The organism is Frankia gtarii, assembly GCF_025403375.1.
In the GTDB taxonomy this organism is placed as follows: domain Bacteria; phylum Actinomycetota; class Actinomycetes; order Frankiales; family Frankiaceae; genus Frankia; species Frankia gtarii.
On the sequence record NZ_JAMPTM010000016.1, the window covers coordinates 1 to 50,153 of the forward strand.

40 protein-coding genes, 1 tRNA gene, 3 pseudogenes and 1 riboswitch are annotated in these 50,153 nt (G+C 71.2%); of the genes and pseudogenes, 23 read left to right on the top strand and 21 right to left on the bottom strand.

Going from position 1 to position 50,153, the window contains the following annotated elements; all coding sequences use genetic code 11:
- The 3 genes from NBZ83_RS04765 to NBZ83_RS04775 form a co-directional block, all read right to left on the bottom strand.
- A partial coding sequence (locus tag NBZ83_RS04765; protein WP_261574417.1) for a sensor histidine kinase occupies positions 1–1,845 on the bottom strand: 1,845 nt, incomplete at its 3' end.
- Positions 1,845–3,083 carry a PP2C family protein-serine/threonine phosphatase gene (locus NBZ83_RS04770; RefSeq protein ID WP_261565608.1) on the bottom strand — a complete coding sequence of 413 codons (1,239 nt, stop codon included), beginning with the start codon at positions 3,081–3,083 and terminating at the stop codon, positions 1,845–1,847. The genes NBZ83_RS04765 and NBZ83_RS04770, both read right to left, overlap by 1 nt.
- Before the next feature lie 200 nt (positions 3,084–3,283).
- Positions 3,284–4,054, bottom strand: a complete 771-nt coding sequence (locus NBZ83_RS04775; RefSeq protein ID WP_261565610.1) for a hemerythrin domain-containing protein — start codon at positions 4,052–4,054, stop codon at positions 3,284–3,286.
- 182 nt (positions 4,055–4,236) lie between these two features.
- Here NBZ83_RS04775 and NBZ83_RS04780 point away from each other — a divergent pair, with 182 nt between their 5' ends.
- Positions 4,237–4,614, top strand: coding sequence for a hypothetical protein (locus tag NBZ83_RS04780; protein WP_261565612.1), 378 nt, complete (start codon positions 4,237–4,239; stop codon positions 4,612–4,614).
- Positions 4,615–4,672: 58 nt separating this feature from the next.
- Here NBZ83_RS04780 and NBZ83_RS04785 read toward each other — a convergent pair whose 3' ends face one another.
- Entirely contained in the window at positions 4,673–6,349 is a 1,677-nt protein-coding gene (locus tag NBZ83_RS04785) for a DUF4139 domain-containing protein (protein ID WP_261574418.1), read from the bottom strand.
- A gap of 253 nt (positions 6,350–6,602) precedes the next feature.
- Positions 6,603–6,890: a hypothetical protein gene (locus NBZ83_RS04790; protein WP_261574419.1), complete on the bottom strand. Its 288-nt coding sequence runs from the start codon at positions 6,888–6,890 to the stop codon at positions 6,603–6,605.
- A gap of 392 nt (positions 6,891–7,282) precedes the next feature.
- On the opposite strand from NBZ83_RS04790, the gene corA reads away from it, so the two are divergent.
- The 3 genes from corA (at position 7,283) to NBZ83_RS04805 (ending at position 11,032) form a co-directional block, all read left to right on the top strand.
- On the top strand, positions 7,283–8,581 hold the full coding sequence (gene corA / locus NBZ83_RS04795) for a magnesium/cobalt transporter CorA (RefSeq protein WP_261565617.1): 1,299 nt from the start codon (positions 7,283–7,285) through the stop codon (positions 8,579–8,581).
- Between the two features lie 431 nt (positions 8,582–9,012).
- Positions 9,013–9,396 carry a hypothetical protein gene (locus NBZ83_RS04800; protein ID WP_261559517.1) on the top strand — a complete coding sequence of 128 codons (384 nt, stop codon included), beginning with the start codon at positions 9,013–9,015 and terminating at the stop codon, positions 9,394–9,396.
- Positions 9,397–9,750: 354 nt separating this feature from the next.
- Positions 9,751–9,926, top strand: a riboswitch (cyclic di-AMP (ydaO/yuaA leader).
- Positions 9,927–9,931: 5 nt separating this feature from the next.
- Positions 9,932–11,032 carry a C40 family peptidase gene (locus tag NBZ83_RS04805; RefSeq protein ID WP_261565619.1) on the top strand — a complete coding sequence of 367 codons (1,101 nt, stop codon included), beginning with the start codon at positions 9,932–9,934 and terminating at the stop codon, positions 11,030–11,032.
- A gap of 668 nt (positions 11,033–11,700) precedes the next feature.
- Here the strand turns inward: NBZ83_RS04805 and NBZ83_RS04810 are convergent.
- The 3 genes from NBZ83_RS04810 to NBZ83_RS04820 all read right to left on the bottom strand — a co-directional run bounded on the left by NBZ83_RS04810 (position 11,701) and on the right by NBZ83_RS04820 (position 14,457).
- The gene (locus NBZ83_RS04810; protein ID WP_261565623.1) at positions 11,701–12,351 is read right to left on the bottom strand and encodes a PHB depolymerase family esterase; all 651 of its coding nucleotides are present in this window, start codon (positions 12,349–12,351) and stop codon (positions 11,701–11,703) included.
- An 88-nt stretch (positions 12,352–12,439) separates the two neighbouring features.
- Positions 12,440–13,210, bottom strand: coding sequence for a type 1 glutamine amidotransferase (locus tag NBZ83_RS04815; protein WP_261565625.1), 771 nt, complete (start codon positions 13,208–13,210; stop codon positions 12,440–12,442).
- Entirely contained in the window at positions 13,207–14,457 is a 1,251-nt protein-coding gene (locus NBZ83_RS04820; RefSeq protein WP_261565627.1) for a Mur ligase family protein, read from the bottom strand. The genes NBZ83_RS04815 and NBZ83_RS04820 overlap by 4 nt, the downstream gene beginning before the upstream one ends.
- A 441-nt stretch (positions 14,458–14,898) precedes the next feature.
- Between NBZ83_RS04820 and NBZ83_RS04825 the strand changes: the two genes are divergently transcribed.
- Both NBZ83_RS04825 and tadA read left to right on the top strand, forming a co-directional pair.
- Entirely contained in the window at positions 14,899–15,393 is a 495-nt protein-coding gene (locus tag NBZ83_RS04825) for a tRNA adenosine deaminase-associated protein (protein WP_261565629.1), read from the top strand.
- On the top strand, positions 15,386–15,898 hold the full coding sequence (tadA, locus tag NBZ83_RS04830; RefSeq protein WP_498041040.1) for a tRNA adenosine(34) deaminase TadA: 513 nt from the start codon (positions 15,386–15,388) through the stop codon (positions 15,896–15,898). Before NBZ83_RS04825 ends, tadA begins: the two co-directional genes overlap by 8 nt.
- A 97-nt stretch (positions 15,899–15,995) precedes the next feature.
- On the opposite strand, the gene NBZ83_RS04835 is transcribed toward tadA, so the two are convergent.
- Together NBZ83_RS04835 and NBZ83_RS34455 are read right to left on the bottom strand one after the other, a co-directional pair.
- Entirely contained in the window at positions 15,996–17,009 is a 1,014-nt protein-coding gene (locus tag NBZ83_RS04835) for an RNA-guided endonuclease TnpB family protein (protein WP_261574420.1), read from the bottom strand.
- 4 nt (positions 17,010–17,013) lie between these two features.
- A pseudogene (locus NBZ83_RS34455) lies at positions 17,014–17,088 on the bottom strand (helix-turn-helix domain-containing protein); the annotation flags it as partial.
- Positions 17,089–17,104: 16 nt separating this feature from the next.
- On the opposite strand from NBZ83_RS34455, the gene tnpA reads away from it, so the two are divergent.
- Complete coding sequence (gene tnpA / locus NBZ83_RS04845) at positions 17,105–17,521, top strand: IS200/IS605 family transposase (protein WP_261565632.1); 417 nt, start codon at positions 17,105–17,107, stop codon at positions 17,519–17,521.
- A gap of 295 nt (positions 17,522–17,816) precedes the next feature.
- Positions 17,817–17,903: transfer RNA gene (locus NBZ83_RS04850), tRNA-Ser, on the top strand.
- Positions 17,904–17,968: 65 nt separating this feature from the next.
- Here NBZ83_RS04850 and NBZ83_RS04855 read toward each other — a convergent pair.
- The gene (locus tag NBZ83_RS04855) at positions 17,969–18,343 is read right to left on the bottom strand and encodes an RES domain-containing protein (RefSeq protein WP_261565634.1); all 375 of its coding nucleotides are present in this window, start codon (positions 18,341–18,343) and stop codon (positions 17,969–17,971) included.
- Positions 18,344–18,734: 391 nt separating this feature from the next.
- Between NBZ83_RS04855 and NBZ83_RS04860 the strand changes: the two genes are divergently transcribed.
- Complete coding sequence (locus NBZ83_RS04860) at positions 18,735–19,376, top strand: NAD(P)-dependent oxidoreductase (RefSeq protein WP_261574421.1); 642 nt, start codon at positions 18,735–18,737, stop codon at positions 19,374–19,376.
- 233 nt (positions 19,377–19,609) lie between these two features.
- Here the strand turns inward: NBZ83_RS04860 and NBZ83_RS04865 are convergent, their stop codons facing one another.
- A complete protein-coding gene (locus NBZ83_RS04865) occupies positions 19,610–21,013 on the bottom strand; it encodes a pyridoxal phosphate-dependent decarboxylase family protein (protein WP_261565638.1) in 1,404 nt (467 codons plus the stop codon).
- A gap of 1,020 nt (positions 21,014–22,033) precedes the next feature.
- On the opposite strand from NBZ83_RS04865, the gene NBZ83_RS04870 reads away from it, so the two are divergent.
- The gene (locus tag NBZ83_RS04870; RefSeq protein WP_261565641.1) at positions 22,034–25,045 is read left to right on the top strand and encodes an nSTAND1 domain-containing NTPase; all 3,012 of its coding nucleotides are present in this window, start codon (positions 22,034–22,036) and stop codon (positions 25,043–25,045) included.
- Between the two features lie 133 nt (positions 25,046–25,178).
- Positions 25,179–25,811: a GNAT family N-acetyltransferase gene (locus NBZ83_RS04875; protein ID WP_261565643.1), complete on the top strand. Its 633-nt coding sequence runs from the start codon at positions 25,179–25,181 to the stop codon at positions 25,809–25,811.
- Positions 25,812–25,890: 79 nt separating this feature from the next.
- Here NBZ83_RS04875 and NBZ83_RS04880 read toward each other — a convergent pair whose 3' ends face one another.
- Both NBZ83_RS04880 and NBZ83_RS04885 read right to left on the bottom strand, forming a co-directional pair.
- Positions 25,891–27,072, bottom strand: coding sequence for a serine hydrolase domain-containing protein (locus NBZ83_RS04880; RefSeq protein WP_261565645.1), 1,182 nt, complete (start codon positions 27,070–27,072; stop codon positions 25,891–25,893).
- 103 nt (positions 27,073–27,175) lie between these two features.
- Positions 27,176–27,904 (bottom strand): FadR/GntR family transcriptional regulator, encoded by a 729-nt coding sequence (locus NBZ83_RS04885; RefSeq protein ID WP_261565646.1) that lies wholly within the window; start codon positions 27,902–27,904, stop codon positions 27,176–27,178.
- 255 nt (positions 27,905–28,159) lie between these two features.
- Between NBZ83_RS04885 and NBZ83_RS04890 the strand changes: the two genes are divergently transcribed.
- Positions 28,160–28,795: a hypothetical protein gene (locus tag NBZ83_RS04890; protein WP_261565650.1), complete on the top strand. Its 636-nt coding sequence runs from the start codon at positions 28,160–28,162 to the stop codon at positions 28,793–28,795.
- 73 nt (positions 28,796–28,868) lie between these two features.
- On the opposite strand, the gene NBZ83_RS04895 is transcribed toward NBZ83_RS04890, so the two are convergent.
- Both NBZ83_RS04895 and NBZ83_RS04900 read right to left on the bottom strand, forming a co-directional pair.
- Positions 28,869–30,065, bottom strand: a complete 1,197-nt coding sequence (locus NBZ83_RS04895) for an amidohydrolase family protein (protein ID WP_261565652.1) — start codon at positions 30,063–30,065, stop codon at positions 28,869–28,871.
- A 115-nt stretch (positions 30,066–30,180) separates the two neighbouring features.
- The gene (locus NBZ83_RS04900; protein WP_264762868.1) at positions 30,181–30,639 is read right to left on the bottom strand and encodes a nuclear transport factor 2 family protein; all 459 of its coding nucleotides are present in this window, start codon (positions 30,637–30,639) and stop codon (positions 30,181–30,183) included.
- 553 nt (positions 30,640–31,192) lie between these two features.
- Here NBZ83_RS04900 and NBZ83_RS04905 point away from each other — a divergent pair.
- Complete coding sequence (locus NBZ83_RS04905) at positions 31,193–35,968, top strand: WD40 repeat domain-containing protein (protein WP_261574423.1); 4,776 nt, start codon at positions 31,193–31,195, stop codon at positions 35,966–35,968.
- Between the two features lie 20 nt (positions 35,969–35,988).
- Complete coding sequence (locus NBZ83_RS04910; RefSeq protein ID WP_261574424.1) at positions 35,989–38,304, top strand: serine/threonine-protein kinase; 2,316 nt, start codon at positions 35,989–35,991, stop codon at positions 38,302–38,304.
- On the opposite strand, the gene NBZ83_RS34460 is transcribed toward NBZ83_RS04910, so the two are convergent.
- Positions 38,252–38,806, bottom strand: a complete 555-nt coding sequence (locus tag NBZ83_RS34460; protein ID WP_308203762.1) for an alcohol dehydrogenase catalytic domain-containing protein — start codon at positions 38,804–38,806, stop codon at positions 38,252–38,254. The two genes, NBZ83_RS04910 and NBZ83_RS34460, sit on opposite strands and share 53 nt — an antisense overlap.
- 202 nt (positions 38,807–39,008) lie before the next feature.
- A complete protein-coding gene (locus tag NBZ83_RS04920; protein ID WP_261565660.1) occupies positions 39,009–39,143 on the bottom strand; it encodes a hypothetical protein in 135 nt (44 codons plus the stop codon).
- Between the two features lie 139 nt (positions 39,144–39,282).
- On the opposite strand from NBZ83_RS04920, the gene NBZ83_RS04925 reads away from it, so the two are divergent.
- The 4 genes from NBZ83_RS04925 to NBZ83_RS04940 all read left to right on the top strand — a co-directional run bounded on the left by NBZ83_RS04925 (position 39,283) and on the right by NBZ83_RS04940 (position 43,521).
- Positions 39,283–40,956, top strand: a complete 1,674-nt coding sequence (locus NBZ83_RS04925; protein WP_261565662.1) for an alpha-amylase family protein — start codon at positions 39,283–39,285, stop codon at positions 40,954–40,956.
- Between the two features lie 48 nt (positions 40,957–41,004).
- On the top strand, positions 41,005–41,922 hold the full coding sequence (locus NBZ83_RS04930) for an alpha/beta fold hydrolase (RefSeq protein WP_261574425.1): 918 nt from the start codon (positions 41,005–41,007) through the stop codon (positions 41,920–41,922).
- Positions 41,923–42,486: 564 nt separating this feature from the next.
- Positions 42,487–42,963 carry an excisionase family DNA-binding protein gene (locus NBZ83_RS04935; protein WP_261574426.1) on the top strand — a complete coding sequence of 159 codons (477 nt, stop codon included), beginning with the start codon at positions 42,487–42,489 and terminating at the stop codon, positions 42,961–42,963.
- Between the two features lie 3 nt (positions 42,964–42,966).
- A complete protein-coding gene (locus NBZ83_RS04940; RefSeq protein ID WP_261574427.1) occupies positions 42,967–43,521 on the top strand; it encodes a PIN domain-containing protein in 555 nt (184 codons plus the stop codon).
- 133 nt (positions 43,522–43,654) lie between these two features.
- Here NBZ83_RS04940 and NBZ83_RS04945 read toward each other — a convergent pair whose 3' ends face one another.
- Positions 43,655–44,101 (bottom strand): hypothetical protein, encoded by a 447-nt coding sequence (locus NBZ83_RS04945; RefSeq protein WP_261574428.1) that lies wholly within the window; start codon positions 44,099–44,101, stop codon positions 43,655–43,657.
- Positions 44,102–44,354: 253 nt separating this feature from the next.
- Between NBZ83_RS04945 and NBZ83_RS04950 the strand changes: the two genes are divergently transcribed.
- The 5 genes and pseudogenes from NBZ83_RS04950 to acpP all read left to right on the top strand — a co-directional run bounded on the left by NBZ83_RS04950 (position 44,355) and on the right by acpP (position 48,238).
- The gene (locus NBZ83_RS04950) at positions 44,355–45,104 is read left to right on the top strand and encodes a helix-turn-helix domain-containing protein (protein WP_261574429.1); all 750 of its coding nucleotides are present in this window, start codon (positions 44,355–44,357) and stop codon (positions 45,102–45,104) included.
- A gap of 109 nt (positions 45,105–45,213) precedes the next feature.
- Positions 45,214–45,699, top strand: a pseudogene (locus tag NBZ83_RS04955) (transposase); the annotation flags it as partial.
- A 239-nt stretch (positions 45,700–45,938) separates the two neighbouring features.
- A pseudogene (locus NBZ83_RS33650) lies at positions 45,939–46,307 on the top strand (Tn3 family transposase); the annotation flags it as partial.
- 206 nt (positions 46,308–46,513) lie between these two features.
- Complete coding sequence (locus tag NBZ83_RS04960) at positions 46,514–47,593, top strand: lipocalin-like domain-containing protein (protein WP_261565674.1); 1,080 nt, start codon at positions 46,514–46,516, stop codon at positions 47,591–47,593.
- Positions 47,594–48,001: 408 nt separating this feature from the next.
- The gene (acpP, locus tag NBZ83_RS04965; protein ID WP_009738523.1) at positions 48,002–48,238 is read left to right on the top strand and encodes an acyl carrier protein; all 237 of its coding nucleotides are present in this window, start codon (positions 48,002–48,004) and stop codon (positions 48,236–48,238) included.
- 278 nt (positions 48,239–48,516) lie between these two features.
- Here acpP and NBZ83_RS04970 read toward each other — a convergent pair whose 3' ends face one another.
- The gene (locus NBZ83_RS04970; protein ID WP_308203763.1) at positions 48,517–48,972 is read right to left on the bottom strand and encodes an abortive infection family protein; all 456 of its coding nucleotides are present in this window, start codon (positions 48,970–48,972) and stop codon (positions 48,517–48,519) included.
- Positions 48,973–49,315: 343 nt separating this feature from the next.
- The coding region (locus NBZ83_RS04975) for a pentapeptide repeat-containing protein (protein ID WP_261574430.1) at positions 49,316–50,153 on the bottom strand (838 nt) is incomplete at its 5' end.

Below are 50,153 nucleotides of genomic sequence, written 5' to 3' on the forward strand. Positions count from 1 at the left end.
GGCAGGGGCAGGGGCAGAGGGTGCCGGTGCGGACGGTGCGGATGCGGACGGTGCGGATGCGGACGGGGTTGACTGGCCGGCGCCGGCCACGACGCCCGCCAGCTCGGCGGGGTCGGACATCGAGGCGAGCAACGACCGCTTCGGCAGCGTGAACCGGAAGGTCGTGCCGCGCTCCACGGTCGCGTCCAGCCAGATCCTGCCGCCGTGGAACTCGACGATCTTGCGGCACAGGGCCAGCCCGATGCCCGTGCCCTCATACACGTCCCGGCCATGCAGGCGCTGGAAGATCACGAAGATCTTCTCTCCGTACTCCGGGTCGATGCCGATGCCGTTGTCCGCGCAGGCGAACTCCCAGTCGTCTTCCCGCTCGACGGCGCTGACATGCAGGCGCGGGACCTCATCGCCGCGAAACTTCAGCGCGTTGCCGATCAGGTTGGTCAGCAACTGGGTGAGCAGCACCGGATCACCCCGCACGACGGGCAGCTCGTCCGCGGTGACCTCGGCCTGCAGGCTCTCGATCGACAGGGACAGGGTGGTCGTGGCCCGGCCGAGGACGTCACCGAGCCCGATGTCGACGAAACCCTCGGTGCTCCGCCCGACCCGGGAGAACGCGAGCAGGTCGTTGATGAGCTGCTGCATCCGCTTGGCGCCGTCGACGGCGAAGGCGATGTACTGCACGCCCCGCTCGTCGAGCTTGTCGCCGTAGCGCCGCTCCAGCAGCTGGCAGAAGCTCGCCACCTTCCGCAGCGGCTCCTGCAGGTCGTGCGAGGCGACGTAGGCGAACTGCTCCAGGTCGCGGTTCGACCGCTGCAGCACCTCGGCCTGCGTCTCCAGCGCGGTGCGCGCCGCCCGTGCGACCCCCAGCTCGCCCAGAAGCTGCTTGCGCATCGACTCCACGTCGCTGGCCAGCGCCACCATGTCGGGTGGGCCAGCGGGTTCGACGACGTGATCGAGACGGCCGGAGGCGACGGTGCGCGCGTCGCCGGCCACCTGCTCGATCGGCCGGGTCACCCAGACCCGCAGCGCCCGGGCGATCGCCGCCAGCAGGACGACCAGGACCAGCGCGCCGATCGAAAGGGCGAGAACGAGGAAGCGCAGCGCGGCGTCGACGTTGTCCCGAGCCTTGATCGCCTTTACCCGCAGCGCCGACTCCAGGTCGTCGGACGCGGCGCGGACCGCGTCGAAGCGCCGCTTGCCGAGTTCCGGCGACAGCAGCGTCGCCGCGTCCGGCCCCCGGCTGCGGACCACGTTGATGGCCGGGTCGGCGTAGTCGCGGTGCCAGGCCCGGATCCGATCCTCGAGGATGTTCAGCTTTCCGAGCAGGTCGGGCCGTTCGGCGAGCCGACGTTGCAGGTCCGTGAGCTGGACACTCTCCTCGCGGCGACCACTGTTGTAGGGCTCGAGGAACTCCTCGCGGGCCTGGAGCAGGTAGCCGCGCATGCCGGTCTCCTGGTCGACCAGGCTGCTGACGAGTTGCGCGGAGCCCAGCAGGGCCGGGGCCATGATGTCGCTGCGGGTGTGGATGGCATTGTCCAGCCGCACCAGCGACGACACGACCAGCCCGACGATGATGAGCAGCGCCGCCGCCGCGACCGTGTAGGTCACCCCGAGCCGGCGCCGCAACCGCCAGCTCCGCCCGAACCCGAACCGCCCGGACCCGCCGCCGCGCGCCCTCGGGCCGCCCCCCGGCGCCGAGGCCACCTCATCGGCCGAGACCTGGGCACCGGCCGAGACCTGGGCATCCGCCGAGACCTGGGCATCCGCCGGCACGGCGGAGTCCGCCGGCACGGCGGAGTCCGCCGCGGCGGTCGGGTCCGTGCCGGAAGGTCCTTTCGGCGTTGCCATCAGTCGGCCCCCCACATGAGCAGCAGCAGGGCGACGTCGTCGGTGAGCGGGCCGCCGTTGCGGGCCTCGACCCTGTCGATGAGGTTGTCGAGAAGGCTGTCCGGCCCGGCCGGGGGCCACAGTCGGGCGATCTCAGGCAGCACGCCTTCCCAGCCCAGGGGCTCCCCGCCCGGTCCCTCCCGCCCCTCCAGCAGGCCGTCGGTCGCGAGCAGCAGCATCCATCGCGGACCGAGCTCGACCAGCACCTCCTCGGTGAGATCCTCGTCGAGGATGCCCAGCGCCGGCCCGACGACGTCGCCGGGCAGCGCGGCGAGCCGCGGGTGCAGCAACGCGGGCGGCGGATGGCCGGCCAACCGCATCCGCACCGAACCTCGGTCGGGGGCGATCGAGAGGGCACAGACCGTGGCAAAGATCTCGTCGTGTTCGCGTTCGCTGACCAGCACCCGCTGGAGATACCCGAGCCGGTCGGCCTCCGCCACCCCGGCCAGGACGAGAGTGCGCCAGGCGATGCGCAGGCTGACCCCGAGGGCGGCCTCGTCCGGGCCGTGCCCGCAGACGTCGCCGAGCAGCACGTGGACCGTCCCGTCGGGGGTGGACACCATGTCGTAGAAGTCACCCCCGAGCAGCGACTGCTGCCGGCCGGGCCGGTAGCGGGCGGCGTGGCGCAGCCGGCGGTCGTCGTAGAGCGGGCGGGGCAGCAGTCCGCGTTCGAGCCGGGCCCGCTCGTCCGCGCGCAGCTCCGACTCGCGCAGCGCCTGCGCCGCAGTGTCAGCCCGCTTGCGCTCGATCGCGTAGCTCACGGCCCGCACCAGATTCCGCCCGTCGACCTGGCCCTTGACGAGGTAGTCCTGGGCTCCTGCGGCGACCGCCTGGGCGCCCCGGTACTCATCGACCATGCCGGTGAGCACGACGACCGGCGCGCCCGCCTCCACCGCCAGCAGCCGACGCAGCGCCGAGAGGCCCTCGCTGTCGGGCAACCCGAGGTCCAGCAGCACGCAGGCGACCTGCTCGCTGCGGCGGACCGCCTCGGCCACGGTGCGCACCCGGGTCAGCTTGACCGGCGCCGCCACCTCGTCGAGCAGCTCGGACACCAGGTAGGCGTCCGCATCATCGTCTTCGACGAGGAGTATCGGCCAGACCACATCTGCCGGTTCCGTTCCTGGCACCCGGACTGCGGTGCTCTCTCTTTCTGACACGTCTCCTCGGCAGTGCACGACACGCGGGCCATATCGGCCCATCCGGACCTGAAGCATGGCACGCCCACGGGCAGCCGCGCGCAGCGGAACGCCGAACGCGCCATCCGCTACCGCCGCTACCAGAGCGAGGTTAGAAACATTTCACCATCAAGTCAGGCCGGACAGCATCCGAACCGGCAGAGGTGTGTCCGGGCGACCACACCAGGCCCGCGGCAGGCGGGCGGCAGGCGGGCGCGGCGGGCTCAGCGCCGCGGTCCGCTCCCGCGGGCGGCGGAACGCTGCGGCTCGGACGGGGACCGGTCGGCCGCCGACGCGGGTTGATCCGTCGCCGGCCATTCGGGGGCGGGCGCGGTGGGCCGGCCCAGCAGGTACCAGCCCCACAGCCCGGCGGGCGCGGGAGCCCGCACCGGGGCTCCGGCCACCTCACGCGCATCCATGACGTCGAGCAGGTGGTCAAAGCTGCCGAGGAGACGGATCGCCAGGCTGCCGCCGAAGATCCCGCCGTGCCCGAGATGCGGGTGGGGCCGGGTCGGCGCGTGGCGCATGGCGTCGGCGAAGCGGTCGAGCAGATGCCGGCGCTCGTCGTTGGAGAGCCGTTCGGTGAGCTCACGCAGCAGCCCGCACTCCCCCTTCTCGTGCTCGGCGAGCAGCGCCGCGAGGTCCCGGCGCAGGCTCGCCACGGTGTTCGCCGGGTGATTGAGGTCCCCCTGCACGTACTGCTCGATGCCGCGCATCACCGACGAGCACTGGCGGGCCAGCCGGCCCAGCTCCGCGACCCGCGCCCGCCCCCCCGGCACCCGGCGGGCCATCTCCGGATAGACGACGGCCTCCATCGCGCTGAGATGGGCCGAGACGGCCGCCACCGCCGCGTCGCTGGCGTGCAGCGCCTGGCGGGGATCGCTGGGCGGGCCGTCCACGGCACCGGCCGCGTCGCCGCCGTCGCGGGAGAGCTCGATGAGATGGACAGCATCCGCATGCGCCGCGTCCACCAGGGTCGTCAACGTCTCGGCCATGATCACCTCACCCGTAATGGGTCGATACCTAGCGGAGAGTTACCAGTCCTGTGAAGCTACGCCTTCGCGACCGGGGCCGCATCCCGATGACCCTCACGCAGCGGGACCGGAAGCACCACAAAAGGTGCCGGTCGGCCACGCCGACGCCTACCGTAAGGAAGGATTCCACTACTATTAGGGGCATGTTTGGCAGTAGTGTCCCCGTGGCCCGGGACCAGGCAGTCTTCGCCGCCCGCTCGCGCCTCGCCGATGTCCGTCGCCGGTTCCTCGGCCATGACCTTCCGCCCCTGGGCACCCTGATCGTTCGTCATCAGGTGGCGGTTCCGGACGGGGCCGAATGGCCCTGGGCTCGGGTGTCCAGCTGGCCTCACGCGACCCTGTTGAGCGGGCGCAGTCTGAACGACGGGGCGCACCCGTCGGTGGCGCACATCCGGATGGGCCGGCCGCTGCGCATCCGCAGCGCCGACATCGTCGACTGGGCGATCATCGACGCCCGCGGCGAGATCGCCGAGGGTGCCTGGACCCACCGGCTGCGGGCCCCGGCGGACACGACCCGCTGAGCGGCCACGGCCGACTGGCTGCCCGACCTGGCCGGGCGGCTCAGCCTGGCCGGGCGATTCAGTCCCGCCAGCCGGTGAGCTCCGTTCCGCGGGGATGCTCCAGCCGGAACGAGAACTCCACCCGTCCGGTCGCGCCCGGGCCGAGCTCGAGCGTCCACGACAGCAGGCCGACGTCGGTCCGCTCGTCCGGTTCGGGGCGCGCCTGGAAGTCCCGCACGGTGACGCTTTCGTGCCGGGAGACCGGGATCTGGTCGCGCACCACCGTCCGAATCGGCCGGGGGGTGTGGTTGGTCACCTCGACGCGGTAGGCGGCCTCGATCCGTCGGTTGCTGCCGCCCACGCGGCGGCCCGTGGCACGGCGGACCAGCTCACGCTCGACCCCCCGGCCGTCGACGCCGAGATGCAGCTCGACCTCGGCCCCCGGCGGCACCATGCCGATCGTGCCGCTGCCGGCGAAGTCCCCGCCGTGGAAGATCGAGACCTTGCCGGGCAGCAGGGTGTGCACAGAGGTGTTGGTGAGGGTGGCCCGCAGGTAGGCGTCGGGAGAGGTCCTGGGGACGGTCAGATGATCGAGGGCGGCATCGAACTCGATCACCGCGACGGTGACGCGGTGCCGGCCTCCGTCGGCCGGTACGGCAGCCCGGCGAGGCGGGCGATACGTCGCCGACCCAGCAAAGTCGATCTCCGGCTCGCCAGCGCGGGCCACCCCTACGCTCTTTGCCTTCGTCCGGCCCCGGCCCCGCGGCATCGCCCCCGCGGCTGCCATCACCGTCGGGGGCGCGGCCGGCGGCGGGGGCGGTTGGCGCAGGTCCACGAACTGGGGGGTGAGCTCGGGCAGCTCTGCGTGCGCGGCCGGACGGGCCGTCGAGAGCACGAGATCGGCCGTGGCCGGCCAATCCTCGCCGCTGCGCTGAGCGATCAGCGCGAACCAGGTCAGCGTGACCCGCTCCCCGTCGAGACGAGCGTCGTAACCGGCCCGCCAGCCCGCGGTCGGAACCAGGTACGACACCTCCAGCTCGACCTCGATGCCCTCCGCGGCGGTGGTGTCGGCGTCCGGGCCGGCCTCGCCATCGGTGTCGGTGTCCGCGGCGTCCGCGTCGGCGTCGGCGTCGAGATCGAGGTCGACGACGACGGTGCGGGTGTCCGGGATACGGGGGGCCTGCCGGGCCTCGATCGTCCGGTCCAGGGCCGCGATGTGTCGTTCGAGCTCGGCTTGGCGCTCGGCGAGGGCGCGGCGGCGGGCGTGGACCTCGCCGATCCGAGCCGCGAGCAGGTCCTCGGCGGCGGCCAGCCCCTCGCCGGCGCCTGTGGTCGAGGCCCAGGACCGAGCCAGCGCGGCGGCCCCGGTGCGCGCGGCGACGTCGAGGAAGCCACGCCGCGCCTGCTCGGCATCATCCTCGTCGGCGACCGCGGACAGCTCGGCTACCAGCGCGCGCCGACGCGCGGCGAGGTCGGCGCCGGCGGTGTCCGCGGGATCCGGGTGCGTACGGGCGACCACGTCGACCCCGAGCACCCGGGCCGGGCCCCGGCCACCGACACGGACCGAGTCGGGCGCGAGCTCCCACGGCAGGCCGTCCAACTCGACCCGAACGCCGGCCACCGCGGACCCGTCCCCCGCGGGGACGGGCAGCCGGACCCGGCCGCATCGGATGATTCGGGCGCCCCGGGGGTGAACGACGATTCCGGTGATCGGCGCGTCAAGTTGCACGGGCTGGGACAGGTCATCGGACACCATGGCATATCAGCCTAAACGAGTGATCCGAATCGCTCTTTTGGCCCTGGGTGGTCGTTCACTGAGCCTGCCGACGCCGCCCACCCGGTTTCCGGCCAGATCGCGCCGAGGCTTACGTACGGTTTTACGGCCGAAAACCGCACCTAGGCCTCGGCATCATTTCGCGAACAAGCGATCGCAGGAAGATTCGAAGGAGGCGGCGGTCGGAGCGGCGCGCCGAACTCCGAGGCGGCCCCTCGTCACCGGATCAGACCCCCTACTCGTCCAGGACGCGGACGAGCGGACGATTCAGTGCGCCACCGCGGATCAGGCCGCCGAGGCTGCGACCATCTCGGTGCGTCGAGGACCAGCCTGCGGTGGGCGGGCGGGGCAGCTCGATCGCCTCGGCCTCGGCCGCGTCCACGAGCTGGCGGTGCGCGGTCAGGGCGCGATCCCGCGGATCCGCAAGCAGCTCCCCGGCGTCGAGGATGACCGCGAGCAGGCTCCCTCCGGCGCCGGTCTCGTCGGCGAACACCCGCAGCACGCTTACCTCGAGCTCGCTCACCTGATCCTCCCGTAGGTTCGTCCGGCGGGGCCGTCGAAGCCCGTCCGGTCCCGGCGTGCGCGGTCCCACGCTGGACAGTCCCCACACAGCCGCGTCCCCCACACAGCCGCGTCCTCGCCAGACCGCGACTCACGTCATGACTGCCGAGTCCGACTTGTCACCATGGAGGGGCGGACCCGCGGCGCGCGGGCCTCCCGACGCACCGCGGGAACGCTCGACGACCACGAACTCGACGACCACCAGCGTGGGCAGCAGACACGACGTGAGCGGCGGGGCACCTGAGCGGCGGGCACGTGAGCGGCGGGCACGTGAGCGGCGGGCACGTGAGCGCCCGAGAACGTAAGCGCCCGGGAACGTGGGCAACTGGCAACGTGGGCGACGGGAAAGAGGCGATGGTGCGAGACGACGCGGCGAGCACGGAGCCGATGCACGCGGGATCGGGTGGCCACCCGGGATCAGGCGGCGGCGGGACGGCCGGGGCGGCTTCGACCGGCGGGGGGCGATCCGACCGACTGGGCGCGCCCAGCCAGGTCGGCGCCGAGCATCCGGTGCTCGACGCCCTGGAGGACGCCCTGGGACAGGCGTCGTCGAACGCGCACCGGATCGCCGGCGCGCTGAGCCGGCCGGTGTCGTTGGTCCGGGTCGGTCGCAAGCGCCGCCGGGCCCGGCGGGTGGAGCTGCCGGCGTCACCCGACGGCCGGGTGATGGCCTGCGGGGTCTACAGCCACGGTCGGTGCGTGACGATGGACGTGGATCATTCCGACGCGCTGCGGCTGGCGCGGACCGAGCGCGAGGGCTTCGCCTGGCTGGGCCTGTTCGAGCCCAGCTACGAGCAGCTCGCCGCCATCGCCGCGGAGTACGGGCTGGACAAGCTGGCCGTGGAGGACGCGGTCACCGGCGGTCAGCGGCCCAAACTCGAACAGTACGAGAACCACCTGTTCGTGGTCCTCAAGACCACTAGCTATGTAGCGCACACCGAGGTGACCGGCACCTCGGAGGTGGTCACCACTGGCGAAATCATGATTTTCCTCGGTGAGGACTTCGTGGTGACGGTGCGACACGGCCAGCATGGCGAGATGACCAGGCTGCGGGGCCGGCTCGAGGCCGCCCCGGAAATGCTCCGGCACGGGCCGACCTCGGTGCTGCACGCGATCTGCGACAGCGTCGTCGACAACTACCTCGACACGGTCGAGCGGATCCAGGTCGACGTCGACCAGATCGAGGCCGGCGTGTTCCGGCGCGACCAGATCCCGTCGACGGAGAGCGCCTACCAGATGAAGCGCGAGCTGCTGGAGCTCAAGCACGCCGTCCAGCCGCTGGCCGGCCCGCTGCGCACGCTCACCACGGACAGCCCGCGGCTGGTCGACGCGGGGATGCGGCGGTACTTCCGGGACGTCGCCGACCACCTGGAGCAGGTCAGCGAGCGCATCGAACACTTCGACGAGCTGCTGTCGTCGGTGCTGCAGGCCACCCTGACGCAGGTGACGATCGCGCAGAACGAGGACATGCGGCGGATCAGCGCCTGGGTGGCGATCGCGGCCGTTCCCACCGCGCTGGCCGGAATCTATGGAATGAACTTCGAGCACATGCCCGAGCTGCGCCAGACCTGGGGCTATCCGGCGGTTCTCGCCGTGATGGCGACGGCGTGCCTGTTTCTGTACCGGGCGTTCAAACGCAACGGCTGGCTCTAACGCAACGGCTGGCTCTTGCGCCGCCGGTGGCCCTTCTTTCCCTCGACGCCAGCCCTGCGGTCACTCAACGTCACAGAAGTTGCGGAGCTGATCGGCACCGCCCGGTCATCCCGTCCTGGCGTGCGGATGACCCGAACGGGGTTGGCTGGTGGTCCCCACCCCACCGGGGCCGATCTGTTGGGCCTCGAGGGGACCCAGATCGGGCGAAAAGGCCGACAAACAACACATTGCGTGCTATGCACTCGAAAGCCTGGCAAGGGTAGCTGGTCTATAGCTCGTTTTCGCTATCAGTTGACTGCCGTGACGTATCCGTACGATGGGTTACACCCGGCCCTCCCCGTCGGTTACCGTAACCAACCGTGTCGGAGCAACCGGGTCTCGTGCCCACCGCTCGGAGCGGTTCCCCGATCCCCCACCCGTCAGGGGAGTACATGCCCTCGTCTGACCCCAAGCGGCGAGAGACCGCGATCCTGCCCGAGCGGGGCGACCTGATCGCCGAACTCGCCGGGCGGCTCGAGACCCTCGACGCGCTGCTGAACCGGCTTGAGGACGCCGAGCGCCAGGCCGCCGACGCCAGCGAGCACCTCATCCGAACCCGGCGCTGGCAGGAGGACACGGTCCGCACCATCCAGGAGGAACGGGCCCGCATGCGCCAGCGTCAGCACGCGCTGGACGAGCTCGCCGACCACGCCCGCGCTGCCGTGGCCGCCCTGGCCAACCACCGCTCGGTGCCCCGCGAGGTCCATGAGCTCGCCGTCGAGCTCCAGGTGCTCGACGCAGCCGGGTTCCTGACGCGGCGCGGCCGGACCCGATGACGCCACGTCCTAACGGGGATGCCCCCGCATCACCCGTTCGACTACTTGATGTGACCATCCGATGCTCGACCGGAGCGACCAGAGCGGGCCGGGTTCTCCGTCGGCGTCCGGCCCGGTCCCTTCGCCGGCCCACCGGGCGAAGGCGAAACCCCTGGCCAACCCCAACTCCGGCGCTCAGCCAGGCCGCCCACCGGGCCACGGGCGCGGACCGGACCGAGCATCGGGCGAAAGGCACCTCGGTGCACACTCCCTGTAGTTGGGAAGGACTAGTGTTTACCCACCCGGTCAAAGTGGACTAGTCTCACGCCGACGTCACGACAACACCGGGCCGAACGCCGAATCCTGCCCCCGGCCCCGGTGTCCCCTCCGAGTCGTCATCTGGGGCAGGAGCGGGGGACCCACCTCCACTGGCCGGCACCGATCCGCGGTGCTGGTCTCGGGGTGAAGTTCGAAGTGTGAAGGTCACGCCTCGAGCCGGGCAGCCCAGCCCGAACCCGACAGCTCACTTCGCAGGCGTACGGGAAGGAATACACCGTTGTCCGCGCAAAGCGTGCAGCTCGACGAAGATTCGCGAGTCGCCGGTCGCGGCCGTCACCGCGCCCAGTCCGCGCCGCCCGTTGCCCGTAGTCGGGCCCGTGCTCGTGCCTTCGCCGCAATGACCACCGGGACCGTCGCGGTCTCCGGAGTGGCCCTGGCTGGCTGCGCCACCGACGTCCACGCCGACACGGCGATGGAAGAGTCGCCAAACACCGCCCCGGTCACCCTCGCCGCGCAGATCGGCTCACGCGCCGCCCTGGGCGGCAGCATCGCCGCGGCGGCGGTCAGTGAGCACAGCTCCTCGGGACTCGCTCTCGGCGCGGCAAGCGGCGTCGACGCCCCACCCCTGGCCGGCAAGATCCAGGTCGGCCTGCGGGTGACGAACCCGGCCGTGACCGTGAACGCGAACGAGCCGATCGACATCGGCTTCTCGCTGTACAACGAGGCAACCCACGAGCCGCTCGCGAACCAGCTCGTCAAGGTGCAGGTGAAGCTCCCCACCGGGTGGGCCACCTTCAAGCACCTCCAGACGAACGCGCAGGGCTACGCCTCCTACACGGCGCGAGTGCTCACCACGACGAACGTCACCGCGATCTTCGATGGCACGGACGCCCTGCAGTCCGCCCACTCGACCAACGACGCGACGCTGAACGTGCGCCCGCAGGTCGCCAACGTGGCCGCCCGGCTGGGAAGCCTCGCCGGCGACATCTCCGTCGGTTCCCCCCGCGTGTCCGTGCCGATCGCGTCCAGCTCGATCGGCGCGAAGGCCGTTTACCTGGCCTCCCTGCAGGCGGGCAAGCCGTACGTCTACGGCGCCGAGGGCCCCAGCTCGTTCGACTGCTCCGGCCTGGTCCAGTACGTCTTCAAGCAGCTCGGCAAGAGCCTGCCGCGGACCACGGACGCCCAGTTCGCCGCCTCCACCCGGGTGTCGCAGTACAACAAGCAGCCCGGCGACCTGATCTTCCTCGGCTCGCCCGGGAACATCTACCACGTCGGCATCTACGCCGGCGACGGCAAGATGTGGGTCGCTCCGCACACGGGCAGCGTCGTGAAGCTGCAGTCGATCTACACCACCTCCTACTACGTCGGCCGCTTCTAGCGCGTCCGCACCGCGCCAGCGCACCGTGCCCCTGCGGCGCAGCGCCGGCCACCCGGTGGTCACCTCGATCGGCTGGAAGGGCGACGAAGCCCCGTCCAGCCCCGAGCCGACCGCGACGCGGCCTCCCCTTTCGGTCGCGCGTGCGGTCCAGGCTGCCGGTCTGGCACCCGCCGCCGCCGCGTCCGCACTCGCATCCGCCTCGCCGGGCCTGCTCCCCCGGCCGGCCGACGCACGGCGCGCACCGCTGACCCGTCCGGGTCACCATCGCTGCTGCCCCGGACGCAGCTCCACGGCGCGGCCTCGCGAGTTCCGGCAAAGCCGCCGGAGACCCGCGCCCGGTCTGCGCGTCCGAACCCCGTGGACTCCTCCGCGCCAGCCCGCCCCGCGCCAGCCCGTCCGGCCGAGCCGGGACCGACCCAGCACGCGGGCCCTGTCACCGCCCGCGGCACCACCGACCTCGCCACAGCGCCGGCCGCACGACGCCTCCTCCCGGCCGCCGAGGTCCGCCGATGCCGCTACCCCCCTCCCGGCGGCATCGGCGGACCCCCAACTCTCTCCCTACCCGTCCCGGCCGCGTACGCGGCCGCTGAGGGCCATAGCGGCCCGCTCTACCGAGCCCTATGCGTGCCTCTGGTCGGGTTCGGGACGCAGGTTCCCGAGTGGTGCGCTCAGGTTCCCAGGTGGTGCTTGGCGGAGGCCGTCCACAGCGTCTCGCTGACCTTCTTGTCCCAGTCGGTCTCGGCGACCCTCGCCTCGGCTGTCCGGCCGGGGCAGGCGGACTGCGGCTCCTGCATGAACTGCCCCACCACGCCGACGGCCGCGAAGATCGGCTTGGCGCCGCCGCAGACGACGGTCAGCGCCAACCGGGCACCCTCGCCGACACCCCACACGTAGATCCGGTTCGGGTCGACCTTGGTCTTCTTCGCGGAGACGTAGCTGACCACGTCGCGCAGGTAGGCCGCGTCGACGCCGTCCGGGGAGTCGATCCGCCACGTGCCGCCGACCGCCTCGGGGTAGGCCACCGCGAAGTTGCGGGCGTTCGCCACCGAACCGGCCGCGCTGTCATGGTCGAGGGTCTTGGCGTCGGCGTTGTCGTCGTGCAGGATCAGCACCAGCGGGATCGGGTCCTTCGGGTCCGACGGGGCGTGCACGAGCAGTTCCCGGTCGGCCGAGCCGTAGCCCTTCGGCATGCTGACGCGCTTGGTCTTCGGGCCGTTGCCACGCTCGATGAAGACCCAGAGCACGACGATGACGACCCCGACGATGAGTACGGTTCGCTTGTTCTTGCCCCACCAGCCGGCAAGTGGATTCGACGCCACGATCCAACCGAATCACACCGGTAGCCGGGAAACGCCGGAAACGGGCGACCAGATGACGCTCGGACCTACCCACCTGTCCGAGCGGGGTTCAGGAGCCGGCGAGGGCCCGGCGGCGGGCCTCCCGCAGCACCTGCGCCTCCTGGGGGGCCTCCAGCGGCGGGAGATCGCCGTGGATCCAGGTCAGCAGGAGGTCGGCGAGCGCCGGGTTCTGCGCCAGAACCGGCCCATGCAGGTAGGTGCCGACGACCCGGCCATCGACGATGCCGTCGGTGCCACCGCCACCACCGTCGCTGCCGCCGCCCTCGCCGTCACCGATCCCGCGGCGCACCACCCCCAGCGGAAATCCGCCGGCCCCGGGCAGCCGCCTGGTGCGCCCGGCGTGGTTCTCGTACCCGTACAGGGTGGGCAGGTGCAGGCGCGGATCCGGCTCTACGACGATGTCGCCGACGGCCCGTCCGGGTGGCGGTGTCTCCGGCGGCGCGAAGGAGCGGCGGGTCTCGATGTCGACGAGGTTGAGCCCCTCGTGGATCTCCCCGCCCGACGGGAACGTCGCACCGATCACCTGGTAGCCGGCGCACACGGCCAGCACCGCCGCCCCCGAACCGACCGCGCGCACGATCGCCCGGTTCTGCCGGATGCCGTCGGCGGCGAGGACCTGCGGGGCATCCTCGCCCCCGCCGAGCAGATAGATGTCGCAGCTGTCCGGCACCGGCGAGCCGGCGGGGACGTTGACCACCTCGGCGGGCAGGCCCCGCCAGCGCAGCCGCTGCTCGAGGACGATCGCGTTGCCGCCGTCCCCGTAGGTGCCGAGCAGCTCGGGGTAGATCAGCGCGATCCGGGTCGCCGAGCCGCGCCTCACCGGGAGCTCCGCACCAGCAGGTCCCGGAACGCCGTGTAGTTGGCGACCACGTCGACCACCTTCTCGTTGGCCGCCTGCGCCGCGTCCTCGGCGCTGGCGTGCACGCTGTGCGGCACCTCCGCGTAGGCCAGCCGCACGCTCATGTCCTCCTTGCGCCCGCCGGTGACGAGCACCTGCCGGCCGGCGAGGCGCTCGAAGGGAACGTCCCAGATCCAGGACGGATCCCGCCCGTCGGCGGTCTGCGAGTTGAAGTCGATGACGACGGGCCGGGGCGGCGCGTCGGCGAGCAGCTCCATCATCTCCACCCAACCGGCGGGATTCTTCGCCAGCAGCAGCCGGCCACGGCGGCCCTGCTCGCCGAGGGCGACCTCCTGGTAGCGGCCCTGCACGTCGCCCAGGCCGGCCATGGCGGCCAACGCCGCCTCGACCTCGACGCCGAGCTCGCGGGCCGCCGCGGCGGCCATCGCCGCGTTACCGAGGTTGACCCGGCCGGGCAGGTCGAGGCGGGCCGAGATGGTGCGGCCGTACCAGAGAATCTCCCGCTGCCCGGTGACCGCGACGATCGGCTCGGGCCGGGCCAGCCCGCACTCGGACCACCAGCCGGCCTCGTTGCGGTGCAGCAGCCGGGCGCACTGGGGGCAGACCATCGCGTCGGCGGTCCAGTTCTGGCCGGCCGACACCCACACCTGCCGGTGCCAGCCGCCCGCCGCCCAGGCCACCAGCGGGTCGTCGACGTTCGCGACCACCGTGGTGTCACGCAGCTCGGCGCCGAGCTCCCGCCACATCGACGCGATGCGCCTGGTCTCGTTGGACCGGTCGAGCTGGTCGCGGCTGATGTTGAGCAGCAGCACGACCCGCGGCGAGATCTCGTGGGCCACCTTCGGCAGCCAGATCTCGTCGACCTCCAGGGCGGCGGCGGCGTCGAACGGGGGGCGTGACAGCGCGGCGAGGACGCCGGGCGCCATGTTCGCCCCGCCGCTGTTCGACTTCACCGGCCCGAGGGTGCCCAGCGCGCGGGCGAGCAGCCGGGTGGTGGTCGTCTTGCCGTTGGTACCCGACACGCAGGCGGTGCGGCGGTGGGAGCCGACCTCGGCCAGCGCCCCCGGGGAGACCCGCAGGGCCAGCTTGCCGCCGATCATCTCCCCCGAACCGCGGCCGAGGCGGCGCGACGCCTGGGCCGCCAGCCGTTCGACGGCGAGTGCGGCCTGGGTGCGGGCGGTGAACCTGCGCGGGATTGATGTCGTCATCGCGCTTTCTACAGTGCCACGGCGGTGCCCGGAGACGAAGACCACCCCCGCTTCCGTTGGGATACATCCCGATCGTCGCCCCTGCCGCGGACGGCGAAACGCCGCCAGCGGCGCTACGGCCGAGTCTTGTCGCCAACCGCCGTCACCGCAGGTCAAGAGGCGTCACCCTGCGTCTAGATGCGGCGGAACTTTCGTTTACCCCCCTCGCGCGAAGTGGTCTCAACCCGACCACCATGGGGGAATCGACCCGGCGTCGCGGTAGAACTCACCCGACGGGGTGGACCGGAATACCCAAGTCCGGCCCCCAGGACGAGAATCACAGGCGAAGCACGGCCGGCGACCGGTCCGGCCGGGCCGCGCGGGGCCCGGGATCCGGGACCCGGCCGGGAAATGGCCGGTCGGAGGCACCACGCGGCTGCAGAAGGGACGTGAGGGCACACAGTGACCACGAAGGCAATCGCGATCGCGCGGGAGCAGGGCCGCTGGTCGGTGCATGATCTCGACCCAGCCGGCGCCGAGGACCTCGACGCCCTCACCGACACGATGCGCGACTTCGGAGACGACACCATCGTGGCGTTCCTGGAGGAGGACGACGAGTACCTCGCGATCGTCCGGGTCGGCGCCGACGAGCCGGACCCCAAGGTCTTCCTGTCCGACCGCCGGGTCCTGATCACCTCCGAGCTCGCCGAACGCCTGTTCGCCGACGCCCTGCCCTCGATGGCGGGCCTGGCCACGGAGGACGACGAGGACGACGACGCCTCGGTGCTCACCCAGGCCGCCCCCGTCGGCGACCTCGACCTGCTCGTAGACCTGGGCACCTCCGAGGAGGCGCTGCTGGAGCTGATCGGCGAGGAGGGCATGCTGCCCGCCGACCTGATCAGCGCCCTGAGCGAGCGCGCCGGCGCCGGCGAGATCCTCGACGACGCCCGTGGCTGATCCCGCCTCGGCGGGCAGCTCTGGCGCGGTGAGCGGCGGGCGGGACCATGGCGCTGTGATGGGCCTCGCGTTGGCCCAGGCGCGGTTGGCGCCGGCGCACGGCGACGTCCCGGTCGGCGCGGTCGTGATCGCCCCGGACGGCACGGTGCTCGGGGAGGGTCGCAACACCCGCGAGCGCGACGGCGACCCGACCGCGCACGCCGAGGTGATCGCGCTGCGGGCGGCGGCGGCCCGCGCCGGCTCCTGGCGGCTGGCCGGCGCCACCCTCGTGGTCACCCTGGAGCCGTGCACGATGTGCGCGGGCGCCCTCGTCCTCGCCCGGGTGGACCGGCTCGTCTACGGCGCCGTCGACGACAAGGCCGGCGCCGTCGGCTCCCTGTGGGACGTCGTGCGCGACCGCCGCCTCAACCACCGCCCCGAGGTCATCCCCGGCGTCCGCGCCACCGAGTGCGCCGCCCTGCTGGCTGACTTCTTCGCCGCCCGCCGCCGCCCGCCCACCGGCTAACCCGCGGCCAGCTATGGGCTTCGTGGGGCAGGCAGAAGGTCGTCAACCTCCTGCAATTGACATCCTCTCCGCTCTGAAGGGCGGAGATTCCCGCCTGCTACGCCGCCGCTGTGGGCGTGAGCTTCGGGTGGGTTCCCGCTTCGTCGCGCGGTGCCGGCACGGGTGCCGGTCTTACCTGCGCTCCACGGGCTGACACCGCCAGTCCGGCGGCCAACGCGACGTTGACCGCCGCGTTCACGTCCCGGTCGTGCGTCGACCCGCAGGCACCGCAGGTCCACTCCCGGACGTCCAGCGGCTTCGGGCCGTCCTTCACCCCGCAGGTCGAACACACCTGCGACGTGGGCTCGAACCGGCCGATCCGGACGAACGCTCGGCCGTACCGGGCAGCCTTGTACTCCAGCATCGCGACGAACGCGGACCAGCCGGCGTCGTGCACCGATTTGGCGAGCCGGGTCCGGGCGAGCCCCTTGACCGCCAGGTCCTCCACGGCGACCGCTTGGTTCTCGCGGATCAGCCTGGTGGAGAGCTCGTGGTGGAACTCGCGCCGCGCGTCGGCCACCCGCGCATGCGCACGGGCGATTTTCAGCCTGGCCTTGGCCCGGTTCGCTGAGCCCTTCTTCTTGCGGGACAGGTCCCGCTGAGCCTTCTTCAGCCGCTTCTCGGCCCGGCGGAGGAACCGAGGCGAGTCGATCTTCGTGCCATCCGAGAGGACCGCGAAGTGCGTCAGCCCAAGGTCGACGCCGATCTCGGTGGGCGAGCCCGGAAGGGTCTCCTGCGGCCCGGTCTCGATGACGAAGCTCGCGAAGTACCGGCCCGCGCTGTCCCGGACCACCGTCACCGTGGACGGTGTCGAGGGCAGATGCCGAGACCACTTCACGTCCACGTCGCCGATCTTCGGTAGTCGCAGCTTCCCGCCCGAGATGAGCGACCAGCGGGCGTTCGCGGTGAAGCAGAACGACCGTCGACACCTCTGCGAGCCAGGCCCGTTCCGGGGTCTTCTTCGCCTCGGTGATGAGCAGCGTGGACAGGTCGCCGGTCTTCGGGAACGGCAGCCCCGCCGCGCGTGTGGTCTCCCGGGCGCGGAGCGCGTCGTTGTACACCACCCGCGCACACCCGAACGCCCGCGCCAACGCGACCCGCTGACCGACGCTCGGATACAAGCGGAAGCTGTACCGAAGCTGCACGAGCACAACCTACCCTTGGCCTATGGCCAGCGATCCGAGCATCCGTACCGGCAGACACTGTGTTTTCGCGCTGCATGCTCATTTGGTTTTCGTGACCAAGTACCGGCACCGGGTCTTCGACGACCGGCACCTGACCCGACTGGAAGAGATCATGAGGGCGGTCTGCGTCGACTTCGAGGCCGAGCTGATCGAGTTCAACGGCGAACGTGACCATGTCCATCTGCTGGTCAACTTCCCGCCCAAAGTCGCCCTGTCGAAGCTGGTCAACAGCCTCAAGGGCGTGTCGTCCCGTCGGATGCGACAGGAGTTCCCCGACCTGGCCCGGCACTACTGGCGGGCGAACCGGCTGTGGTCGGGCTCCTACTTCGCCGGGTCTGTCGGTGGCGCCCCGCTGGACGTGCTCCGCCGGTACATCGAGGAGCAGACCCGTCCGGTTTAGAGCACGCTCGGGCCTGGGGGCCCTCCCCCGCGGGCCTTCACCCCCGACCTGAAGGCCGGAGCACTGGCCCACATTTCGGTAGCCGGTCGGGGGTGGCGGGGGCCAGCGAGAGCCGATCTTCATGCCTCTACGTGGCTGGCTGGATGCGGGATGAGATGGGGTGCCATGCTCGGTCCGCTGTCCGGAGGTCGCCGTGGCGGTGTTCCGCGGAACACCATGATCGTCATGGCCGGGACGAGCGGGCCGCGCGACCCCCCACGATCGGACCCTCAAGACGTCCGGTAAGCTCGCCTACGGTGGAGTCGCCTAGTGGCCGAGGGCGCACGCCTCGAAAGCGTGTGAGGGGGCAACCCCTCCGTGGGTTCAAATCCCACCTCCACCGCCCGTGTCTCAGGCAGAACGTCGGGCCGACGCTCACACCGTCGGCCCGACGTTGCCGTCCTAGTCTCACATCGGACCGGCTGCCGCTTCGTCGCCGCTGTCCGTGCTGGCTGCTGGTCGAGGCGGGATGCGCCTGACCGTAGGCGCGACCGGATCGCGAAGGTCCACGATGCAGCTCGCGGTCACGGAAAGTCCGATGAGCGCTGGCTCGGGTGCCCGATCGGCGGCGTGGGCGATCATCGCAACATTCACGCCCTCGGGTGACGCGCTCATGTAGAGGGTCGGACGGCCAGGTGGCGAGTACCGGCCGGCGCCCCGCGAGCCGACGAGTGCATCGTCGAGGTACGCCGGGTCGACGGCCCGGAAAAACCCGCCTTCGACCGCGACGAACAGATCGGACTCCCGCTGTAGCCGCGGGGCGGTCCCCACATGGTCAGCCATTCCCTCCGCCCGTCCCGTCCGCGCGGCCCCGCCGACCTGGATCAGCGGTCCACCGGGCCTGTCAAGGTCAATGATGGCGGATACCGATCGGTGAGGACACTGCCCGATCTCGATCCCGCAGCCCCTTCGGTGACCGCCCGTCCCAAGGGTGCCATTCGCCCTGTCGCGGCGTCCTGAGCGCGCGGCGCGTTCCCTTTTCGCCCACCCGGCTCGGGCTACCTCGGGGCTGCACCGGCCGACGTCAACTTGCGGCGGCTGCGGAGCGTGAAATAGTCAGCGCGGACAGTAATTAACTTACTGACCATGGCGCCGACGCAACGAGGCGGCGGACGTCATTGCGCAAACGCACGACCATCCATCAGAGGCACGACCGGTGAGTCGGAGGAATGGCATGGCGAGGATCGTCATTTTTGGTGCCGGTGGTCAGATCGGGCGCCGCATCACCGACGAAGCAATTCGACGGGGGCACGAGGTCACCGCGGTCGAGGTCGACGCGGCCCGCGTGAAGAAGCTTCCGCGTAAGGCCAGCGGGGTGGAAGGCGACGTCACGTCGCGCGACTCCGTCCAGCGCCTGGTGCAGGAGGCGGACGCCGTCGTCGTCGCGGTGGGTGGTGTCGACCGTCCGGTGCACGCGAACGCCGCGCGTACCCTCGTCGACGTCCTGCCCCGCATCGGCGACCAGGCCCCGGCCATCCTGCACATCTCCAGCGGCGGGACCCTCGAGGACGAAAACGGCCAGCGGCTCGCGGACAGCCCGGACTTCCCCGCCGCCGAGCGCAAGGACGCGCTCGACCAGGCGGACGCCCTCGACGTCTACCGGGATGCCAGCAACGTGCGCTGGGCGGCCATCGCCCCGCCGCCGCGCAACCTGGGCCAGGGGCAGCGTCGGGGTGCCTACCGCACCGGCAACGACCGGCCCGTGGTGGACGCCCAGAACGAGATCGGCATTTCCTACGAGGACTTCGCGATCGCCGTCCTCGACGAGGTCGAGAAGCCGCGTAACCGCAACCGTCGTTTCACCGTCGGGAACTGATTACTCCCGCCTGACCTGAACCCCGGGGGAAGCCAAAGGTAATCCGCAGCACCGGCGGACTCACCGCCGCTGACGGCAGGCCGTCAACGATGCCGGCCGGCCGGAGGCGACGGTTCCCCGTCCGCCGCTGCGCCTGGGCGGCGCGGGCCACATCACCCGCGCCGCCCAGTTCTCCTTTGTCACAGTGATCGCGCCGGCGTGGTCAGGCTATGCGCGGTCAGGTCATGCACCAGTCAGGCCATAGTGTCGAGGATCGCCTCGATATCCGCCGGGGTGGTGCGCGGATTGATGACGGCGAAACGGGCGACGGTCTCGCCGTCGTGCCGGGTGGGCGGCACGAAAGCGAACTCCTCGCGGAGCAGGGCGCCGCTCCACCGGTGGTAGTCGGCGTCGCTCCAGCCGAGCCGACGGAACACCACCACGGACAATTCCGTCGGGCGGACGAGTTCCAGTTCGGGCCGCGTCGCGATCTGCGCCGCCGCCGCCCGAGTCGTCGCGAGCGTCGTCTCGATGGCCTCGGTGTAAGCCCGGGTGCCGTGCGTGGCCAGCGAGAACCACAACGGCAGTCCGCGGGCCCGCCGGGACAGCCCGATGGCGTAGTCGGACGGATTCCAGTTGGCGGCCGAGTCGAGCACGTCGAGATAGCCGGCCCGCTGCGGACCGTGCGCCGCCCGGGCCAGGACGGGATCGCGGTAGATCAGCGCGCAGGCGTCGAACGGCGCGAACAGCCACTTGTGCGGGTCGACGATGAAGGAGTCCACGTCGGCGATCCCGTCGAACAGCGGCCGGACCGACGGCGCGGCGAGCGCCGCCAGGCCGTAGGCGCCGTCCGCGTGCACCCACAGGCCGCGCTCGCGGCAGACGTCGACGATGCCCCGCAGATCGTCGACGATGCCGAACTGCGTCGTCCCCGCGGTCGCCACGACGGCGAAAACCCCGTCGTGCTCGGCCGCGCCGCCCTGTCCGGCTGTGCCGCCCTGTCGGGCGAGGTCGTCGAGCGCGGCAGCGAGCAGCGGACCGGTGAGGCGGCCCTGCTCACCTGTCGGCACGGCCACGATGTCCGCGTCGAGCACCATCGCCGCCTGGTACAGCGACGAGTGGGCTTCCGCCCCGCAGACGAAACGCCAGCGTGCCGGCATCGACCGGCCCTGCGCGGTCAGCCTCGCCCGGACGGCCTCCCGGGCGGCGACGAGCGCGGACAGGTTGCCGACCGTGCCACCGGGCACGAACACGCCGCCGGCCGCGGCGGGCAAACCCGCAAGGTCGGCCAGCCAGCGCAGCGTCTCGTTCTCGACGTGGACCGCGCCCGCACCCTCCATCCAACTTCCCCCGTAGATGGACGAAGCACCGACCACCAGGTCGAACAGCACCGACGACCGGGTCGGGGCAGCGGGGATGAAGGCGAGGTTGCGCGGATGGTCCGCCGAAATGCAGGCGCGCGAGAGCACCTCGTCGAAGGTCTCCAGAGCCTGGCGACCGCCGATCCCATCCACGGTGATCGTCCGGCCGGCCCTGGCGGACAGTTCCGCCGGTGTCGCCGATCCGTCCAGGGGAACCGGATCGAACCCGAGGCGGACCCCGGCAAAGTCGACTATCGCCCGCAGCAGATCGGCCGTCTCGGCGTCAAATTGATGCACGTACGGACCGTCCGATGCGGTGCGGACTATGCGTCCTGCTTGCCGCGCTGCCGACGGAAGAGGAAGCCGCCACCCACGAGAGTAACCAGCAGAACAATCGCTCCGACACGCTTCACAACAAACCTCCACGACGAGGACTAAAATCAACACCAACGGCAAAACCGGCAAGATCCGAAAAGCTGGATCATCACCGGAGAAGCCTCGCCGATCGACCTGTTCGGGACCGGTCGACGCACGCTCCTACCGTCGGAAACCGAGCATGCCATGAACGGTGCCCGGGTGCGCGGCCGGGCCGCCGGATTACCGGTCGCGCCCCCCGCTCGGGGGATGGACAGGTGCCATATGACGGGGCAATCTTCGTGCGAAGTGTCGTCTCGGAGACGATTTCACGGCGTGCACGGGCAGGGGTGGGCGACGGGTGGCCCGGGCCAGGTGTGGGTGCGTCGGCGTCGTGAGATCAGGTGACGGCCACCGCCACGTGACCACCAGCGCACCGCACGCCGCATCTCGACCGGGCAACCGGGCAACCGGGCGCCGCGTCTCGACCGGGCGATGGTGCGAGGATGACGCCATGCTGATCGGCACCGAGCTCATCGTCTTCGTGCCGACGACGGACCTGCCGCGGGCGCGGGCGTTCTACGGTCGACGCGCTCGGCGACCCCGGTCGACGACCTCCCCGCGACCGTGTCCGAGCCGGCGGCGGCCGGGGTTGCCTGGTTCGCGGACCCCGACGGCAACACCCTCTCCCTGACCGCGTTCACGCCCTGACCGGATTCACGCCCTGACCGGGTCCGCGGCTGGCCTTCTATTGTTTTCGCAGTATGCACTGCCCGTTCACCAATATGTTGCTTCGCTCTGCGTCGATGACTCTAGGCGGATTTCTCGGGTATTCCTCACCGACTTGCTCCGGGGTAAACGCCACAATCCCGTATTCGTATCGGCGGATTGGTCGTCCGGGACTGTAACAGCTAGGATCCGTCACGTTTCACCGGAAAGTGTGCGGCCGAACTGGGGGTAGCTGTGGCGCGCGTCTTTGTCAGCCACGCCGACTCCGACGCGGAGCTGGCCGACCAGGTCTACCGCACGCTGGCCGACCTCGGTCACCGGGCCTTCCTGGCCCGGGACATCCGCGCTGGAATCCGGCCGGGGGATGTCTGGAAGGAGCGCCTGCATCAGGAGTTGCGGGCCGCGGACGCCGTCGTCTGCGTCGTCACCGACGCGTACAACGCCTCCCCGTGGTGCGCCTACGAGATCGGCATCGCGCACGAGGTCGGCAGCCTGCTGCTGCCGCTGCAGGCGCAGTCGGGGGTGGCCTCGCCCCTGCTGGACGACCGCCAGCACGTCGCGGTCGTCGACGACGGTGGCTGGATCGGCCACCTGGACGTGCCGCTTCGACGCATCGACGCCGCCGGCGGCCTGGTCTGGGCGGCGGACCGCTCGCCGTTCCCGGGCCTGCGTCCGTTCACCCGGGACATGGCCCGCGTCTTCTGCGGGCGCGACGACGAGCTGCGGCGGCTGACGCACCGCCTGCGCGCGCTGAGCGACCGACGGCTGCTGCTCGTCGTCGGCGGGTCGGGGTGCGGCAAGTCGTCGCTGGTCACCGCCGGTCTGACCGCGCGGCTGGGCGGCGAGCCCGGCTGGGAGGTCGCCGATCCGTTCCTGCCCGGGCGCGACCCGACCCGCAAGCTGGCCCTGGCTTTGGCCCAGACGGCGGGCCGCGTCGGGCTGCACTGGGAGGCCCCCGACGTCCACCGACGGCTCAAGACCGACGACGGGGCCCTGGCCGGGCTCGCCGAGGAGCTGCTCAGCGCGGGCTACGGGCCGCCGAAGGATCGGCTGCTGCTCGTCGTGGACCAGGGCGAGGAGCTGTTCACCCGCGCCGATGAAACCGAGCGGTCCCGGTTCGCCGACGTGCTGTTCCACGGGCTTGACGGCCCGATCCGCGTGGTCATCGCGGTCCGCTCGGAGTTCCAGGACCAGCTGTTCGCCCTGCCCGAGCTGCGCGGCGCCCACCTGCACGCCTTCCCCCTGCGCCCGCTCGGGCGCGACATGCTCAGCGTCGTGATCACCGAGCCGGCCCGGGTCGCCGGGCTCTCGGTGGACCCGGAGCTGGTCAGCCGGATGGTCGCCGACACCGATGGCGGCGAGGCGCTGCCGCTGCTGGCCTTCACCCTGCACGAGCTGGCCCGCAACCAGGTCCGCGGCGGTCGGCTCGCCGCGCGGCGCTACGAGGAGCTCGGTGGGGTGCGGGGAGCCCTCGCCCGCCGGGCGGACGCCGTCCTCGACGAGGCGGTCGCCGCCGCCGGATTACCCCGGGAGGACATCCTCGCCGGCATGGCGGAGCTCGCCACCCTGGACGAGGCGGGCCGGCGCACCCGCCGGCGTATCGACTACGAGGAGCTGTCCTCGGAGGCGCTGCGCACCGCCTTCCGCGTCTTCGTCGACCAGCGGCTGCTGTCGACGCCCAGCGACAGCCTCGGCGGCACCGGCGTCGGGGTGGTCCACGAGGCGTTGCTGACCGCCTGGCAGCCGCTGGACTCGGCGATCCGCGAACGGGCGGCCGCGCTGCTCACCGAGGGCCAGGTCGAGCGGGCCGCCGCGGACTGGGCGCGCGGCGGCGCGCTGTGGGAGGTCGACCGGCTCACCGCCGCGACGACCACCCTGTGGGGGTCCTACAACCGTTTCCGCGCCGGTGCCGATCCGGTCGTGAACCTCAACCGGGCCGGCCGGCGCTTCCTCACCGAATGCCTGCGCCGCGTCGAAGCCGCCCGCCGCCGCGAGCGCAAACGCCGGCGCCGGACGATCGCGGTGCTCGCCGCCCTGCTCGCCGTGACGCTCGCCGGCGCCGCGACCGCCGGCTGGCAGGGCGCGTCCGCCCGGCGGGCGCAGCGCACCGCCGAACACGCCCAGCACGCGGTGATCGCCCAGGCCCTGCTGACCCGCGCGGACGACGTGCGCGCCACCGACCGGGTCCGCGCGCTGCGTCTGGCCATCGCCGCCGCGCGGCTGCACCCCGACGCGGACAGCCAGGCGAACCTCGTCCAGACCCTGGCCAGCGCGCCGACCCCGCTGGCCACCGGGTCGCCCGTCACCGCCGTGGTGTTCGCCCCGCGCCACGCGCTGCTGGCCACCGGCGGCGCCGACGCCTCGGTGCTGCTGTGGTCCGTCGTGGACAACCAGCCCCGCCGCGTCGGACCGCCGCTCACCGGCCTACGCAGCCCCGTCGCCGCGGTGGCGTTCTCGCCGGACGGGCGGACGCTGGTCGCGACCGGATTCGACGGCACCCGGCTGACCTGGGACGTCAGCGACCCGTCGCGGCCACGGCCGACCGGGCCGCCGGGCTTCGCGCCGCAGCCGATCGATCCCTGCTTCGACCGCTCGCCGACCGCCCCGATCGAGGCGGTCGGCGAGGAGCTGGGCTGGGTCAGCCTGTGGGCGCGCGCCGGCTCCGGCAAGCGGCGCCTGGTCGGCGTCGTGCCCACCGGTCCCGGGGAGGCACGCACGGTCAGGTTCTCGCCGAACGGCCGCATTCTCGCCGTCGGCTCCGGCCGCGGCGTGCGCCTGTTCGACACCCGCGCCGCGGACCGCCTGCCCACCGACGACAATGCCGCGGACCTGGACGCCACCGGCCGTCACGACGTCGATGCCTGCTCGGCTGACGGCGACAAGGAAGCTGTCCGCGACGACCGGGACCGCGACCGGGACCGGAATCGCGACCAGGATCGCGACCACGGCGACGACGGCGTGCCGGCCGCCGGTCCGCCCGCCATCGGTCGCCCCCTGGCCGGACACACCGGCTCACTGCTGTCGCTCGCCTTCTCTCCCGACAGCAGGCTGCTGGCCTCGGGCGGAAACGACGGGACGATCCGGCTGTGGCTGCTCGACGCCGTCGATGCCCTCCAGGACGCCGAGGCCGCCGAGCACCACGCACAGGTCGTCGACGACGCCTGCGCGGTCGCGGGCGGGCTGGATCGGTCGTCGTGGCAGTACTACCTGCCCGGTGTTCCCTACCGTGCCACCTGCCCGTCCTGAACGCCGACCCAGCGCGGCCCGCCCGGCCAAAGCCTGCACATAGTGGACAAATTTGCGAATTCGCCGAGGCGCGCAGCGAAACCATCGCTGCGGGTTCTTCCCGACCGGTCTCCGTCAGCGGAACATGGTCAACATGACGTTGGCATACGGAATGCCCACCCGTAGTGAGATTCCAACCGTGATCACCTCTCGTCTGGTCCTGCGCGGCTGGCGCTCCGAGGATCTACCCCGGTACGCCGCGATGAACGCCGATCCGGAGACAATGCGATATCTGGACGGCCCGTTCGGGTTGGCCGACACGGAACGCCTGGTCACCCATCTCATCGGCATGTGGGCGATCCATGGCCACGGCATGTGGGCGGTCGAGGAACGAGGCAGCGGGGAGTTCCTCGGCCGCGCCGGCGCGTATTTCGCGGACGGTTGGCCGGGGGTCGAGGTCGCCGTGTCCATCCGCCGGGATCACTGGGGTCACGGACTCGGCACGGAGGCCGTCCGCGCGTCGCTGGAGTTCGGCTTCGACCAGCTCAGCGTGGCGGAACTCATCACGTCGACCCATCGCGACAACGCCGGCATGAACGCGATCGCCCGCCGGCTGGGAATGACCTTCCGGGGTGTCGCGGACGTCGGCCCGTGGCGGGCCAGCAACGTCTACGCGATGAGCCGGGACGAGTGGCGCACGCGGACCACGATGGCGGGCCCCTCCTTCCCCAGGGAACGCGAAAACTCCGTTGCCCGCCCCTCCGGCAGCAGCCGGCCGCTGGGCTGAGCCGCCCGCGGAAACCAGCCGCGGGAGCTGAAAGGGCCGCGCGATCGGCGGATTCCGCCTGGGCGGCGACGGCGACCGGTCAGGCGACCGCGGCGACCGCCGTCCAGAACTCCCCGAACCCGTCCATCGGGCCGGTCTTCGCCCGCTGCGTGAGCAGGACACCGACGGTGCCACGAGTCGGATCGACGTACGCGGTGGTTCCCGTCCCGCCGTCCCAGCCCCAGCGTCCGGGTGTCATCCACGGCTCGGCCGCCTCGATGTCAACACCCGTGCCCAGCCCCCACGACCCGCCGGGACCGACGATCGGCAACGCCTGGCCACGCTGGGCGTCGGTGAGCGCGTCGGCCGTCATCCGCGCCACCGCCCCGGCGGGCAGCAGCGGGCCGCCGCCGTCCGCAAGCGCGCACAGGAAACGCAGGACGTCGGGCGCGGTGGACACCAGCCCCGAGCTGAGCTCCTCGAACAACGGCGGGCGGGCGAACGCACCGTCGGCCGGGTCCAGCAGCTCGAGCCCATCGGGACCGGGGGTGTAGGCCGTGGCGAGCAGGCTCGGATCCGGCTCCCAGAATCCGGTGGACGCCATCCCCAGCGGGCCGGTGATCCGCTCCGCGACCAGCTCGGACAGCGGCCGCCCGACACAGCGGGCGAGCAACACGCCGAGCAGGTCGATCCCCGTGTCGTAGAGCCAGCCCTCGCCCGGCTGGAACGCCAACGGCAACCCGGCGACCCCGGCCACGAACTCGTCCGCGGTCATCCGCGGCGTCAGCGGGCCGGGGTGGACTCCCCGCCGCATCATCTCCGCCTGCAACGGCGTCTGTGTCAGGACCGCACCCCAGCCGCAGGTCATGGTCAGCAGATGCCGGACGGTGATCGGCCGGTGCGCCTCGACGGTGCGGTCGAGCGGCGCGTCCGGCGCCACCAGGACCCGCGGCGCCGCCGCCTCCGGCAGCCAGCGGGCGATCGGATCGTCGAGCTCGAACGCGCCGTCGTGCGCGAGACCGAGCGCGAGCACGCCGGCCGTCAGCTTGGTGGCGGACGCGAGCCGGAACCGCGTGTCCTCGACCATCGGCGCGCTCGCCGGCCCGAGCGCCATCCGCCCGCCCGCGCGCACCTCCACCCGCCCGCCGACGCGGATCGCGCCGACGTAACCGGGGATCCGCCCGGACGCCACCTGCCCGTCCGGCACCCGCCAGACCCGCTCGAAACCCGCGTCGGCAGGCGCCACCGCGCCACTGTCCTGCCATGTCATCTGTCCTGCCATGTCATCCGTCCTCCCTCGCTCACGGGGAGGCTACGACCGAGGTCCGACAACGTTGCCCGCCGTGCCATGAAGGATCGGGTGAACCGGCGCGGGTTTCGGACGCTCAGTCGAACAGATCAACAACCATCTTCGCCCGCGCGTCACGTAGCAGGATCCGGGCGGACACCTCCATGTGCTTACGCCAGTACTCCTCGGCCCTGGGCGCGTCACGCGCTTCGATGAGGGAGACGAGGCGGGTGTATGCGCGAATGGTCTTCCGGAACGCCTGGAGTGTCTGCGGCTCCTCGGAGGTACGCGAGATGGCCGCGGCGACATGAGTGGTGATGACCTCACGGAGGATTCCGGCCTCGATCGCCAGGGTCCGGTTACCCGCTCGTTCGACGACCAGGTCGTGGAAGACATAACCGGTCTCGAACCAGACGAAGGGGTCGGTGTGTTCCTCGGTGGCCGCGCGTAGATTCTCGATACAGCCGCGGAGGTCGGTGAGGTCCTGATCGGTTCGTCGCAGGGCGAGCATCCGCGCAGCCGCGGGCTCGAGCACGGCCCGGGCCTCATGCACGTCCTCGATGGTGGTCCCGCTCAGTTGCAGCAGCACTCCGACGTGGCGCGCGGCGACCGACAGGTCGGGAACCGTCACCTCCGCGCCGCCGCGGTTACCGCGCCGCACGATCAGCAGGGACTCCGCCTCGAGGATCCGGAACGCCTCACGCAGGGTCGGCCGAGAAACGGCGAAGTGCGTCAGGAGCTCGTTTTCCGGGGGGAGCGTGTCGCCGGCGCGCAGCTCACCGCTGACGATCTGGTGGCGAAGATGCGCCGCGATAAGTTCCGACATCTTCGGGACGCGATCCTTGTACACGGCACGGGCCGATGCCCCATGGCCTCGCACGCTGGTTATAGAGGGCATCCCATCACCTAAGTGTTCATATTGAACTTACATCCCTATCATATAGATGATAGCGGGTCCCTGGTCGAATCTCGCGAGCAAAGGCGGCCAGGATGCCTCTTGCTACCCTTGGCCTGGGCGCATCCGGCTCGGCGAGGCCAGGCGGCAGCGTACGCACGGCTCGACGGCGAAGGCGGCGCAGTGATGACGGAGAGCCACGCTCGGCGGGCGGCCATGGAGGCGGCGCTCGCGGAGTTCATGACAAGCAACCGCATCGCCACGATCGGCGAACTCGGCGTCGCGGCTCTCCTTCGCACCGATGCGGTCGCTGCCGTGGAGCGTGCGCGGGCCCAGGCCGACGAGGCGGTGCAGGCCGCGGTCCGGCAGGGACATGATCTCGTCGAGGCCGCTCAAGAGGGCGCCCACCAGGCCGCGCTCGCGTACGAGGCTCAGTACCGGGCCGCCCTCGACGTCGGCTGGAACACCGATGAGCTCGAGCGCATGGGGTACCTGTCCGATGCGGACATCACCTCCGAGCCGCCCGCGGCGGGTGCGGGCACTCAGGCGGCGGACCCGGTCGATTCGGCCAGCACGCGGGCGCCCGCGGAGCGGCGTTCGACGGCGGAGCGGCGTTCGACGATCGCGCGCCGAGCCGCCACCACCTCCCCGGTCGACGCCGCGCGGCGCCAGCCGGCGCCCGGCGGCCCGCCGCGCGTGAGCTTCTCCGGCCTGCCGGGGCTCCGCCCGCAATGGCCGCCGATCAGCCCACGACGCGACGGAGCCGACGAGCCGGTCAATCCCACTCGCGTATCCGATGTTCCGGAATCGCCCTCGCCATAAGTCGGCGGACATTTTCCGGCGCACCCGGTGTCGGTGGGCGGGGATTAGGACGGATCGCGGTCGTCCCGCACGTTCAGGGCAGCACGATCAGGCTACGGAAGTTGTCGGACATCAGTTTCTTCTTATCCGCCGGACTCAGGTCGGCGATGTCCGCGATGAAGTCCGTGGGCCGGGCGAAACCCTCGGGATGCGGCCAGTCCGAGCCGAACAGGACGCGATCCACGCGCATGTGGTCCAGGAGTACGGTCAGGTTGTCCTCCTGGAACGGCGCCACGTAGATGTGCTCGTGGAACGTCTCCACCGGGTCCGCGCCGAAGGCATACGGAATCTTGCGGTAGGACTGGCGGAGCCGCCGAAGCAGCTCGGGCACCCATCCGGAGCCCAGCTCGATGGAGGCGAAGCGCAGGCGCGGATGCCGGTCGAACAGTCCGTGGCAGATCGCGGCGGCGATCGTCTCGCTGATGGGACGCTCAATGTGCACCGACAGGACCTCGGCCAGCGCCGAGGTGCTTTCGCTGGCGAACTGGACGCGCTCGCCCCAGGCCCGCACGTGTCCGGCGTACCCCGAGTCGGCCGCGTGGAAGGCGACCGCCACGTCCGCGTCCTCACACATCGACCAGAAGCGGTCGTACACCGGATCCGCGGGCGACCGGTTTCCGTACGGACCCACGACCGGCGCGGGACGAAGCACGATCGCCTTGGTGCCGCGTTCGATCACCCAGCGAAGCTCCTCCTCGGCGAGACGGGGATCCATGAGGCTCAGGACCGGCGGAGCGATGATCATTTTGTCGCGGGCGAATCCCCACTCCTCGTCGATCCACGCGTTGAGCGCGTGGAGCACGGCGAACAGCGCCGGGGGGTTGTCGGTGAGCAGTTCCTCGAGGCCAAGCGCGAGCGTCGGCAGCAGAAATGCGCCCGCCACCCCCTGGCCCGCCATGACGACGGCGCGCTCGGCTCGACGGGTGTACTCGGGACGGATCGGCTCCATCCGCCCCATCATCTTCTTGAAGCTCTGCCCCTCGGTGTTCTCGCCACGGAAGTAGGCCGCGAGCGCACCGGGCTTTCCCACCGGGTCGAAGGTGGGGTTGGAGATCATCCTGAAGACTTTGTCGCCGACTAACAACTGGGTGCGACCGTTGGCCTTGTCCGTCACCCAGCGAAACGCGTATGAATACCTCGGGTCCAGGTGCCGGGTGAAGCTGTCGGCGACTTCGTAGTAGTGCTGGTCGGCGTCATAGACCGAAAAGTCGATCGGTGTGGCGGTGGTCATGCTCTCGCTCCGTTTCTCGGGCTTTCAGTCCAATAGATCCGGCCGACCAACTCAACGCCCGGGCCTGCGCCGCCGATGACGGCGACCCGTCCCGGCAGCCGGCCGGCGGGTGCGCTCACGAACGGGCCCCGGCCGAGGCCAGGCCGAGGAGGGCGACGACGGGCGAGTCCGGCACGCAGCCTTCGACGATCGCCTTGCGGCCGGCGAACAGCCAGGTGCCGGCGGACTCGACGATCTCGTCGCGGTAGGTCCCCCAGTGATCCAGGCCGCGGGTCCCGACGAACTGGAAGCAGGCGTAGGCCGAGGCTCCACCGTCGGGACGGGGATCGACATAGATCGAGCTGAGGTAATGCCGGGCCGGCAGGAGGTCGGCCGCGATGAAACTGTCCTTGGTGTCGCGGAAGAACTCCAGGACACCGGCCGGCCCGTGGTGCCGGCCGGTGTTGTTCTCGAACACCGCGTCGGCGGTGAACAGCGCGGACAGCTGCCGAATCTTGCCCGAGTCGGCGAGAAACTGGTATTTGGCCAGCAGGTCGGCGACCCCCACCCGCGTGCGAACCTCTTCGTTTGTCATAACGCTCCAGACGTGGCCGACAAGGACATGGGAACCCCGTTCGCCGTGTTGGCCGGGTCGAGCCCTGATGCGTCTTCCGCGGCCGGATCATGCCCGCCGGGCGCGGCACTCGGGACGATCTGGCGGCTCAGGCGGACAGCCGCCCGCAGCGACGACCGATCGGCACCGCGACCGCAGGCATGTCCCGCCACGCCGACCGCCCACCCTTCCTATCGTCTAGATGATAGTGGCCGGCGACGGCGGCCCGCAAGCACGACCGTAAGCACCTCACGGGTCATCCGCCGCCTCGGATCGGCGAACCGGCGGCGCTTATCATCTAGACGAATATCCGAGTGGTCGGCGACACGGCGGCGCCCGCCCGGGGGCGCGCCACCCCATCGGCCGCGCTTCGGATGTCGCTCGGCGGACAGGATCCGGCCAATGTCGTCGCAGGACGGATTCATCGGGCGTTGCTGTCCCTATCATCGGAGCCAGCGTCGCAAACACCAGACCGGGGGGCTGGGACGGACGGGCGTTCTCGTGATCCCCGGCTGATCAGGGGGCCATCGAGATCATGTCCGCCGCAGAAGCCTCCCGCAGCGCGGCTGCCTGGCTACTGACCGCACCGGGTGCACGGGTACTCCTCATCGGGACCCCCACCGTCTCCGAGGGGTCGGCCGTCGAAGCGGCCGTGACCGGGCTGAGCCGGCTGTTCCAGCAGCGGTGCGGACTTCCCACCGAAGGCCTGCGGACGCTGTGGAACCCGGCCACCCCGATGGATGTCGGCGCAGCGCTCGCCGAGGCCACCGAGCAGGCCGACAACGCGCTGGTCGTCTACTACGCCGGGCCGGTGTTCATCGACGCGACCGGGACAGCCCAGCTGGCCACCGCCGCATCCACCACCACCATCACCGCCTCGACCGGCACCGGCACCGGCACGACAATGGCCGCCCCGGTCCAGTCCGGCGGTCTTGCCTACACCACCGTCGGCCTGCCGACCTTGGTGGCGACCCTCGCCGCCTCCCGGGCCCCGACGCGCATCCTCCTGCTGGACGGGATCACGACCCGACTCATCCCGCAGGCCGGTTCGAACCGGCCGGTCCCAAGCCAGCACGCCGCCGCGGGCTCGGATCCGGTCCTGATCCCGATTTCCCTCGACGGGCTGCCACCGCAGGCGGCCGACGTCGAGATCCTGGCCTGTTCCGCCGACGGACCCGCCCTGGCACTGTGGACCGAGCTCGAGAGTCTGATCGTCAACGGAGATCCGGACGGTCCGTCCCCCTTGTCCGTGGGCCATGTCGCCCGGCGGATCGTCCAGCGCCGCGCGGCCCGCTCCGGCTCCGGCTCCGGCTCCGTGCAGCATCACCCCGTGCCGGGATCCGACACGGCGATCCTGACCTTCAACTCGGCCCACACACCGCCGCTCGTCGAACGGGAACCAGCCCGCACGACCGTCCTGACCGACGGGCCCGGACCGGTGTTCACCCCGAGCATCCTGCCCGCCCCGCCGACCGGGTCGGCCGCACCGGCCGGGGACCGCGCCGTTCGGATCGGATCGGGGGGCGCCGCCGGCTCGGGTGGCGCCGCCGGCGGGGCGCCGTGGAATCAACCCGAAGACCAGCCGGCCACGGATGCACTACCGAGCCCGTACCCCGGCCTGTCGTCGTTCGACGCCGATTCCCGCCTGGTCTTCTTCGGCCGGGAACGCGCGATCGCGGACGCGCTGGCCCGGCTGGAGGGCCGTCTGGCCGGCGCCGGTCCGCTGGTGCTGGTGGGCGCATCCGGTTCGGGTAAGTCCTCGCTGGTGCGGGCTGGCGTGCTGCCGGCGCTGGCCGCCGGTGCGGTGCCGGGCTCCCGGTCCTGGCCCCAGATCCTGATGGCCCCCGGGGAGCATCCGGCCGAGACCCTCGCCCGCCAGGTGGCCCGCGCTGCCGGGCTGCCCGTCCTCGGTCCCGCGCACCTCGACGTGCTCGCCCGTCCGGACAGTTTTCCCGCCGCGCTGCGCGAGATCCTGGCCCTGCGTCCGTCGGCGGCCGCGACGCCCGCCCGGATCGTGATCGTCGTCGACCAGTTCGAGGAGACGTTCACCCTCTGCGCGGACAAGGCCGAACGCACGGCGTTCATCCGGGCCCTGGTAGCCGCCTCGAGCACCGACGGTCACTCAACGCCGCCGGCGGTGGTCGTCCTCGGTGTCCGGGCCGACTTCTACGGCTGGTGTGCCGCCCACCCCGAGCTGGTCGACGCCCTGGCCACCGGCCAGGTGGTGGTCGGCCCGATGACGTCGGCCGAGGTCCGCGACGCCATCACCAGACCGGCGCGGGCGGCCGGCGTCGACGTCGAGCCGGGGCTCGTCGACCTGATGGTGCACGACATCGGCGCGGCCGAGAACGACGTGGTCGCCGACCCGGGATCGCTGCCGCTGCTCGCCCACGCGCTGCGCGCGACCTGGGACGCCCGGTCCGGCGCCGACATGACCGTCTCGGACTACCTACGGGTCGGCGGCGTGCACGGGGCCATCGCCCAGACCGCCGAGGAGACCTACGGCGCGCTGGACGCCGCGGGCCAGGACGTCGCCCGCCAGCTGGTGCTGCGGCTGGTCCGGTTCGGCGAGGGCACCGAGGACACCCGCCGCCGGGTGCGACGGGACGACCTTCTGTCCGGGCTGGACCCGAGCCCGACCGACAGCCCGGCAGACGGCCCGGCAGACAGCCCGGCCGCAAGGGCGGCCGACGGCCGGGCGGGCGGCGCGGCCGGTGTGCTGGGGGCGCTCGTCGACGCCCGGCTCGTCTCGGTGGATGCCGATGACGTCCAGCTCTCGCACGAGGCGCTCCTGCGCTCCTGGCCGCGGTTGCGGGACTGGATCGACGTCGACCGGGCCGGCGCGGTCACCCGCCAGCAGATCATCGATTCCGCGACGTCCTGGGACGAGCGGGGCCGCGACTCGTCCTATCTGTTCACCGGCAGCCGGTTGGCCGCGATCCGGGAGTGGGCCCAGACCCGCGACCACCGCTCCGAGCTGGGCGGTACCGGGCAGGACTTCCTCGCCGCATCCTTCGCCGCCGAGAAGGCCGGGCAGCGGACCGAGGCCCGCCGTTCCCGTCGGCTGCGCCAGCTCGTCGCCGCCCTCACGGTGCTGTTCCTGTTCGCCTCGGCCGCGATGGCGTTCGCGTTCGCGCAGCGCTCGCACATCGCCGACCAGCGCGACGAGGCCCGTTCCCGGCAGATCGGCATCCAGTCCTCCGTCCTGGCCTCGACCGATCCGCTGGTGGCGGCGCAGCTGGCCGCGGTCGCCTACCGGCTGGCCCCGACGGCCGAGGCGCGCGGCTCCCTGCTCGGCACGTTCTCCAACGGCCACGGGTTCGCCACCCGGCACCTTGGCGGCCACACCCGGCCCATCGGCGCCGTGGCCTACAGCCGGGACGGCCGGCTGGTCGCCACGGCCAGCGACGACTGGACGGTCGCGCTCTGGGCGGCCGATCAGCCGGCGCGGCACGACCCGCTGAGCACGATCAAGGGACACACCCTGGCCGTGAAATCGGTGGCCTTCTCAGCCGACGGCCGGTTGCTCGCCACCGGCAGCGATGACCGGACGGTCAGATTCTGGGACATCGCCGATCCCGCACACCCGCGTCCTGCCGGTGTGCTGCGCGGCGCCACCACCACGATCTACGGGTTGGCGTTCAGCCCGGTCGGCCGGCTGCTGGCCACCGGCGGCTTCGGCTCCCAGGTCCGGCTGTGGAACGTCGACGACCCGGCCGCGATCGCGCCGGGCGCCGCGCTGACCGCGCACACCGGAGAGGTCCGTGCACTGGCTTTCAGCCCGGACGGCCGGCGGCTGCTCACCGGCGGCGACGACGGCCGGGCCCTGCTGTGGGACCTCACCGATTCGGCCCGCCCGACCCTGACCGCCGGCCTGACCAGCCAGGTCGACTCCAGCGTGGTGCTCGACGACACCAACCGCGTCCGGGCGGTCGCCTATGCCCCGGACGGCCACACCGCGGTGGTGGGCAGCGACGACACCACCGCCCGGGTCTATGACGTCCGCGACCCCGCCCAGCCGAAGGTCATGCAGGTCATCGACACCACCAAGCCCGTCGAGGCGGTCGCGGTGAGCTCACTGGACGATCTTGTGGCGGTCGCTTCGACCAGTTCGGTCAGCGTCTACGACCCGGCCCGGCACTCCGATGCCATCGCCTCGTTGGCGCACGGCTCGAAGCCGTGGAGCCTGGCGTTCAGCCCCGACGGCCGGACCCTGGCCTCGGGCGCGGACGACGGTGCGCTGCGGCTGTGGGACGTCCCGGGGGCGGCGCTCGTCGGCCATCGCAAGTTCCTCTGGTCCGTCGCCGTCCATCCGGACAGCAGACTGGTGGCCACCGGCGACTACGGCCAGACGGTGCGGCTGTGGGACGTCGGTGACCGGGACCGTCCGGTTCCCACCGCCGAGCTGACCGGATTCAACGGGCCGGTGGACGCGGTCGGGTTCACCCCCGACGGCCGGACCCTGATCACGACGACCACGAACGACTCGCCGGACTTCGCGGCCGAGATGTCGTTCTGGTCGTTGGCCGATCGCCGCAAGCCCCGCCTGCTCAGCACGGTGCATCCCGGCATCGGCGGCCTGAGCTCGCTCTCGGTCAGCCCCGACGGACGCCTGCTCGCGCTGGCCGGCACCGAACCCGTGCTGTCCCTGTACGACATCTCCGATCCGGCCCGGCCCCGCCAGACGGCCCGCACGACCGGGCACCGCTACGACATCACCGCGGTCCAGTTCAGCCCCGATGGGCGGACCCTAGCCTCGGGCAGCAGCGATCGCACCATCCGGCTGTGGGACGTCCGCGACCCGAACCGGCCAACCACCGTGGCCACCCTGACCGGGCTTTCGACGGCCCTGATCACCCTGGCCTTCTCCCCCGACGGCCGGACGCTCGCGGCGGGCAGCTACACGCCCCAGATCAACCTGTGGGACGTCTCCGACCGGGCCCGTCCCCGAGCCCTGCCGGCCATCAGCGGGCTGGGCATCGGGGTGAACTCGATCGACTTCCAGCCGAGGACCGCGCTGATGGCTGCCGGCGTGGGCGATGGAACCGTTCGGATGTGGGACCTGTCCGATCCCTCGAACCCGAAACCGCGAGCGACCCTGAACGGCCGGTACAACAGCTTCGCCGAGATCGCGTTCAGCCCGGACGGTAGCTTCCTGGCCGGGGCGCCTTACCAGGTCACCGGGTTCATCTGGCCGCTCGACGCGGACGCCGTCATCGATCGCATCTGCCGGACCGCCGGCGATCGGCTGACCCGCGAAGAATGGAAGCAGCACCTGCCGGGGCTCACCTATGATCCACCCTGTACCTGAGAGGTCGGGGGCCGACGCGGTTGATCATCGATCGTGAGCTGATTGCGAACGCACTGTCCGCGTACGAGATCGGCCCCATCCTCGGGCGCGGCGGCTACGGCCTGGTCCTCGCCGGCCGGCACCGCCGCCTCGAACGAGACGTCGCGATCAAGGTCCTGACGGCGGGCGCCGACCCGCCCCCCGGCCGCGGGACCGACCGCTTCCAGGACGAGGCCCGGGTGCTCGCCGGCCTCGACCATCCCCACGTGGTCCGGGTCTACGACTACGTCGAGGCCGACGAGCTCTGCCTGCTCGTGATGGAACGGCTGCCCGGCGGCAGCATGCGGGCCCGGGCCGCCGACGGCCTGACCCTCGACGCGGTCTGCGCCGCCGGGCTCGCCGCCGCCGCCGCCCTGGAGTGCGCCCACGCGGGCGAGATCCTGCACCGTGACGTCAAACCGGACAACATGCTGTTCGCCTCCGACGGCCTGCTGAAGGTCACCGACTTCGGCATCGCCAAACTCATGCGGGACTCGGCCGCGATGGCCAGCACCCTCGTCGGCACCCCCGTCTACATGGCACCCGAGCAGATCGACGGACGGCCCCTCGGTCCGGGCTGCGACCTCTACGCCCTGGGCATCGTCCTGTACGAACTGATGAGCGGACGGCCGCCGTTCCCGCGCAGCATGCCGGTGCTGGAGCTGATGAACCATCACCTGGCGGTGACGCCGGCGCCCCTGACGACCGTCCCCCCGGCCCTGGCCGCCGTCGTCGAGCGGGTCCTGCGCAAGGACCCCGGCGCCCGACCGCACTCCGCCCGCGCCTTCGCCCTGGAACTGGCGACCGCGGCGGCACGCACCCTCGGTCCGGCCTGGCTGTCGAGGGCCCCGATCCCCCTGCGCCTCGACGACGAGATCCGCGACGCCGCCCGCGGTGCCAGCCCCGCCGCCTGGCCCGCGCTCGCACCCGCACCCGCACCCGCACCCCCGCAGCCGCAGCCGCAGCCGCAGCCGCAGCCGCAGCCGCAGCCGCAGCCGCCAGGGTCGCAGCTGCAGCCGCTCGGGCCAGGGTCGCATCCGACTGGGTTTCCGCCCGAGTTCGCCCCTCCCCCGAGCGGACCCCGCGGGCCGGCGGATGTCGACGCAGGCGCAGGCGCGGACGCGGACGCGGAGACGGAGATGGAGACGGTCGTCGAACGGCCTGGGTCACGGGCCGTCGCCGAACCGTCGGGTTCCGGTGACGGCGAGGCCCCGCGGTGGCGTGGGCGGCCAAGCATCCGGCTAGCCCGGCGCGGTGGTCGACGGGCCGCTCGGCCAGAGACCCCGGTCCCGTCCGCGACCCCCACCGCGCCGGAAGCCCCGGCGGACGAACGACGGTTCCCGATCTCCGCCGAGTACGCCTATGGCCTGGCCGTGGCCTGCGACGGCACGCTCTACGTCTCGCAGCGACGACGCAACCGGGTGATCGCCATCGCCCCGGGCGGCGCGGTCATCCACGTCGCCGGCTCCGGCAAGAGCGGCGGGCGCGGCGACGGCGGCCCGGCGACCGAGGCCGAGCTGGACGCTCCCTGCGGACTCGCCGTGGCCCCCGACGGCTCCGTCCTCATCGCGGACAGTTTCAACAACCGGATTCGCCGAGTCGACGTGGCCGGTCGCATCACCACCGTCGCCGGCCTCGCCACCGGCTCTGTCACCAGCGCGGCAACGGGTCCGACCCCCGGCCCGACGTCCGGTTCAGCCGCCGGTTCGGCCGCCGGTTCGGCCAACCGCTCCGGGTTCGGCCCCGGGCCGACGGTGGCGCTCAACCGGCCGCACTCCGTCTGCGTCGATCCCACCGGGCTGGTCTACCTCGCGGACACGGGCAACCACCGGATCCTGATCGTCGATCCCGACGGGTGGGTCCACCCGTTCGCCGGAATCGGGCTGCCCGGCCGGTCGGGTGACGGCGGTCCCGCCCGGTTCGCCCAGCTGCGGCGCCCCCACGATGTCGTCCGCGCGGCCGACGGCCGCGTCTACGTGGCGGACACCGACAACCGCTGCATCCGGATGATCTCGCCCGACGCGACCGTCAGCACCGTCGCGGGCGTGTTCTACGGCGGCGCCCGCGACGGCGTGGTGCCCGCGCACCAGGCGGACATCGGCCGCCCCCGCATGCTCGCGACGACCGCCGACGGCTCCCTGCTCACTGTCGATCCCGACGGCGCGAACGTCCGGCTCATGACGGCCGACCACCTGGTCCACCCGCTCACCCACCAGGCGGAGCAGCCCTCGGACATCGCCGTCGGCCCACACGGCGCCATCTATCTCACCGACGCGGCCCGCCACCGCATCGACCTCCTGCGCCCGCCGACCGGCTGACCCTCCGGACGCCCCGACACGCCGTCCCCGTCGACGGATGACCGGCCGGGCAGGGCCGTCGCTCAGAACGTGTCGCGTTCCGGTTGCCGGCGTGCAGCCGCCATCGCCACGCCCGCCGGCCCTGCGGGTCGTGCAGGCCAGCGCCGCCGGCGAACGTGAAACCCTGGAAGCATTCCTCGTGGAAGAGAACTGGTTTCACCCGCTGCCCGACGACAGCCCCGACGCGCCGTCGGCCGGCGAGCTGGAACGGGACGACGACCCGGTCCCCCGCCTTCAGACTGGTGACCTCGGGCCCGACCTCCTCGACGATCCCCATCGGCTCGTGCCCGAGGATGTCGCCCTCGCGCATGAACGCCCCGAGGACCTCGTACAGGTGAAGGTCGGATCCGCAGATGTTCGTGGTCGTGATCCGGACGATCGCGTCCGTCGGTTCCTCGATCCTGGGATCGGGCACGTCCTGCACCCGGACGTCCCGCCTGCCGTGCCAGGTAGCCGCCTTCATCGCCCCACCTCCACCGCGCGGACCGCTCTGCCGCCCGGTGTCCGGGAGCCCGCCGGGTAAACGAGCCCGGCCGTCGGGGCGGCCGAGCCCACGGCGGTGGGCTCGCCACGATCCGGGTCACTCGGGCCTGGGAACCGGCGCCGACGACGCTCCCTCGGCGCTGCCGGCCTACCGGTGCGCAGCGGCGCCGGTCGCCCGGGGCTCAGGTCTCGGGCGCGTCCACGATGTCGCCCGGGTCGTCCGCCCGGTCCTCGCGCAGCGCCTCGATCCCCGCCCGGCGCAGGGAGAGCAGCGCGTCGGCCGGCGCGACAACAAGATTCCACCGATGGGGATACACCGCCGGCCGCGGGGCAACACCGCAAAATGACCGTATGCGGTATCCACTCGCCACATAAGAAGATCTCACCGGGCGGCCTACCCGACGCCGTCACAAAGGCGGAGCAGGCCGGATCCGGCGAAAGCTGAGGCGGGCGACGATGCGACTGAGCCGAACCGCCGACCTGTGGTGGAAGAACGCCGTCATCTACTGCCTGGACGTGGAGACCTTCGCCGACGGCAACGGCGACGGCTGCGGCGACTTCCGCGGCCTCGCCCAGCGGATCGACTATCTGCACGAACTCGGGGTCACCTGCATCTGGCTGATGCCCTTCTACCCGTCGCCCGACCGTGACGACGGCTACGACATCACCGACTTCTACGGCGTCGACCCCCGGCTGGGCACCCACGGCGACCTGGTGGAGTTCCTCCTGGTGGCCCGCGACCGGGGCATCCGGGTGATCGCCGACCTGGTCGTCAACCACACCTCCGACCAGCACCCCTGGTTCGTCAGCGCCCGCGGCAGCCGGGATTCGCCGTACCGGGGCTACTACGTCTGGCGGGACGAGCCCCCGGCCGACGGCCCGTCCGACGTCGTCTTCCCCGACCAGGAGGACAGCGTCTGGCAGTACGACGACGCCGCCGGCCAGTACTACCTGCACCGTTTCTACAAGCATCAGCCCGACCTGGACGTGGCGAACCCCGCGGTCCGCGACGAGATCGCGCGGATCATGGGCTTCTGGATCGAGCTCGGCCTATCCGGTTTCCGGGTGGACGCGGTGCCGTTCCTGCTGGAGACCGACGGCGCCGCGGACGCCGAGGCGTTGCCCGACCCGCACGAGTACCTGCGCGACCTGCGCGCGTTCGTCTCCCGCCGCAACGGGGAGGTGATCCTGCTCGGCGAGGTCAACCTGCCCTACGACGACACCCGCCGGTTCTTCGGGGACGAGGACGGCGACGAGCTCACGATGTGCTTCGACTTCCCCGGCATGCAGCAGCTCTACCTGGCACTGGCCCGCCACGACGCGACGCCGCTGCTCGAGACGCTGCGCGCCCGGCCGCCCGCGCCGAAGGACGGTCACTGGGCGACCTTCGTCCGCAACCACGACGAGCTCACCCTCGACAAACTCGACGACGACGAACGTCAGGAGGTGTTCGCCGCCTTCGGCCCGCGCGAGGACATGCAGCTCTACGGCCGGGGTCTGCGCCGGCGCCTGCCCCCGATGCTCGACGGCGACCCCGCCCGCATCCGCATGGTCTACAGCCTGCTGTTCGCCCTGCCCGGCACGCCGACGCTGTTCTACGGCGAGGAGATCGGGATGGGTGAGAACCTCGACATCCCCGGCCGCGAGGCGGTCCGGGTCCCCATGCAGTGGTCCGACGGCCCGAACGGCGGCTTCTCGACCGTGGACCCGGACGTGGACGCGGACCGCCTGCCCGCTCCCGTCGTCCGGGGCGAGTACGGCCCGGCGAAGGTCAACGTGGCGGCGCAGCGCCACGATCCCACCTCGCTGTTCTCCTGGGTGGCCGCGCTGGTGCGCCGCTACCGGCAGTGCCCCGAGCTCGCCTGGGGTGCCGGCGCCACCCTCGACCACGACACCGCGTCCGTGCTGGCGCACTGGACGGAGCACGACGGGCGGGCCGTGCTCACCCTGCACAACTTCGCCGACTCGCCGACGAGCGTCACCCTCCCGCTGAAAGATGTCGACCCGGGCACCCGGCTCGTCGAGCTGCTCGGCGAGCAGGCCGGCACCGTCCGGACCGTGGACGACGACGGATCCCTGCGCCTGGACCTCGACGCCTACGCCGCCCACTGGCTGCGCACCGAAGACTGAGCGCCGCTTCCGCCCGGTCCGCGGCCGGCCGCGGACCGGGCCGCGGCGATGACCCTGGTCTTCGTCCACGGCTTCTGCATGACCGCGGACGCCTGGCACTTCCAGCGCCAGGATCTGGCCGATCTGGGGCGCACGGTCAGCTACGACCAGCGCGCGCACGGCCGGTCCGGCCCGTCCGACGTCGAGCACTGCACCATCGCCCAGCTCGCCGACGACCTGCACCGGGTCCTCGACGACCGGGCGCCGACCGGTCCGGTCGTGCTCATCGGCCACTCGATGGGCGGGATGACCGTCCTCGGGTTGGCCGAGACGCACCCGGAGCTGTTCGGCGACCGGATCATCGCCGTGGCCCTGCTGTCCACGAGCGCGGGCGAACTGACCCGCCTGGCGTTCGGGCTGCCGGCCGGTATCACCGCGGCGGCGCGGCGCGTCCTGCCCGGGGTGGCCGTCGGGATGCAGCACGCCCCGTCGCTGCTGGAACGGATCCGATGGCGGGGCAGCAGCGTGTCACGTGCGCTGACTCGCCGGGTCGGGTTCGGCTCGACCCGGGTGCCGGAGCCGGTGGTCCACTCCCTGGAGGAGATGATCGCAAGCACCCCGATTCCCGTGGTCGGCGCCTTCCTGCCCACCCTGCTCGACCACGATCGGCTGGCCGCCGCCGGCGCGCTGCGCGACATCCCCACCCTGCTGCTCGTCGGCGACGCCGACGTCATGACCCCGCTGGAACACAGCCGCACGCTGGCCAAGGCCCTGCCCCAGGCCGAACTCTGGGTCGAGAAGGGCGCCGGCCACGCCGTCATCCTGGAACGCCCGCACCAGGTCAGCGCCCGCATCCGCGAGCTGGTGGCCCGCGCCCGACCAGCCCGGCGGGCATATCGGCCCCACCCGAAACTGACGCTGCGCACCCCCAAGGTCACACGAACAAGCAAGCGCGCCCAGGCTCACCGTGCCTCTACACGTCGGTGATGCCGGTGATGCCGGCCCGCCGCCTCCAGCAGGGTGAGTGAGACCAGACCTGAGACCGCAAGATCGTGACCTGGTCCGCGCCGTCGGGCAAGGTCACGACGAACATCCCGCCCAGGAGTCAAGATCCCTTGCGGAGGATGAGAGATTCGAACTCCCCCGACGGCCGAGTGGCCGCGAGTGCGAGTAAGCGAAAGTAATTGCAACGTAAAGGGTTTCGCGTCGCGGACGGGTGCGGACGATGGCCGTCGAGGGGCTGAAAGTGGGCCGGGTGTCCGCACCATGTCCGCACCGGGCGTTCCCTCGTCGGCGGGACGCTCCGTGACCTGGCCCGGTTCGAGCCACACGGCGGGATGGATGTTGTCTGGGCTGGCACGTCGCGGGTCGGCCGCCAGGCCGGAGGAGCCACGGCGGCCACGATGGTGGAGGCGACGACAGCACGCTCTGGCGCTCGCTACGCAGGCCGTAGGCATGGCCGGATGACGACTCACCCACAGCGCTTGCGAATATTGCGTCTGCTGCGGATGATGCGGTTGGAGCCCTGAGCACTAGCGGACGGGGCTGCGAATGTCGATGGAGGTGGCGGAGATGCCCGGCTCGGTTGACAACACCGCTAGGCGGGACCCAGGTGCGGAGCTTGCCCGGCGGGCAGCGCGCCGCATCGGCGAGTACCTCACGACGCACCCTGGCGTCGATCAGGACACAATTCAGGGCGAGCTGGCCGGTGCTGACGCCCTGGTTGTCCCGCGGGAAGCCACCGTCCTGCTCGCCAAGATCCTTTTGCTTCTGGCGCAGGGTGAGGGCGTCAACGTCATACCCGACTCTGCCGAGTTGACCACCCAGCAGGCAGCCGACTTCCTGAACGTGTCGCGACCCTACCTGATCAAGCTACTTGAGTCCGACAAGATCCCCTACCGTCTAGTCGGCACCCACCGGCGGATCAAGTTCCGTGACCTTCATGAGTACACAAGCCGCGACGATCTGGAGCGGCGGCGCGCGGCCGATGATCTGACCGAGCTGACCCAGGAACTGGGGCTGTACTGACCCATGGCCTTCACGGTGGTCTACGACGCCAACGTGCTCTACCCGAACACCTTGCGCGACCTGTTGATCCGGATCGCACAGTCAGGTCTGGTCCATGCGAAGTGGACCAACGAGATCCTCGATGAGACGATCACCGCGATCGGCCGGAACCGGCCAGACATTCCGTCCGAGAAGCTCGAGCGCCTCCGCAGCCTCATGAACGGGGCCATCAGAGACGTCTTGGTGTCTGACTACGAGCCACTGATCGAGGGTCTCAAACTCCCCGACCTCAAAGATCGGCATGTGCTGGCCGCTGCGATCAAGGCCGGTGCGCAGGTCATCGTCACTCGGAACCTGAAGGACTTTCCTGCCGCCTGCCTGGAACCATGGGGCGTCGAAGCCAAGTCACCCGATGCGTTCGTCTTGGACCAGGTCGGCATCCGAGTGCAGACGGTTGCCGCAGCCATCCGACAGATCGCTGACTCTCGAACGAACCCTCCCGAGTCCGTCGACGACATCCTGCGGCAGCTCGAACACAACGGACTCGTCGAGTCGATCACCGCACTCCGCGCACCATAACCGCGTGAAGGTCGGTCAGGCGGCGGCAGAGAAGGCACCCGCACCGGACGATCCCGCGACGGTGGACCTCAGCCCGGGGTGTCCTACCGGCTGCCCCCGGGCCCTGCCTCGGCCGTCGACCGAACAGCCTGACCTACAACGCGCCAAGTGCGTCACAGTGTCGCGGGCAGAAGTTCTCCACTGAGGCGGCGATCAGAACCGTCCGCTGATCCACCGTCAGGCCCAGCGCGTTGAGCTGCATGGCAGCTTCGGTGGCTGGGACACCCGGGCTGCTGGTCGGGCGCGTGCCCTGCCAGGGACGCGCGGCGAGGGTGCCCGCCTTCATCGCCATCGTGCGCAGCGCCTCGACGAACAGGTGCGGCCCGTCGGCGTCGAGGTCCCACTCGGCGATCAGCGGATAGCCGGTGAACGTCGCCCAGCACGTCGGGTACTTCAGGGTGCTCGCCCGCAGCCGATCGAACTCCGGGTGCGCCTCGATCGCGTCGAGGATCACCGCGGCACGCTCGCCGGCAAGATGCGGGCTCGGCAGGTCGACGAGTGCCACGGCGGCCCGAGGCGGGGCTGGGTTCTCGTGGTTCATAGCCGGTCTCCTTTTTGATGGGTGGGTTGAGGCTCCCCACCCGCGGCGTGTGGACACGACGAGGGCGCCGCGGGTGGGGGGCTTCGCAGGCAGGGCGATGACCGGTCCGTGTGGGGAAGTGGCCGGGCTGTTTCCCGCCGTGCACGACCCATGACACAGCGGGTGACGTGGCGCGGGAACGGTGAGATCGTGCGCCCGGGGGGTGGGAGACGATGTCCCACCCGACACCCGCCGACGGCTGAGGGGAACCGCCGTGGATGCTGACGACGTCGAGGGTCTGAAACAGCAGCTCGCGGCCCGGTTCCGACAGCTTCAGGAGCGGCACGATCTGTCCGGTGTCCAACTGGAAGCACGGACCCGCTATGACCGCAAGAATGCCTCGGCGATCCGGAACAGCGGCCGGCTCCCGGCCCGGCATGTTCTCCAGGCTTATGACGACGTGTTCGGCACCGCGGGTGAGCTGACCGGGCTGGGTGATCGGATCCGCGCGGCGGACCAGGCGCTGCGCCTCGGTGAACTACGAGCCCGCGCGGAGGCTGGCGGCGGCCAGGACCAGGACGGTCCGGCCCGAGAGGCCGAGGAGGAGACGACCACGGACCGACGAGAGTTCGTCCAGGCCGGCGCGTTGACGGTCGCCGCGGGGATCGCCGCCGAGGTGTCCCGGCGGGTCGCCTCCGCCGACCCGGATCCGCTGACCCTCGACGAGCTCGACGAACGGCTCCTCGACAGCCGGCTGTCAGCGCGGGTCCGTACCCGGGTGACGGTGATGGCGGGCCTGTTCTCGTTCACCGCCGGCTGGCTCGCCTTCAACCTCGGCGACGACGCGGCCGCCCGCCGCTTCGCCTCCCTCGCCGAGCTCTACGCCCGCGACGTCGACGACCCGCTACTCAGCGGCTCGGTGGCAACGTTGAAGACGTCGATCGCCACTACACCGGCCGGCACACCGCTGCCGCGGACATCGCCGGTAAGGCCCGCGCCGGGGCGTGTCATGACGACTGTGTAAGCCGGAGGTGGACCAGGATCGATCTACCTTGATCGGGCGGGTCGGAAAGGGACACCGAATGACACAGAGCACGACGCTTCGGACAAAAGACGAAGCGGCGGCAAAGAGGATCGACGACGCTTTCGCACCCGAGGCGATCGACACGTTGTTGACGGACGCGAAAGCGACCGGAACACCGATCGGCGGCGTCGACGGCCTGTTGAACCAGATGACGAAGGCCGTCCTCGAACGGGCCCTGCAGGTCGAGATGACGGACCATCTCGGCTACGAGATGGGTGATCCGGCCGGTCAGGACACGGGAAACTCCCGGAACGGGAAGTCCACGAAGACGGTGTCGACACGGAACGGGCCGGTCGAGATCGAGGTACCACGTGACCGGAACAGCTCCTTCGAGCCGACGATCGTGGCGAAACGGGCGCGCCGCGGAACCTCGACGACACGATCGGTGTCGTTGTACTCACGGGGCATGACGACCCGCGACATCGAGGCGCACCTGCGCGAGGTCTACGGGGTCCAGGCCTCCCGGGAACTGATCTCGCATGTCACCGAGGTCGTCGTCGACGAGAGCAAGGCCTGGCAGTCCCGGCCCCTCGAAAATCACGAAGAACCGGGGGCATTTCCCGGACCGCGACGCGGCAATGAAGCTGCTCCATCTCGGGCTCCGTAACATATCGAGTCACCGGGGCGGGGAGTCCGGAACCAGGATCCACGGGTGGAAAGTCGCACTCAACTCGCTCGCGAACCTCCTCCCCGGACGCCTACCCTTCCGATAGCATGAACGCGTAAGTTTTTCATCTCTGGCTTACACGGAAATCGTGACAGGCTCTCGCGCACATGCTGGACTTCCGGCTGATGCCCCGGCTGAAGAACATCGGCCGCTCGCGGCTGTACCGGTCGGCGGCCGGCGAGGACAAGAACCGGCCCACCCTGGCACCGGTTCTCTCCGGCAAGACCATCGGCTGGGACCTGATCGCCCAGCAGTACGACCAGATCGTGAAGTACACCACCGCCCTGCGGCTGGGCGCCGCCGAGGCCGAGCAGGTGCTCCGCCGGTTCACCAAGGGCGGCCCCAAGCACCCGGCCTACCAGGCCATCGAGGAGCTGGGGCGGGTGGTGCGTACGGCGTTCATCTGCGACTACCTCAGTGATGAGGAGATGCGCAAGGAGATCCACGAGGGCCTGCAGGTCGTGGAGAACTGGAACGCGGCCGCAAGAGGCTCGTCGACAGCAGCAAAGCACGCACCCAGCTCGGCTGGGACCCCCGCCCCACCGAACAGACGATCACCGACACCGACACCGACACCGACACCGCCACCGCCACCGCCACCGCCACCGCGCTCATCGTCTACAACGCACTCGGCACGTAGCCGCCGCCGTCAGCGGGACCTGAAAGCTGGAAGGAATCCGCCATGCCCCTACCCTCGATTCTCGCATCCCACAGGTTCCGTGGCCTGGCTGCGGCCGGGGTCGCGGCTGCCCTCGCCGTGGCGACCCCCCAGGCGAGTTCGGCCGCCACCGGCCAGGCCGGTCCTGCCGCGCCCCAGGAGCCGAGCGCGCCCGTCGCAGCGATTCCCACCTTCGTGCACCTTCCGGCCGACCAGGCGGCGCACCCGGGCGTCGGCGAGGAGTGGTGGTACACCGTGGGCCAAGTCGCCGCCCATGGACACAAGTTCGGCTACGAGGTGCAGCTCACCTCGAGTGGGGTCACCGAGATCGCCATCAACGACATCACGTCGGGCAGGTACTACTCGCAGCAAGTCATGAACAAGCCCGGCACCTTCAGCGCGTCGACCACCCAGCTCGACGTACGTATGCCCAACGCCACGCTGTCCGGCCCGATGAACGCCATGCACCTGACCGCGACGCTGCCCGGCGGGACGCTCGACCTCACGCTGAACGCCAGGGGCGCCCCGATGTACGAGAACGGCACCGGGCTCATCCCCGTCCTGGGAGGCTCCAGCTACTACTACTCGCTGCCGAACTTGGAGACCTCAGGGACCGTCACCGTGGACGGCAAGGCCAGCAAGATCACCGGTAAGTCCTGGCTCGACCGCCAGTGGGGCCAGTGGGACTGGAGCCAGCTGCGCAAGTGGACCTGGATGTCCATTCAGCTGCACAACGGCGACTCGATCAGCCTCTCGGACCTCTACAGCGCGCAGGGCGAGCAGCACTGGGCCACCGTGCTGCATCCGGACGGCTCGGAGAGCGTCGTTTCCGTGAACCCGCTGGCCAAGGGTGCGACCGACTTTCAGACCAGCCCCACCACCGGTCAGCGCTACGCAGGTAAGTGGACCGTGGAGATCCCCAGCCTGGCAAAGAGGGGCAGGACCACGCTCACCGTCACCGCAACGCCCACGCTGCAGGAGATCCAGGCAGGACTGCCGTTCACTCCGGGCATCAACGAGGCAGCGTCCACCGTGACCGGCACGGTCGACGGCACGCACGTCACCGGCCAGGCCTACGTCGAGCAGTTCGGTATCTGGAAGTAGCGGCGGCCCGTCGGGCGAACGGTCATGGCTGAGCGTCAGGACTGAGTTCCAGGTCCGGGCGGCATCGCCAAGAGGCCGGCGATGAGCAGTGACGAGGCGGCGGCCGACCGGCTCTCGGCGATGTGGGAACTGATCAGCCTGCACGGGGTGAAGAAGGCAAGCTCCGCTCCTTGCTGCGTCGGCTTGTCCACAGGTCACGATGTACGTCGGCGTACATGGTCGTCCGCCGACGACGCGCCCGTTGCTACAGGCGCTGCTACCCCCGGCCGGGCGGGCATGGCGCCAGACGGGACAGAGCCCAGCGAGCATCACCCATCAGGGATGGGCGGCGGAGCTCGCTGCGTGGACCGATCGGAGAATATGCGGGTCGTGTCCGTTCCCATGCACGTCGGAGCAGGAGGCCGCGGAGTGTCCACCGTCGAGGAGCGCGTAAAGAACGTGGTCGTGGAGCAGCTGAACGTCAAGCCGGAGGAGGTGACGAACAACGCGTCATTCGTCGAGGACCTGGGAGCGGACTCCCTGGACCTTGTCGAGCTGGGCGTGGCTCTGGAAGAGGAGTTCTCCATCGGTATATCCGACGAGGACGCCGAGGAGATCAACACCGTACAGGATGCCATCGACTGGATCAACGCGCGCCGGCGGTAGGGAACGCTGTCGGGTTGTCCACGCGATCCGCGCGCCGTGGGACGACGGCTACTCGGTCCTGATGGAGGAGATCCTGCTGCCGCCTGCGGGCCGCGAGGGACTGTGCCGGCGCCGGCCGCGCCGGCCATCCCGCCGGTGAAGCCGACCACGGCGCCGGCCGTCGCGGACGCCCCCGAGGCGATCTGTCCCCAGTCGCGGACGATCAGCCCGCCTGCGATACCTGTCGGTGGCGCCGGGGGGCGAGGAGGATTCATACAGCCGTTGGCGCTAACGATGATCTAGATCGTCTTACGCCAGGGGGCATCGGGGCCGGAGAGGGTGTCGAGGACGAGGTGGCACCAGGTGAGGGCAGCGTTGACTGCGAGATGGGCGTGGCGAGGTCGTAGCCCGGTGCGGGCGCCGGCTGGGCCATGGCCGGTGCCGTAGCGACGGTTGCGGAGTTCACCAAGGCCGACCGGGATGCCGGACACGGCGCCGAGGATCTTCTTTACGCCGTCGCTCCCATCAGGACCCGGGATTGTTGGCGAGGGACGCAGGCCGAGGGCCTGCTGGGCGTCGCGGACAAGAGCGGGCAGGTCGGCCCTTTCGTCGACGGCGAGGCCGCGTTCGATGAGGACGACCTTGGCAGTGCTCTCGACGAGCTCCTTCGCGCTGCCGATCGCCTGGGCAGGATCGTCGACGATCGAGCGCTGGATCCGGTCGAGATGATCAGGAATCGCCGAGGCGTCTTTCAGATTGGCGAGAGAGTCGGCGGGAAGCGCGGGCCTGCGGACATGATGCGGCCCGTGTCGTTGTCAACCATGTATCCGTCGCCGCGCAGCGACGCTTGGCGGGCGCGGCCGGCGGCGCGCAGCTCGCGTAGGTCGGGGATGTGGTTGTAGAGGGTGCCGGGGCTGACGCCGAGCAGCTCCGCGATGGATGGGGCAGCCGCCCCGTGGAGGCCCGCCGGCCGGGACGGGCTCGGCGAGGACCTGACCGTTGACGGGGGAAGCCAACGCGGTCGATCATGTTATCGCGACCCGGAACGGACGAGGCCGGATGGGATCGGACACGACCGGCGCGACGCCGATCCTCGGCTCAGGACTCTGGCCACGATGCCGGCCGGACGATCCCCGCCGGAAGACGGGTCCGATCGTTGCCCCGGGCGGCGTCCACCTGCTCCTGGATCAACCCCTGGGCCCTGGTGAGGTGCGCCCCGCCCAGCTCGGCGCCGGAGAGGTCCGCCACGGACAGCCGGGCGCCGGAGAGGTTCGCCCCGAACAGCAGGGCGCCGGAGAGGTTCACCCCGGCCAGCCCGGCGCGTGTGAGGTTGGCCTCGGTGAGGTCGAGGTGGTCGAGGCTGGTGGGGCCGGTGAGATCGGCGCCGGTGAGGTCGCTGCGGGGAACGCCGTCGCGGTGAGGGAGGCGGGCGAGGACCTGGACGGCGGCGCGGATGTCCGCCGCGGGACGCACCGGCGGCGCCGGGGGCTCGCCGTCGGCGGGTGCGGGTGGGCGCAGCGCGGGATCGGTGCTGCGCGTCCGGATGAAGGCGGAGAGGACTTCCATGACGGTGCGCTGGTCGGGCGGGGAGTCGGTGGCGATGCGTTCCAGCGCGTAGATCCCCCCGAGGCGGACCGTGCCGTTGTCCGAACCGAGCTGGTCCACCGCGCGGGTGAACAGCTCCCGGACGTGGGTGTTCTTGTTCGCCTCCCGCTCGCGGGCGTCCGCCGCCTCGTTCGCCCGGCGGGTTTCGGTGTTGGCCTGCCGGGTCTCATCCAAAGCGATCAACGCGCCGGCGACAGCGACCAGGGCGGCGGCCGCGGTCAACAGTCCGCCCTGCAACGCCGCTCGGGCCTGGACCGCGCCGTCGCTGGTACCCGGATACATCCGCGCGGGCAGATGCCAGATCCCCACCACCGCCGCGACCGCCCCCAAC

What these genes read in the sequence shown, in the direction of transcription:
- NBZ83_RS04885 (WP_261565646.1), bottom strand. Translation starts at nt 27,904, where the DNA reads ATGTCGGAACTTATCGCGGCGCATCTTCGCCACCAGATCGTCAGCGGT.
- NBZ83_RS04860 (WP_261574421.1), top strand. Translation starts at nt 18,735, where the DNA reads ATGGCGAGGATCGTCATTTTTGGTGCCGGTGGTCAGATCGGGCGCCGC.
- NBZ83_RS04875 (WP_261565643.1), top strand. Translation starts at nt 25,179, where the DNA reads ATGACGTTGGCATACGGAATGCCCACCCGTAGTGAGATTCCAACCGTG.
- NBZ83_RS04940 (WP_261574427.1), top strand. Translation starts at nt 42,967, where the DNA reads ATGGCCTTCACGGTGGTCTACGACGCCAACGTGCTCTACCCGAACACC.
- NBZ83_RS04775 (WP_261565610.1), bottom strand. Translation starts at nt 4,054, where the DNA reads ATGGCCGAGACGTTGACGACCCTGGTGGACGCGGCGCATGCGGATGCT.
- NBZ83_RS34460 (WP_308203762.1), bottom strand. Translation starts at nt 38,806, where the DNA reads ATGAAGGCGGCTACCTGGCACGGCAGGCGGGACGTCCGGGTGCAGGAC.
- NBZ83_RS04895 (WP_261565652.1), bottom strand. Translation starts at nt 30,065, where the DNA reads ATGACCACCGCCACACCGATCGACTTTTCGGTCTATGACGCCGACCAG.
- NBZ83_RS04905 (WP_261574423.1), top strand. Translation starts at nt 31,193, where the DNA reads ATGTCCGCCGCAGAAGCCTCCCGCAGCGCGGCTGCCTGGCTACTGACC.
- NBZ83_RS04800 (WP_261559517.1), top strand. Translation starts at nt 9,013, where the DNA reads ATGCCCTCGTCTGACCCCAAGCGGCGAGAGACCGCGATCCTGCCCGAG.
- NBZ83_RS04820 (WP_261565627.1), bottom strand. Translation starts at nt 14,457, where the DNA reads ATGACGACATCAATCCCGCGCAGGTTCACCGCCCGCACCCAGGCCGCA.
- NBZ83_RS04960 (WP_261565674.1), top strand. Translation starts at nt 46,514, where the DNA reads ATGCCCCTACCCTCGATTCTCGCATCCCACAGGTTCCGTGGCCTGGCT.
- NBZ83_RS04890 (WP_261565650.1), top strand. Translation starts at nt 28,160, where the DNA reads ATGACGGAGAGCCACGCTCGGCGGGCGGCCATGGAGGCGGCGCTCGCG.
- NBZ83_RS04930 (WP_261574425.1), top strand. Translation starts at nt 41,005, where the DNA reads ATGACCCTGGTCTTCGTCCACGGCTTCTGCATGACCGCGGACGCCTGG.
- NBZ83_RS04945 (WP_261574428.1), bottom strand. Translation starts at nt 44,101, where the DNA reads ATGAACCACGAGAACCCAGCCCCGCCTCGGGCCGCCGTGGCACTCGTC.
- NBZ83_RS04935 (WP_261574426.1), top strand. Translation starts at nt 42,487, where the DNA reads ATGTCGATGGAGGTGGCGGAGATGCCCGGCTCGGTTGACAACACCGCT.
- NBZ83_RS04925 (WP_261565662.1), top strand. Translation starts at nt 39,283, where the DNA reads ATGCGACTGAGCCGAACCGCCGACCTGTGGTGGAAGAACGCCGTCATC.
- NBZ83_RS04900 (WP_264762868.1), bottom strand. Translation starts at nt 30,639, where the DNA reads ATGACAAACGAAGAGGTTCGCACGCGGGTGGGGGTCGCCGACCTGCTG.
- NBZ83_RS04770 (WP_261565608.1), bottom strand. Translation starts at nt 3,083, where the DNA reads ATGGGCCGATATGGCCCGCGTGTCGTGCACTGCCGAGGAGACGTGTCA.
- corA (WP_261565617.1), top strand. Translation starts at nt 7,283, where the DNA reads ATGGTGCGAGACGACGCGGCGAGCACGGAGCCGATGCACGCGGGATCG.
- NBZ83_RS04785 (WP_261574418.1), bottom strand. Translation starts at nt 6,349, where the DNA reads ATGGTGTCCGATGACCTGTCCCAGCCCGTGCAACTTGACGCGCCGATC.
- NBZ83_RS04780 (WP_261565612.1), top strand. Translation starts at nt 4,237, where the DNA reads ATGTTTGGCAGTAGTGTCCCCGTGGCCCGGGACCAGGCAGTCTTCGCC.
- NBZ83_RS04855 (WP_261565634.1), bottom strand. Translation starts at nt 18,343, where the DNA reads ATGGCTGACCATGTGGGGACCGCCCCGCGGCTACAGCGGGAGTCCGAT.
- NBZ83_RS04880 (WP_261565645.1), bottom strand. Translation starts at nt 27,072, where the DNA reads ATGGCAGGACAGATGACATGGCAGGACAGTGGCGCGGTGGCGCCTGCC.
- tnpA (WP_261565632.1), top strand. Translation starts at nt 17,105, where the DNA reads ATGGCCAGCGATCCGAGCATCCGTACCGGCAGACACTGTGTTTTCGCG.